The organism is Methylobacterium sp. WL8 (assembly GCF_008040045.1).
Taxonomy (GTDB): domain Bacteria; phylum Pseudomonadota; class Alphaproteobacteria; order Rhizobiales; family Beijerinckiaceae; genus Methylobacterium; species Methylobacterium cerastii.
Map to the genome: position 1 here is coordinate 1 of NZ_VRVF01000023.1, position 55,322 is coordinate 55,322.

The 55,322-nt window shown below is 70.8% G+C and carries 57 protein-coding genes and 3 tRNA genes (1 of these 60 running past the window's edge); 35 read left to right on the plus strand and 25 right to left on the minus strand.

Translation table 11 applies throughout. The features are described 5' to 3' along the window. Positions 1–635, plus strand: a 635-nt coding sequence (locus FV234_RS10615; protein ID WP_281407955.1) for a transketolase C-terminal domain-containing protein, incomplete at its 5' end; no start/stop codon positions are given. A gap of 18 nt (positions 636–653) precedes the next feature. On the opposite strand, the gene FV234_RS10620 is transcribed toward FV234_RS10615, so the two are convergent. Beyond that, on the minus strand, positions 654–2,501 hold the full coding sequence (locus FV234_RS10620; protein ID WP_147829195.1) for a chloride channel protein: 1,848 nt from the start codon (positions 2,499–2,501) through the stop codon (positions 654–656). A gap of 132 nt (positions 2,502–2,633) precedes the next feature. Between FV234_RS10620 and FV234_RS10625 the strand changes: the two genes are divergently transcribed. Further along, positions 2,634–2,710 (plus strand) — tRNA-His (locus tag FV234_RS10625). Positions 2,711–2,971: 261 nt separating this feature from the next. Here FV234_RS10625 and FV234_RS10630 read toward each other — a convergent pair. The 3 genes from FV234_RS10630 to FV234_RS10640 all read right to left on the minus strand — a co-directional run bounded on the left by FV234_RS10630 (position 2,972) and on the right by FV234_RS10640 (position 6,980). Next, positions 2,972–4,018, minus strand: coding sequence for a KpsF/GutQ family sugar-phosphate isomerase (locus tag FV234_RS10630; protein WP_147829197.1), 1,047 nt, complete (start codon positions 4,016–4,018; stop codon positions 2,972–2,974). Positions 4,019–4,171: 153 nt separating this feature from the next. Next, a complete protein-coding gene (locus tag FV234_RS10635) occupies positions 4,172–5,587 on the minus strand; it encodes a cytochrome P450 (protein WP_147829199.1) in 1,416 nt (471 codons plus the stop codon). A 142-nt stretch (positions 5,588–5,729) separates the two neighbouring features. Beyond that, entirely contained in the window at positions 5,730–6,980 is a 1,251-nt protein-coding gene (locus FV234_RS10640; protein ID WP_147829201.1) for a nucleoside transporter C-terminal domain-containing protein, read from the minus strand. Positions 6,981–7,206: 226 nt separating this feature from the next. On the opposite strand from FV234_RS10640, the gene FV234_RS10645 reads away from it, so the two are divergent. From FV234_RS10645 to FV234_RS10655, 3 genes are all read left to right on the plus strand, one after another. Then, entirely contained in the window at positions 7,207–8,130 is a 924-nt protein-coding gene (locus FV234_RS10645) for an alpha/beta hydrolase (RefSeq protein ID WP_147829203.1), read from the plus strand. Positions 8,131–8,206: 76 nt separating this feature from the next. Beyond that, on the plus strand, positions 8,207–8,335 hold the full coding sequence (locus FV234_RS10650) for a TFIIS helical bundle-like domain containing protein (RefSeq protein WP_147726177.1): 129 nt from the start codon (positions 8,207–8,209) through the stop codon (positions 8,333–8,335). Between the two features lie 43 nt (positions 8,336–8,378). Next, on the plus strand, positions 8,379–8,810 hold the full coding sequence (locus FV234_RS10655; protein ID WP_147829205.1) for a CsbD family protein: 432 nt from the start codon (positions 8,379–8,381) through the stop codon (positions 8,808–8,810). Between the two features lie 77 nt (positions 8,811–8,887). Here the strand turns inward: FV234_RS10655 and FV234_RS10660 are convergent, their stop codons facing one another. From FV234_RS10660 to pdxY, 4 genes are all read right to left on the minus strand, one after another. Beyond that, the gene (locus tag FV234_RS10660) at positions 8,888–9,673 is read right to left on the minus strand and encodes a 3-hydroxybutyrate dehydrogenase (RefSeq protein WP_147763226.1); all 786 of its coding nucleotides are present in this window, start codon (positions 9,671–9,673) and stop codon (positions 8,888–8,890) included. 84 nt (positions 9,674–9,757) lie between these two features. Beyond that, a complete protein-coding gene (locus FV234_RS10665) occupies positions 9,758–10,513 on the minus strand; it encodes an NUDIX hydrolase (RefSeq protein ID WP_147829207.1) in 756 nt (251 codons plus the stop codon). Further along, a complete protein-coding gene (locus FV234_RS10670; protein WP_147829209.1) occupies positions 10,506–11,390 on the minus strand; it encodes a PhzF family phenazine biosynthesis protein in 885 nt (294 codons plus the stop codon). Before FV234_RS10670 ends, FV234_RS10665 begins: the two co-directional genes overlap by 8 nt. Before the next feature lie 20 nt (positions 11,391–11,410). Beyond that, positions 11,411–12,259 (minus strand): pyridoxal kinase PdxY, encoded by an 849-nt coding sequence (pdxY, locus tag FV234_RS10675; protein WP_147829211.1) that lies wholly within the window; start codon positions 12,257–12,259, stop codon positions 11,411–11,413. A gap of 105 nt (positions 12,260–12,364) precedes the next feature. Between pdxY and FV234_RS10680 the strand changes: the two genes are divergently transcribed. The 6 genes from FV234_RS10680 (at position 12,365) to FV234_RS10705 (ending at position 16,977) form a co-directional block, all read left to right on the plus strand. Then, positions 12,365–12,886 carry a DedA family protein gene (locus tag FV234_RS10680; RefSeq protein ID WP_147829213.1) on the plus strand — a complete coding sequence of 174 codons (522 nt, stop codon included), beginning with the start codon at positions 12,365–12,367 and terminating at the stop codon, positions 12,884–12,886. Next, positions 12,886–13,662, plus strand: a complete 777-nt coding sequence (locus FV234_RS10685) for a cobalamin-binding protein (RefSeq protein ID WP_147829215.1) — start codon at positions 12,886–12,888, stop codon at positions 13,660–13,662. The genes FV234_RS10680 and FV234_RS10685 overlap by 1 nt, the downstream gene beginning before the upstream one ends. Positions 13,663–13,745: 83 nt before the next feature. Beyond that, positions 13,746–14,258 (plus strand): MmcB family DNA repair protein, encoded by a 513-nt coding sequence (locus tag FV234_RS10690; protein ID WP_147829217.1) that lies wholly within the window; start codon positions 13,746–13,748, stop codon positions 14,256–14,258. 144 nt (positions 14,259–14,402) lie between these two features. After that, positions 14,403–15,509: a branched-chain amino acid ABC transporter substrate-binding protein gene (locus tag FV234_RS10695; RefSeq protein WP_147829219.1), complete on the plus strand. Its 1,107-nt coding sequence runs from the start codon at positions 14,403–14,405 to the stop codon at positions 15,507–15,509. Positions 15,510–15,743: 234 nt separating this feature from the next. Further along, entirely contained in the window at positions 15,744–16,019 is a 276-nt protein-coding gene (gene infA / locus FV234_RS10700; protein WP_147025743.1) for a translation initiation factor IF-1, read from the plus strand. 55 nt (positions 16,020–16,074) lie between these two features. Continuing rightward, positions 16,075–16,977 carry a DMT family transporter gene (locus FV234_RS10705; protein WP_246686166.1) on the plus strand — a complete coding sequence of 301 codons (903 nt, stop codon included), beginning with the start codon at positions 16,075–16,077 and terminating at the stop codon, positions 16,975–16,977. A gap of 40 nt (positions 16,978–17,017) precedes the next feature. On the opposite strand, the gene FV234_RS10710 is transcribed toward FV234_RS10705, so the two are convergent. After that, positions 17,018–17,320 carry a hypothetical protein gene (locus FV234_RS10710; RefSeq protein ID WP_147753009.1) on the minus strand — a complete coding sequence of 101 codons (303 nt, stop codon included), beginning with the start codon at positions 17,318–17,320 and terminating at the stop codon, positions 17,018–17,020. A gap of 176 nt (positions 17,321–17,496) precedes the next feature. Continuing rightward, positions 17,497–18,333: a class I SAM-dependent methyltransferase gene (locus FV234_RS10715; RefSeq protein WP_238272975.1), complete on the minus strand. Its 837-nt coding sequence runs from the start codon at positions 18,331–18,333 to the stop codon at positions 17,497–17,499. A 41-nt stretch (positions 18,334–18,374) separates the two neighbouring features. Here FV234_RS10715 and FV234_RS10720 point away from each other — a divergent pair, with 41 nt between their 5' ends. Further along, a complete protein-coding gene (locus FV234_RS10720) occupies positions 18,375–18,980 on the plus strand; it encodes a sulfite oxidase-like oxidoreductase (protein WP_147753008.1) in 606 nt (201 codons plus the stop codon). Position 18,981: 1 nt separating this feature from the next. Beyond that, positions 18,982–19,689 carry an FAD-binding oxidoreductase gene (locus FV234_RS10725; protein WP_147753007.1) on the plus strand — a complete coding sequence of 236 codons (708 nt, stop codon included), beginning with the start codon at positions 18,982–18,984 and terminating at the stop codon, positions 19,687–19,689. A 39-nt stretch (positions 19,690–19,728) separates the two neighbouring features. Here FV234_RS10725 and FV234_RS10730 read toward each other — a convergent pair whose 3' ends face one another. Together FV234_RS10730 and FV234_RS10735 are read right to left on the minus strand one after the other, a co-directional pair. Next, a complete protein-coding gene (locus FV234_RS10730; protein WP_246686167.1) occupies positions 19,729–20,691 on the minus strand; it encodes a phytanoyl-CoA dioxygenase family protein in 963 nt (320 codons plus the stop codon). 368 nt (positions 20,692–21,059) lie between these two features. Further along, on the minus strand, positions 21,060–22,163 hold the full coding sequence (locus FV234_RS10735) for a calcium:proton antiporter (RefSeq protein WP_147829225.1): 1,104 nt from the start codon (positions 22,161–22,163) through the stop codon (positions 21,060–21,062). A 215-nt stretch (positions 22,164–22,378) separates the two neighbouring features. Here FV234_RS10735 and FV234_RS10740 point away from each other — a divergent pair, with 215 nt between their 5' ends. Further along, positions 22,379–24,115 (plus strand): DEAD/DEAH box helicase, encoded by a 1,737-nt coding sequence (locus FV234_RS10740; RefSeq protein WP_147763239.1) that lies wholly within the window; start codon positions 22,379–22,381, stop codon positions 24,113–24,115. A 56-nt stretch (positions 24,116–24,171) separates the two neighbouring features. Here the strand turns inward: FV234_RS10740 and FV234_RS10745 are convergent, their stop codons facing one another. Together FV234_RS10745 and FV234_RS10750 are read right to left on the minus strand one after the other, a co-directional pair. Continuing rightward, the gene (locus FV234_RS10745) at positions 24,172–25,152 is read right to left on the minus strand and encodes a hypothetical protein (RefSeq protein WP_147829227.1); all 981 of its coding nucleotides are present in this window, start codon (positions 25,150–25,152) and stop codon (positions 24,172–24,174) included. 280 nt (positions 25,153–25,432) lie between these two features. Continuing rightward, on the minus strand, positions 25,433–26,329 hold the full coding sequence (locus FV234_RS10750) for a hypothetical protein (protein WP_246686168.1): 897 nt from the start codon (positions 26,327–26,329) through the stop codon (positions 25,433–25,435). A 174-nt stretch (positions 26,330–26,503) separates the two neighbouring features. Here FV234_RS10750 and FV234_RS10755 point away from each other — a divergent pair, with 174 nt between their 5' ends. The 4 genes from FV234_RS10755 to FV234_RS26925 all read left to right on the plus strand — a co-directional run bounded on the left by FV234_RS10755 (position 26,504) and on the right by FV234_RS26925 (position 29,659). Beyond that, entirely contained in the window at positions 26,504–27,922 is a 1,419-nt protein-coding gene (locus tag FV234_RS10755) for an ATP-binding protein (RefSeq protein ID WP_246686170.1), read from the plus strand. A gap of 64 nt (positions 27,923–27,986) precedes the next feature. After that, complete coding sequence (locus tag FV234_RS10760) at positions 27,987–28,661, plus strand: response regulator transcription factor (protein WP_147829233.1); 675 nt, start codon at positions 27,987–27,989, stop codon at positions 28,659–28,661. A 34-nt stretch (positions 28,662–28,695) separates the two neighbouring features. Beyond that, positions 28,696–29,376, plus strand: a complete 681-nt coding sequence (locus tag FV234_RS10765; protein ID WP_147752174.1) for a TenA family protein — start codon at positions 28,696–28,698, stop codon at positions 29,374–29,376. Between the two features lie 148 nt (positions 29,377–29,524). Next, positions 29,525–29,659 carry a hypothetical protein gene (locus tag FV234_RS26925; protein ID WP_281407956.1) on the plus strand — a complete coding sequence of 45 codons (135 nt, stop codon included), beginning with the start codon at positions 29,525–29,527 and terminating at the stop codon, positions 29,657–29,659. 192 nt (positions 29,660–29,851) lie between these two features. Here FV234_RS26925 and FV234_RS10770 read toward each other — a convergent pair. Then, positions 29,852–29,925: transfer RNA gene (locus FV234_RS10770), tRNA-Gly, on the minus strand. A gap of 272 nt (positions 29,926–30,197) precedes the next feature. On the opposite strand from FV234_RS10770, the gene FV234_RS10775 reads away from it, so the two are divergent. The 3 genes from FV234_RS10775 (at position 30,198) to FV234_RS10785 (ending at position 31,219) form a co-directional block, all read left to right on the plus strand. Beyond that, a complete protein-coding gene (locus FV234_RS10775; RefSeq protein ID WP_147829235.1) occupies positions 30,198–30,851 on the plus strand; it encodes a Maf-like protein in 654 nt (217 codons plus the stop codon). Further along, entirely contained in the window at positions 30,848–31,042 is a 195-nt protein-coding gene (gene yacG / locus FV234_RS10780) for a DNA gyrase inhibitor YacG (RefSeq protein ID WP_147829237.1), read from the plus strand. Before FV234_RS10775 ends, yacG begins: the two co-directional genes overlap by 4 nt. A 101-nt stretch (positions 31,043–31,143) precedes the next feature. Further along, positions 31,144–31,219: transfer RNA gene (locus tag FV234_RS10785), tRNA-Phe, on the plus strand. A gap of 74 nt (positions 31,220–31,293) precedes the next feature. Here the strand turns inward: FV234_RS10785 and mobA are convergent. Next, on the minus strand, positions 31,294–31,920 hold the full coding sequence (mobA, locus tag FV234_RS10790; RefSeq protein WP_281407957.1) for a molybdenum cofactor guanylyltransferase MobA: 627 nt from the start codon (positions 31,918–31,920) through the stop codon (positions 31,294–31,296). Positions 31,921–31,924: 4 nt separating this feature from the next. After that, complete coding sequence (locus FV234_RS10795) at positions 31,925–33,064, minus strand: Mrp/NBP35 family ATP-binding protein (protein WP_147829239.1); 1,140 nt, start codon at positions 33,062–33,064, stop codon at positions 31,925–31,927. Between the two features lie 224 nt (positions 33,065–33,288). Between FV234_RS10795 and FV234_RS10800 the strand changes: the two genes are divergently transcribed. The 8 genes from FV234_RS10800 (at position 33,289) to FV234_RS10835 (ending at position 43,858) form a co-directional block, all read left to right on the plus strand. Beyond that, positions 33,289–33,792, plus strand: coding sequence for a pyridoxamine 5'-phosphate oxidase family protein (locus FV234_RS10800; protein WP_147752179.1), 504 nt, complete (start codon positions 33,289–33,291; stop codon positions 33,790–33,792). Between the two features lie 166 nt (positions 33,793–33,958). Continuing rightward, the gene (locus tag FV234_RS10805; protein WP_147829241.1) at positions 33,959–35,254 is read left to right on the plus strand and encodes a nicotinate phosphoribosyltransferase; all 1,296 of its coding nucleotides are present in this window, start codon (positions 33,959–33,961) and stop codon (positions 35,252–35,254) included. 335 nt (positions 35,255–35,589) lie between these two features. Next, positions 35,590–37,053, plus strand: a complete 1,464-nt coding sequence (locus tag FV234_RS10810) for an MmgE/PrpD family protein (protein WP_147829243.1) — start codon at positions 35,590–35,592, stop codon at positions 37,051–37,053. 125 nt (positions 37,054–37,178) lie between these two features. Beyond that, on the plus strand, positions 37,179–39,158 hold the full coding sequence (locus tag FV234_RS10815) for an AI-2E family transporter (protein WP_147829245.1): 1,980 nt from the start codon (positions 37,179–37,181) through the stop codon (positions 39,156–39,158). A 73-nt stretch (positions 39,159–39,231) separates the two neighbouring features. After that, on the plus strand, positions 39,232–40,020 hold the full coding sequence (gene hisN, locus FV234_RS10820) for a histidinol-phosphatase (protein ID WP_147763575.1): 789 nt from the start codon (positions 39,232–39,234) through the stop codon (positions 40,018–40,020). 102 nt (positions 40,021–40,122) lie between these two features. Beyond that, positions 40,123–41,232, plus strand: a complete 1,110-nt coding sequence (locus FV234_RS10825; protein ID WP_147752184.1) for a hypothetical protein — start codon at positions 40,123–40,125, stop codon at positions 41,230–41,232. 120 nt (positions 41,233–41,352) lie between these two features. Then, entirely contained in the window at positions 41,353–42,798 is a 1,446-nt protein-coding gene (locus tag FV234_RS10830; protein WP_147829247.1) for a YcjX family protein, read from the plus strand. 31 nt (positions 42,799–42,829) lie between these two features. Further along, a complete protein-coding gene (locus FV234_RS10835; RefSeq protein WP_147829249.1) occupies positions 42,830–43,858 on the plus strand; it encodes a TIGR01620 family protein in 1,029 nt (342 codons plus the stop codon). Between the two features lie 9 nt (positions 43,859–43,867). Here FV234_RS10835 and FV234_RS10840 read toward each other — a convergent pair whose 3' ends face one another. The 6 genes from FV234_RS10840 to FV234_RS10865 all read right to left on the minus strand — a co-directional run bounded on the left by FV234_RS10840 (position 43,868) and on the right by FV234_RS10865 (position 47,061). Continuing rightward, entirely contained in the window at positions 43,868–44,110 is a 243-nt protein-coding gene (locus FV234_RS10840) for a hypothetical protein (RefSeq protein WP_147752187.1), read from the minus strand. A 101-nt stretch (positions 44,111–44,211) separates the two neighbouring features. Beyond that, positions 44,212–44,763, minus strand: coding sequence for an alpha/beta hydrolase (locus FV234_RS10845; protein WP_147763579.1), 552 nt, complete (start codon positions 44,761–44,763; stop codon positions 44,212–44,214). Positions 44,764–44,860: 97 nt separating this feature from the next. Then, a complete protein-coding gene (locus tag FV234_RS10850) occupies positions 44,861–45,658 on the minus strand; it encodes a hypothetical protein (RefSeq protein WP_147763580.1) in 798 nt (265 codons plus the stop codon). Between the two features lie 103 nt (positions 45,659–45,761). After that, positions 45,762–46,133, minus strand: coding sequence for a DUF3618 domain-containing protein (locus FV234_RS10855; protein WP_147763596.1), 372 nt, complete (start codon positions 46,131–46,133; stop codon positions 45,762–45,764). 5 nt (positions 46,134–46,138) lie between these two features. Beyond that, the gene (locus FV234_RS10860) at positions 46,139–46,570 is read right to left on the minus strand and encodes a phage holin family protein (protein WP_147829251.1); all 432 of its coding nucleotides are present in this window, start codon (positions 46,568–46,570) and stop codon (positions 46,139–46,141) included. An 11-nt stretch (positions 46,571–46,581) separates the two neighbouring features. Then, complete coding sequence (locus tag FV234_RS10865) at positions 46,582–47,061, minus strand: hypothetical protein (protein WP_147752191.1); 480 nt, start codon at positions 47,059–47,061, stop codon at positions 46,582–46,584. 349 nt (positions 47,062–47,410) lie between these two features. Between FV234_RS10865 and FV234_RS10870 the strand changes: the two genes are divergently transcribed. Next, a complete protein-coding gene (locus FV234_RS10870; RefSeq protein WP_147763582.1) occupies positions 47,411–48,832 on the plus strand; it encodes a trehalose-6-phosphate synthase in 1,422 nt (473 codons plus the stop codon). Positions 48,833–48,965: 133 nt separating this feature from the next. After that, positions 48,966–51,086 carry a glycogen debranching protein GlgX gene (glgX, locus tag FV234_RS10875; RefSeq protein ID WP_147829271.1) on the plus strand — a complete coding sequence of 707 codons (2,121 nt, stop codon included), beginning with the start codon at positions 48,966–48,968 and terminating at the stop codon, positions 51,084–51,086. A 31-nt stretch (positions 51,087–51,117) separates the two neighbouring features. On the opposite strand, the gene FV234_RS10880 is transcribed toward glgX, so the two are convergent. Beyond that, positions 51,118–51,741: an urease accessory protein UreE gene (locus tag FV234_RS10880; protein WP_147829253.1), complete on the minus strand. Its 624-nt coding sequence runs from the start codon at positions 51,739–51,741 to the stop codon at positions 51,118–51,120. Between the two features lie 315 nt (positions 51,742–52,056). On the opposite strand from FV234_RS10880, the gene FV234_RS10885 reads away from it, so the two are divergent. The 4 genes from FV234_RS10885 (at position 52,057) to FV234_RS10900 (ending at position 54,647) form a co-directional block, all read left to right on the plus strand. Further along, a complete protein-coding gene (locus tag FV234_RS10885; RefSeq protein WP_147763584.1) occupies positions 52,057–52,326 on the plus strand; it encodes a hypothetical protein in 270 nt (89 codons plus the stop codon). A 189-nt stretch (positions 52,327–52,515) separates the two neighbouring features. Then, complete coding sequence (locus tag FV234_RS10890; protein ID WP_147754365.1) at positions 52,516–53,259, plus strand: molecular chaperone DjiA; 744 nt, start codon at positions 52,516–52,518, stop codon at positions 53,257–53,259. Then, positions 53,256–54,002, plus strand: a complete 747-nt coding sequence (locus FV234_RS10895) for an N-acetylmuramoyl-L-alanine amidase (protein WP_147829255.1) — start codon at positions 53,256–53,258, stop codon at positions 54,000–54,002. The genes FV234_RS10890 and FV234_RS10895 overlap by 4 nt, the downstream gene beginning before the upstream one ends. Positions 54,003–54,011: 9 nt before the next feature. After that, complete coding sequence (locus FV234_RS10900; RefSeq protein ID WP_147829257.1) at positions 54,012–54,647, plus strand: hypothetical protein; 636 nt, start codon at positions 54,012–54,014, stop codon at positions 54,645–54,647. 123 nt (positions 54,648–54,770) lie between these two features. On the opposite strand, the gene FV234_RS10905 is transcribed toward FV234_RS10900, so the two are convergent. Further along, positions 54,771–55,322, minus strand: the 3' portion of a protein-coding gene (locus tag FV234_RS10905; RefSeq protein ID WP_147829259.1) for a TerC family protein. Its footprint extends 477 nt past the window's final position; only the last 552 of its 1,029 coding nucleotides appear in the window; its start codon lies beyond the right edge, outside the window; it ends in the stop codon at positions 54,771–54,773.

Consider the following 55,322-nt stretch of genomic DNA (forward strand, 5'->3'; position numbering starts at 1 on the left):
CGTATCTGTGCTGCCTGCCGAACATGACGGTGATGGCGGCGGCCGACGAGGCCGAGCTGGTGCACATGGTGGCGACCTGCCACGCGCACGATTCCGGCCCGATCGCGCTGCGCTACCCGCGCGGCGAAGGCGTGGGCGTCGAGATGCCGGAGGTCGGCGTCCCGCTGGCGATCGGGCGCGGCCGGATCGTGACGCGGCCGGAGAACGCGCGGGTGGCGCTGCTCTCGCTCGGCACGCGCCTGGGCGAGGCGCTGAAGGCGGCCGAGACGCTGTCGGCGGCGGGCATCGCGGTGACGGTGGCGGACGCGCGCTTCGCCAAGCCGCTCGACGAAGCGCTGATCCTGGATCTCGCGGCCAGCCACGAGGTGCTGATCACCCTGGAGGAGGGCTCGCGCGGTGGGTTCGGGGCGATGGTGCTGCACCTGCTCACCGAGCGCGGGGTGCTGGACGCGATGCGGCTGCGGGTGCGCACTATGACGCTGCCGGACGCCTACCAGGACCACGACAGCCCCGACAAGATGTACGCCGAAGCAGGCCTCGACGCCGCCAGCATCGTCAAAAAGGTCGAGGAAATCCTGCCCGAGCGGAAGGCGCGGCCGAGCAACGTCGTCAGCGTCGGTCGCCGCCCGCGCTGAGCGCCGGCCGACCGACGCTCAGTCCGCCTCGCCCTGCATCGCCCGGCGCTGGCGGTCGAGCTCATCGCTGTAGCGCTTCAGCGTGTGGCTCTCGGTGAGCATGCCGATCACCCGCCGGTCGTCAAGCGTGTCGACGACCGCCAGGGCCTCGCTCTCGGTGCGATCGAAGGCCGCGGACGCCTCCTTGGCGTTGAGTTCCGGCGTCAGCACGTCGTCCGAGTGATGCAGCACCTCGGCGAGCGTCGCCGGCCTGCCGGCCTCGTCGCGCGCCGCGGCGTGGGCCTCGGGCACCAGGACGATGCCGGCATAGCGCCCGGCTTCATCGACGACGATCACGCGCGAGGGCGAGCCGAGCGGGTGGGCGCGCAGGAAGGTCGCCATCGGCGTGTCGAGGGGGATGGTGCGCACGTCCTTGCGCATCAGCCGGCCCACCGTGAGGCTGCGGATCCATCCGACATCGTGGGCGCTGCGGATGCTCTCGCCGCGTAGGTGGAAGCGCCACGTCGCGAAGGAATAGCCGAAAGTCTTCCGCACGGTGAGCGAGGAGGCGATCACCGCGACCAGGACGAGGCCGGTGATCGGCAGGCTGCCGGTCACCTCCAGCGCCAGGAACGTCATGGTGAGCGGGCCGCCGATGACGGCCACCGCGAGCGCGCTCATGCCGATGACCGCGTAGGCGAGCGGCGTCAACCCGAAGGCGGCGAGCCCCGGGATCACCTCGGGCGCGACCGTCGCGAACAGCTTGCCCGCGAGCGCCCCGAGGAACAGCGAGGCGAAGAACAGGCCGCCGCGGAACCCCGACCCGATCGAGATCGCCGAGGCCGTCGCCTTGCCGACGAACAGCAGCGCGAGCGCCACCGTGCCGTAGCCTTCGGCGCCGTCCGCAAAATGCACGTGCAGGGCGCCGTGGCCGCCGGACAGGACCTGCGGGCCGATCGCGAGGGCGAGCGCCCCGACGCAGAGCCCTCCGAGCGCGGGTCCTGCCGCCCGCGGGATGCGCGTCGCCGCCACCCCCTGCTCCACCAGCGTGACCCCGCGCATGATCAGGATGCCGAGGCCGGCGCAGAGCAGGCCGAGGACCAGGCTCGGCAGGGTGTCGGCGCCCGTCACCGCCGCCGTCGTCACCGCCTGCACGTTATCGAGGGCGACGAGGGGCTGGGCCGCGACCAGGCCGCGCGAGACCAGGCTGCCGCAGAGCGCGGCGACCATCACCGGCGTCAGCGTCGCGATCGAGTAGGTGCCGATGATCAGCTCGAAGGCGTAGAACGCCCCAGTCAGCGGCGCGCCGAAGGCGGCGGCGATGGCGGCGGCCGAGCCGCAGCCGACCAGCGTGCGCAAGTCGTTGCGCCGCATCTCGAAGGCGATGCCGAGGCGCGAGGCCAGCCCGCCGCAGATCTGCGTGTAGCCGGCCTCCAGCCCAACCGAGGCGCCGCTTCCGTTCGAGATCACGTTCTGAACCGCGACGTAGAGGCTGTCGCGCAGCGACATCCGGCCGCCATGCAGGGCGTTGGCCTCGATCGGATCGATCACCGGCCGCCTGCGCCGTCCGCGGACCGCGCTGGCGGCAAGGATCACGAGGCCGAGCAGGATGCCGCCGAGGCAGGGGCCGAGCAGCAGAGCCAGCGGCGTCACGCCGTCGGCCGCGCTCAGGCGGGTGCCGTGCGGCAGGCGGTACAACGTCTCGCGAAGGGCTTGCGTCGCGACGGTCATGCCCGCGACCGCCGCGCCGGCGACGCATCCCGTCACCCCCGCGAGCACCACCAGGCCGACTTCGCTCCGGCGGACGAGGACGCGGAGCCGGCCGGGCGCCTGGACCACGGTGGCGCGCCCCCAACGGCGCCGCGGGGGTTCGGCGGTCTGGCTCATCGTAGGGCGGGCTTGGAACGACGGGTCACCCCCGATCCTTTAGGACGTCGGTCCGCCCGTCGTCCACAGACGGATGCGCGTTCTCCAACCCGCTTGAAATGCCGACGCCGCCACGATACACCCCGCCGCAGTGCCGCCGTAGCTCAGTTGGTTAGAGCGCTAGATTGTGGATCTAGAGGTCCCCCGTTCGAGCCGGGGCGGTGGTACCATCGAATTTTCGGGTGGTCGAAGGGGTTGGCGGATCGCCAGCCCCTTTTTCTTTTCGGGCCCACGGGGCATGACCGGACGCCCTCATGGGACTCGTCCGCCCGTAGGGCTCCCGTTCGACCGGAGAAGGCTTTCGCGTTCTATGGCGGCACCGCGCTCCAGAACTTCGGCGCCGTTAGCATCTGGATGCGGGTGGAGCTCTACGGCGCGTTATAGCGCCGCCTCGGGCTGACCCCGGACATCCGCGAAGGGTCGCGAGCCGATCAGACCACGCCGGCCCGGAGCAGGTCGTGGATGTGGAGGATGCCGGCGGGGCGGCCGTCCTCGACCACGAAGATCGCGGTGATGCGCTTGCGGTTCATCACCTCAAGGGCGGCACTCGCCAGGAGGTCGGCCTCCACCACGACGGGGGCGGCGGTCATCACCTGCTGCACGGTGGTGTCGAGGATCGCGGGTCCCATGTGGCGGCGCAGGTCGCCGTCGGTGACGATGCCTATCAGGCGCGCATCCGCGTCGATTACGCCGACGCAGCCGTAGCGGCGCCGGGTGATCTCGATCAGTACGTCGGACATGACCATGTCGTCGGGCACAAGCGGGACCTCGTCGCCGGTGTGCATGAGCTGGCGCACGGTCTTCAGGCGCGCCGCGAGGGTACCGCCCGGATGCAGGGTCTTGAAGCGCGCCGAAGTGAAGCCGCGGCTCTCGACCAGGGCCACCGCCAGCGCGTCGCCGAGCGCCAGCTGGATCAGGCTCGAGGTGGTGGGGGCGAGGTCGTGCGGGCAGGATTCGCGGACCTTCGGCAGGGCCAGCAGCACGTCCGCCGCGCGGCCGAGGGTGCTGTCGGCGTTGCAGGTGATCGCGATCAACGGAATCGAGAAGCGCCGGGAGAAGCTAACGAGGTCGCCGAGTTCCACCGTCTCACCCGACCAGGACAGGGCGACGATCACGTCGTCGGGGGCGATCATGCCGAGGTCGCCGTGGCTCGCCTCGGTGGGATGGACGAAGAAAGCGTGCGTGCCGGTCGAGGCCAGCGTCGCGGCGAGCTTGCGGCCGACATGGCCGCTCTTGCCGATACCGCAGACGATGACGCGGCCCTTCACCGACACGATGGTCTCAACCGCACGCTCGAAGGCGGCGCCGAGGTCGCCCTCCAGAAGGCCGATCACCTCGTCGAGGGCCGACATGCCGAGGCGGAGGCTGCGCACCGCGATGGCGCGGCTGTCGCCCTCCCCCGCGGCGACCGCGTGCAGGCGGGGCGCAGACGGCTTCGCGGGCTTCTGCGCGATCGGGAACGCGGTCACGTGCGACATGGGGCATCCGCAAAGGATCCCGGCATCGAGAACGCGCGCCGGGCTGGCTGAAACGGCATCTTGCCCGTTTGGCGGGCGTCGCCGAGGCATAGGTTCCGGCCGTGGTTTAAATGTGACGGCGTGATGTCGCAGAGCGCCTGTCGCGAAGCCGGCTCAGCGCGGCACCAGCGTGAAGTCGGGCGCATGCTCGGGCTGGGTCGTCACCACCGCCGCCGGCAGGACAGGCTTGGTGTCGGCGAGGCAGATCCGGAAGCGGCCGACGATGCGGGCGAGCGCGAGCACCGCCTCGGTCAGGGCGAAGTGCGCGCCGATGCAGACCCGAGGGCCGACGCCGAACGGGAGGTAGGCATAGCGCGGGATCGTCGGCGCCCCGGGCAGGAACCGGCCCGGGTCGAAGGCGTGCGGGTCGTCCCAGAGGCGGTTGTGCCGGTGCAGCACCCACGGTGAGATCATCACGATGTCGCCGGCCGCGATCTCCACGCCGGCGACGCTGTCGGCCTGCAGCGCCCGCCGGACGATGACGAAGGCCGGCGGGTAGAGCCGCATCGTCTCGTCGATCACTGCGCGGGTCAGCGGCAGCCGCCCGTCCTGAGCGCAGCCGGCCGGGGCGGTGAGGTCGGCGCCCTGCGCCTCGCGCGCCACCTGCTCCTGCAGGTCGGGCGCGAGAGCGAGGAGGTAGGCCGCCCAGAACAGCAGCACGGCGGTGGTCTCGTGGCCGGCGAGGATCATCGTCGCGACTTGGTCGCGGACCTCGGCATAGGTGAAGGCCGCCCCGCTCTCCGGGCTGCGGGCCGCCATCATCAGGTCGAGCAGGTCGCGGTTCGTGCGCGGCGTCGCGTCGGCAGCCCGCGCTTCGATGATTTGGCTGAGGAAGGGGGTCCAGCGCTTCCGGAATCGCGCCCGCGGGAAGTCGAGGGGCGCGCGCCAGGTCGGCGGCATCACGATGTCGAGGAGGTGGGGCCGGCCGAGCCGCTCGGAATACTCGGCGATGAAGCCGCGAAGCGCGTCGCCGTGCCGGTCCATCGCCACCGAGAACATGCTGCGCCCGGCGATCTCCAGCGCCAGCCTGTGCAGGCTCGAAAACAGCGCGACGGGTCCGCGCGCGGCGGCGACCTCGAGGTCCACGATCGCGTCGCCGATCGCTTGGTCGATCAGCGGCACCAGCCCGTCGATCGCCTTCGGCGTGAACGCCGGCGCGAGCGAGCGCCGCTGGTGGCGCCAGGGGGTGCCTTCGCTGATCAGCAATCCGTCGCCGAGGATGGGACGGAGGATGCGGACGGAGCCGGCGGTGCGGGCGTAGTTCGCCTGGTTGTCGACGAGCACGCGCCGGATCGCATCAGGATCGCTCAAGGTGAAGCTCGACCGCCCGAGCAGGCTGCGGCGGGTGATCGGCTCCTCGTAGGCTTGGCGCGGCCAGCCGACGAGGGCGTTGGTTCGCAGCGCCCCGAGATAGGAGAGGATCGGAGGCTCGCGCTCCGGCGGAACCCGGAACGGCGGCACGATCCGCGGCGTCGCGGGGCGCGAGCCTGCGGAGTCCTTCGTCGCCGTTGGGTCGAGAGCCGCCGTCATGTCCGTCCTCTACCGACCGGGTCGCAGCCTGTCGCGCCGCCCCGTCGCAATCCGCCCCGCGGGGAAAACCGGTGCGAGAGCCCCTGCGATGCGGCGCCCTTCTACACGCTTGCGCGGAACGGCGTGAGGCCGACGATCCGCCTCAGCCGGCGATGAAGAGGCCCGCGATGGCGGCACTCGTGAGGTTCGACAGGGTGCCGGCCAGGATGGCACGCAGGCCGTAGCGGGCGATCTCGGAGCGGCGCTCGGGCACGAGGCTCGAGAAGCTCGCGAGCTGGATCGCGATGGACGACAGGTTGGCGAAGCCGCAGAGCGCGAAGCAGACGATCGCTTGGCTCCGCGGATCGAGGACGCCGCCCTTCAGGGCGGGCGAGATGTTGGCGTAGGCGAAGAACTCGTTGAACGCGAGCTTCTGGCCGATGGCGCCGCCGACCAACGTCGCGTGCTCCCACGGCACGCCGAGCAGCCACGCGAGTGGCGCGAGCGCGGCGCCGAGGATGGATTGGATCGAGGCCGCCGGATATCCGGCGAGCCCGCCGACATAGCCGACGAGGCCGTCGGCCAGAGCGATCAGGCCGACGAAGGCGATCAGCATCGCGCCGACGGCGACCGCGACCGCGAGGCCCTTCTGCGTCCCGTCGGCGGCGGCCTCGATCAGGTTCGCCGCCCGGGTCTCCCCGAAGGTGACGCGGGTCGTCGCGATCCGCGTCGGCTCGGTCGAGGGCATCAGCAGCTTGGCGTAGAGCAGGCCGCCGGGGATCGCCATCAGCGAGGCGGCCAGCAGGTAGGTCATCGGCACGCCGAGCGCCGCGTAGCCGGCCAGGATCGAGCCCGCGGTGGAGGCGGCGCCGCTCGTCATCACCGCGAACAGCTCGGCCCCGGTGAGCAGCGCCAGGAACGGCCGCAACGCCACCGCGATCTCGCTCTGGCCGATGGCGATGGTGATCACCGCCGAGAACGACTCGATCGGGCTGGTGCCGACCACGCGGCGCAAGCCCTCGCCGACGATCCGGGCGGCGGCCTGCATGATCCCGAGGTGATAGAGCACGCCGATGAGTGCCGAGACGTAGAGGATCTGCGGCAGCACCCGCAGAGCGAGGATGAAGCCGCTACCGCCGAACAGCTCGAACATCCGTGGCTCAACGAGGCCACCAAAGAGGAACGCGGTGCCGCGGTCGCCGTAGCCGAGCACGGTCTGGACGAAGCCCGCCGCCGCCGCGAGCCCCGCTTGGCCCGCGGGCACGAACAGCACGAGGGCGCCGAGCCCGGCCTGGAGACCGAGCGCGGCCAGCACCACGCGCGGGCGGATCGCCCGACGGTTCGTGGAGAACAGGACGGCGACGGCGAGCAACAGCACGATGCTGAGGCCGGCATGCAGGAGGCGATCGGACATCGGTCCCTTGAAAGCGCGTTGGCTCGACGAAGATCATGGAAGCTTCGCGCCAAGCGCTCGCCGACGCCACCGCCCAAAAGGCGTTTGACCGCCGGTGATGCGCGAATGCGGCGCTCGGCGACGCCGGAGCCTGTTCATGGCGCCGGGGCGAACCTAACCTGCTCGGCCAAAGGCACGGCCGGCACGCTCGTGCGAACCTCACCGACTACCTGGAGCGGACGACAACATGGCGAGCCTGCGCGCGCATCTCGCGTCCTACATGGTCAGGCGCAACGTCCGGAACCGGCTCGGGGCGATGGACGACGTGGCAAAGATCCGCGCCGTGTTCGGCGGCCGGACGTTCCCCGACCCGGCCGGCGCGACCTACGAGGCCGGCACGGTCGGCGGCATTCCGGGCGAATGGGTCAGGCCGGCCCGTGCGAAGGGGCCGGAGCGGCGGCTGCTCTACCTGCACGGCGGCGGCTTCGTCGCCTGCTCGCCGAAATCCCACCGCCCGGTGACGGGCGCGCTGGCCGAACGCGGCTTCACCATCTTCGCCCCCGACTACCGGCTCGCGCCGGAGCATCCGTTTCCGGCCGCCACCGAGGACGCTTGCGCGGCCTGGAACGCCTTCGCGGCGCACGGGCCGGCTTCGATCGCAGGCGATTCTGCCGGCGGCAACCTCGCTTTGGTGGCGATGCTCTCGGCCCGCGACCGGGGGCTACCGTTGCCGACGGCCGCGGCCCTGTTCTCGCCCGTCACCGACTTCCTCGCCCGCGACGGTTCGCGCGTCAGCAATGCGCAGCGCGACGCGATGTTCGACCCGCGGGCGATGCTCAACCTCGGGCCGCTGTATCTCGGCGGCGCCGACCCGGGCGACCCGCGGATCTCGCCGCTCTTCGCGGACCTCGCCGGCCTGCCACCGCTGCTGTTCCATGTCGGCGAGCGCGAGGTGCTGCGCGACGACTCCGTGCGGATGGCCGAGAAGGCGCGCGCGGTCGGCGTCACCGTCTCGATCACGGTGTTCCCCGTGGTCAGCCACGTCTGGCAGTTCGCCCACAGCATGCTGCCGGAGGCGCGCGCGTCGCTGGACGGTGCGGCGGAGTTTTTGCGCGCCGCCGCTGAGGTCGTTCCGGCCGGCTTCGCTCCGCGGCAACGGGCTCGCGCATGACGGAACGCGGTGCGGCGATCGGCCGTTGAGGAGGCAAGCTGCGCCGTCGGTCGGCGCCAACCTCGCGGAGAGAGCCATGAGCCTGATCGGACGCATCGTCACCAAGCTTCTCGGGAACGAGGACCGCCAGGTGGTCCGAGACGACCGCAACGCGAGCTCGGCCTCGCCGATCGGCCGCCTCGTCACGAAGATTCTGGGCAAGTAGTCGCCCGCACCGAACCAGCACAACGAACGCGTAGGAGGTGACCATGGTGGATACGGATCGCATCGTCGGCGGTGCCAAGGAACTCGGCGGCAAGATCCAGGGGGCGGCCGGCGACTTCGTCGGGTCGAACCGCGACTCCGCCGAGGGGCGCCTGCGCGAGGCGCAAGGGCGCGCGCAGGACGCCTACGGACAGGCGAAGGACACCGTGCGCAACGTGGCCGACGAGGCCGGCGACCGCGCGCAGGACGCCTACGGCCAGGCCAAGGATGCCTACGGCCAGGCTCGCAGCAAGATCCGCGATGTCGCCGACAACGTCACGGACTACGCCGCAGATGCTTACGATCGTCGCGGCGACTACCTGCGCGACGGCCGCGAGGCGGTGTCTTCGCGGGTCGAGGAGAACCCGCTGGTGGCGCTGCTGATCGCAGGCGCCGTCGGCTACGGCCTGGCCCTGCTGCTCCACGGGCGTCGCTGACGTCGAGGCGTCTCGAAAGCGGGGCGCGACCTCGAAACACCCCGGCGGACCTGTCCGGCGGGGTGTTCTCGTTTGGCCTATTGCGCGGTCCAGCCGCCATCCATCGAGATGTTGGTGCCCGTGATCTGGCTCGCCGCGTCCGAGCACAAGAACAGGGCGAGCGCAGCCACCTGATCGACGGTGACGAACTCTTTCGTCGGCTGCGCCTTGAGCAGCACCTCGTCGATCACCTGCTCCTTGCTGAGCCCGCGCGCCTTCATCGTATCGGGGATCTGCGCCTCGACCAGCGGCGTCCAGACGTAGCCGGGCGAGATGCAGTTGACCGTGATCTTGTGCGTCGCGAGTTCTAGCGCCGCGGTCTTCGTCAGGCCGGCGATGCCGTGCTTGGCCGCGACGTAGGCCGACTTGTAGGGCGAGGCGACCAGCGAGTGCGCCGAGGCGGTGTTGACGATCCGTCCCCAGCCGCGCGCCTTCATCCCCGGGATCGCCGCCTGCATCGCGTAGAAGGCCGAGGACAGGTTGATCGCGATGATCTGCTCCCACTTCGCGCCGGGAAACTCCTCGATCGCCGAGACGAACTGGATGCCGGCATTGTTGACGAGCACGTCGACCGAGCCGAACTTTTCCTCCGCCTCGCGCACCATGTCGCCGATCTCGGACGGCTTCGACATGTCGGCGGCCGAATAGTGTGCCCGCACGCCGAACTCGGACTCGATCGCGGCCCGCGCCGCCTCGATCGCGTCGGCCTCCCCGAAGCCGTTCAGCACCACGTTCGCCCCGTCGCGCGCCAACGCGCGGGCGATGCCGAGCCCGATCCCGCTGGTCGAGCCGGTGACGAGCGCGGTTCTGGATATCAGGGTCATGCGGGGCTCCGGGATGGCGGCTGGATGTCGCGAAAGCCTGCCCGATGCACCGCCGGTTGTCGACGCATCCAGGTCACGGACCGGTCAGGGCGTCACATCGGCGGCGCCCGTCTCGGCCTCGAACGCGCTGGCGAGGTAGGCGCGCACGAACCCCGGCATCGCACCGTCGAGGTCGTCGGCGCCGCGAACGGTCACGATGCCGGAGAGTTCCGGCTCGTCCTCGCGCAAGGCGTAGAGTTCCATGCGCTCGACGAGGGCTGCGGCCGGCTCGGTGAAGCGCACGGGGCGCAGGAAGGCGAGCTGCCCCTCGCCGCGCAGGCACACCCATTCCTCGGTCGCGGCGTCCGGCACCCGCAGGCCGGTCTCCTCAAGAAGCTCGCGCGCGGCGCTGCCGGAGAAGTCGACGGACTCTCCGCGCACGTCGTCCAGGTCCGGCGTGCCGCAGGGGAAGTAGATCTGCCCGGCGTTGGCGGTGTGCGGGCCCATCCGCCCGAGCAGCACCGCACCGTCGGCGCTCCATGGCACGATCGCCGCGAAGGCGTTGGCGACGTGCCCGTCCGGCGAGCCGCCGTCGCGATAGGCCAGGAACCGCGAATACGGCGTCTTGAACAGGTCGAGGCGGCAGGTGTCGTCGTCGATCGCGCAGCCGCAGGCGACGAGCACCGGCCCGTCGAAAAGGGCGGGCTGCGCCGCGCGGCGGCGCCTCCAATTGTCGTCGATGCGCGCGGCGTTGTCGCGCGCCCAGGCCCAATCGTAGGTCACCAGCCGCGCTTCGAGCCGCGCGAGGCGGACGACCTCGAAGCCGTAGGGCCGCGGATCCGGCGTCGGGCGGTCAGACATGCAGCAGTCCTTCCGAGACGATCAGCGCCGCACCGCCGATCTCGACCGAACGCAGCGCGCCGGCCTCGATGACGAGCTGCAACGCGATCTCGCTCGGGCGGCCCATCGCGACCCCTTGCGTGATCGCCACGTCGTGGGTGCCGTCGCCAAGGGTCTCGAACTGCATCAGCACGCCGGCGAAGGCCGCCGCCGCGGAACCCGTCGCCGGGTCTTCGGGAACGCCGAGCGCCGGCGCGAACATCCGGGCTTGGAACGCCCGTGCGCCGCCCGCCTCGTCCGGCGCGTAGAGGAAGAAGCCGTCCTGCGAGCCCGCAAGCGTACCCGGCTGTGCTGCGTCGAGGCGGGCGCGCGACGCCACCGGGACGAAGGTGAAGCTCGGGCCCACGCCGTGCCGGCTCGGACGATACCGGCCGAAGCCGACGTCTTGCGCCGTCAGCCCGAATGCCGCGGCGAGTTCGGCGGCCTCCGCGGCGTCGCCGAGGGACTCGGGCAGGATCGGGAGTTTGAAGCGGGCGCGACCCTCACCGTCGCCGACCTCGACGACGCAGGGGATCGTGCCGACCGTCTCCTCTAGGCCGAACGCGACGGCGTCGGCGGTCCCGGCATTCTCCGCGCGCAGGGCCAGCAGCACGGCGGTGCCGATCGTCGGATGCCCGGCGAAGGGTAGCTCGCGGGCCGGCGTGAAGATGCGCAGCCTTGCCAGGTGCCGCGGGTCGTCCGGAGGCATCACGAACACCGTTTCGGACAAGTTGAATTCGCGGGCGATGGCCTGCATCGCCGCCGTGTCGAGCCCGCCGGCGTCGAGCACGACGGCGAGCGGGTTGCCGGCGAGCGCCTGCGTCGTGAACACGTCGAGGGTGACGAAGCGGCGTGGCATCGCAGTTCCTTCCTTCTCGCTCAGACCGTCTCGACCGGGAACGTCTCGGTCGGCGCGACGAACTCGTCCTGCGCCGCCACCGTCAGGATCTCGCGCGAGCCTTCGGCGAGGGTTCGCCGCAGGATCCCGTGGACCGAGGCCGCGGCCATCCCGAGCGCGAGCGCCGCCGAGCGCGTGCGGGCGTAGTGCACGAGGAACAAGGCGGCGATGCAGTCGCCCGCCCCGTTGACCGACAGGTCGAGGCGGGGCGTGCGCACCCGCCAGAACGTGCCGCCTTCGCCGGCCAGCATATCGATGGCGTCGGCCGGCGTGGCATCGGTGGCGAGCGAGGTCACCAGCACCACCCGCGGGCCGCGGGCCTGCAGCGCGGCGACGGCGCGCTTGGCGTCGGCGAGGGTGCTGCTGGTCAGGCCGGTGAGCAGGTCGAGCTCGAACTGGTTCGGCGTCAGGATGTCGGCGGCGGGCACCGCGCGGTCGGCCATGAACTCGGCGATGCCGGAGCGGACGTAGACGCCGCGGCCGGTGTCGCCGATCACTGGGTCGCAGGCGTAGAGCGCGCGCGGGTTCTCCGCCCGCACCGCCGCGACCGCGCCAAGGATCGCGGTCCCGATGTCGGCCGAGCCCATGTAGCCGGAAAGCACGCCGTCGCAGGACCCGAGCACCCCGCGCTCGCGGATGCCGGCCACGAGGTCCTCCACCGCCGGCCCGTCGAACACCCGGCCACGCCAGGCGCCGTATCCGGTGTGGTTGGAGAACTGCACTGTGTGGATCGGCCAGACCTCGACCCCGAGCCGCTGCATCGGAAACACCGCGGAGGCGTTGCCGACATGGCCGTAGGCGACGTGCGACTGGATCGACAGGATGTTCATCGCGATGTCTCCCCGCGGCTCTTCCGCGCGCATCGGTCCCGCGGCGTGTTACCGGCTTTCGGCACCGCGCGCACCCGGCGCGGCTCACCCTGGAAAAGACAGGTCATGGACTTCGAATCGCTGCGTGCCTCCGCCCTCGCCTTCGTCGAGGCGCATCGCGCCTGGACACCGCTGATCGTCGGGGTGCTCGCCTTCTGCGAATCGATCGCCTTCCTGTCGCTGCTGGTGCCGGCCACCGTGATCCTGGTCGGGATCGGGGCGATGGTCGGCGCGGCCGACATCCCGTTCTGGCCGGTGGTGGCCGCCGCGGCTTTGGGTTCGGCGCTCGGCGACTGGCTGTCCTACGAGTTCGGCCGGTACTACGGCGAGGGCGCCAAGCGGCTTTGGCCGATGCGGCGCTACCCGGAGATGGTCGCCAAGGGCGAGGTCTTCCTCAAGCGCTGGGGCGCGGCCGCGGTGGCGGTCGGGCGGTTCTTCGGGCCGGCCCGCGCGGTGGTGCCGCTGATCACCGGGATGTTCGGCGTCGCCCGGCTGCCGTTCCAGCTGGCCAACGTGCTCTCGGCGATCGTCTGGGCCTTCGTGCTCCTGGCGCCGGGCGCCGGCCTGCTCGCGTGGTTTCAGCGCTGATGCGGCGGTTCCCGCCCGAGCGCATCGTCTGTCTCACCGAGGAGACCGTCGAGACGCTGTACCTACTCGGCCAGGACCACCGCATCGTCGGTGTCTCGGGGTACGCGGTGCGCCTGCCGCAGGTCCGGCGGGAGAAGCCGCGGGTGTCGGCCTTCACCAGCGCGGACCTGCCGAAGATCCTGGCGCTCGAGCCCGACCTCGTCCTCGCCTTCTCCGACCTGCAGGCGGCCATCGCCGCCGACCTCGCCCGCGCCGGCGTCGCCGTACACCTGTTCAACCAGCGCGACGTGGCCGGCTGCCTCGCGATGATCCGCACGGTCGGCGCGCTCGTCGGCGTGCCGGACCGTGCGGAGGCCCTGGCGCAGGGCTACGCCGACGACCTCGCGCGGGTGGCCGCCGAGGTCGCCGGTCGGCCGCGGCCGCGGGTCTACTTCGAGGAGTGGGACGCGCCGATGATCTCCGGCATCGGCTGGGTCTCCGAGCTGGTCGGCATCGCCGGCGGCGACGACGTGTTTCCCGAGCACGCCCGGATGGCCGCAGCCAAGGACCGGATCGTCGGGCCGGAAGCGGTGATCGCTGCGGCGCCCGACGTGATCCTCGCCTCTTGGTGCGGCAAGAAGGTCAACGTCGCGCGGATCGCGGAGCGGCCGGGATGGGCGGCGATCCCGGCGGTGCGGGACGGGCGCATCCACGAGATCAAGTCGCCGCTGATCCTGCAGCCCGGGCCGGCGGCGTTCACCGACGGGTTCGCCGCGATCCGCGCCGCGCTCGCGTGATCTCCCGCCGCAGGTGACAAGGCGAGTCAGGCCTTGGCAAGATGCCACGTCCCGATTCGGCACAGGCCGCCACACGAGAGACGATGCCGTCAGCCCTCGCCCACGCTCTCCCGGCCCAAGCCGCGCCCGATCTGGTCCTGCCGCCCGACCGGCGCCAGTCGCCGACGGCGCTGAAGATCCAGCGCGGCGTCCGCCGTCTATTCTCCGAGATGGGGTGCGCCACCCTGCCCGAGTTCTCCCTGGTCAACGGCCGGCGGGCCGACGTGATCGCACTCTGCGGTGCCGGGAGACTGACCATCGTCGAGATCAAGTCGAGCGTCGCCGACTTCCGCGCAGACCGGAAATGGCCCGACTACCGCGACTTCTGCGACCGGTTCTTCTTCGCGATCCCCGATACGGTGCCGGAATCCCTGATCCCCGAGGAATGCGGCCTGATCGTCGCCGACGCCTTCGGCGGGCTGGTGGTCCGCGAGGCGCCCGAGCACCCGCTCTCCGGCCCGCGCCGCAAGGCGGTGACGCTGCGCTTCGCCCACAGCGCCGCCCGCGTGCTGCACGGCCTCGCCGACCCGGGCGCGATCCGCGACGGGGCGCTTTGACGGCTGGGCCGACGGGGACCGGAGGCCGTCGAACGAATTGTCGATCGATCAGGCTGCTCGGTGCTACGCTTTCGCAGCGTGACGGGGGCGACTAAGCTCGCGGGCGGGATCGCGGTCCCCGACCGTCACCGGGAAATGGTTTCGATGCGCGCCTTGATCGGGATCGTCACAGCACTCCTCCTCGCGGGGCCGGCCGCGGCGCAGACCGTCGTCCGGATCGGTCTTTCGGCGCCGCTCACCGGGCCGGATGCGGCCTTCGGCCAGGGCATGCGGCTCGCGGCCGAACAGGCGATCGCCGACCTGAATCGCGCCACCGGCACGTCCGGCCGCAAGCTGGCGCTGGTCGTGGCCGACGATGCCGGCGAGGCCAAGCAGGGCGCCGTGGTCGCCCGGCGGTTCGCGGCGGACGGCATCCGCCTCGTGGTCGGCGCTCTCGAATCCTCGGTCGCGGCCGCGGTGGCGCCGCTCTACGAGGATGCGGGTGTCGTCCTGGTGACGCCGGGCGCGTCCTGGGCTGCGCTGACGCAGCGTGGCTATGGGAACATCTTCCGTGTCGCCCCTGGCGACGCGCAGCAGGGCGCGGCGGCCGGCCGTTATCTCCTCGTGCACGAGCCCGGGCGGCGGATCGGCGTCGTTCACGACCGCACCACCTTCGGACGCGATCTCGCAGACGCGGTTTCGCGCACGCTGAAGGCGGGTGGCGACCCGGAGGTGGCGTTCGAGAGCCTGCCGCGCGGCAGCCGCGATGCCACGGAACTGGTAACGACCCTGAAGGCGGCCCGCGTCGAGGCGGTGTATTTCGGCGGCCTAGCTCCGGAAGCGGCGACCCTGCTGCGCGCGATGCGGGATGCCGGCCTCGGCGCCCGCATGGTGGCGAGCGACGGCATCCTCGACCGCGATTTCGCGAGCCTCGCGGCGACCGCTGGCGAGGGCACGGTGATGACCGTTCCCGTCGAACCGGTTCGCTTGCCCGAGGCGAAAGGTCGGCCGCCGCGCACCGCGGAGGCCGATGCGGTCGCCGGCCCGACCTATGCGGCGGTGGAGGTGCTGGCGCAGGCGCTCGACCGCGCGAAATCGCAGGACTCGCGCAGGGTCGCTGCGGCCTTGCGAGGCGCGCCCTTCCGCACGATCCAGGGCGAGGTCGCCTTCGATGCGCAGGGCGACCTGCGCGAGGGGGCCGTGTCGCTGCGGGCGTGGAAGCGCACGCCGGACGGGCGGCTCGACTATGCCGGCAACGAGGTGGCGCCGTAGAATCGGTCGTTCCGCGGAGAAATCGTGCAGGAACGATGCTTTTTATGTCGACGCCGTCGCGACGACGTTGCGGCAAAGCTTGCCTGCATGGCGGCGGCCCCCTACATCGTGCCGACGCTCGACGGCGTGGCGCCTCCGGATACGGACCCGCCGCCGCGGCGGACATCGAATTGCCGTGACGAACGATCGTGCGCCGGAACGCCTGCTTCCAGACGGTCCGACTGGAGAGGGTGAATGGCGAAAGAAGAATTGATGCAGTTCGACGGTCTCGTTCTCGAGATCTTGCCGGATGCGCGCTACCGGGTACAGCTGGACCAGGGCCACGAGATCGTCGCCTACACCGCCGGCAAGATGAAGAAGAACCGCATCAAGACGCTGGCCGGCGACCGCGTCACCGTCGAGATGTCGCCTTATGACCTGGAGAAGGGCCGCCTCGTGTTCCGGCACAAGGACGAGCGCTCCGCCGGCCCCCGTCCGCCGGTGCGCGGCGGTCAGTTCCGCCGCCGCTGAGCGGCCGCCGATTCCCGCGCCCGTCCGGACCGCTGCTGCCTACCCGCTCCTGACGTTGACTGCCCTGCTCTGGGCGGGCAACGCCGTCGCGGGCCGGTGGGCGCCGGGCCATGTCTCGCCCCAGGCGATCACCTCGCTGCGCTGGGGCGTGGTCTGCGTCGTTCTGGGGCTGCTCGCCCGCAGGCGCATCGCCGCCGACTGGTCGGGCATCCGCGGTCACTGGCGGCTCGTGTTGCTGATGGGCGGCCTCGGCTACACCGCGTTCAACAGCCTGTTCTACGCTGCCGGGACCTACACCAGCGCGATCAATCTCGCCCTGTTCCAGGGCTCGATCCCCGTGCTGGTGATCCTGCTGAACTACGCCCTGTATCGCACCGCGGTCACGCCCGGCCAGGTGGTCGGCGTGCTCGTCACCCTCGTCGGCGCGACGGTGGCGGCGACGCACGGCGACTGGCACGTGCTCGCGACCCTCGACTTCAACCGCGGCGACGTGCTCGTCTTCATCGCCTGCCTGCTCTACGCCGGCTACACCCTCGCCCTGCCGCATCGCCCGGCGATTTCCGGGCTGACGTTCTTCGCGGCGATGGCGCTGATGGCCTTCCTTACCTCCCTGCCGCTCCTGGCGGTCGAGGCGGCGGCCGGTCGGCTGATCTGGCCGGGGGCGCAGGGCTGGGCGATCGTGGTGTTCGTCGCGCTCGGGCCGTCGCTCGCCGCGCAACTGTTCTTCATGCGCGGCGTCGAGCTGATCGGGCCGAACAGGGCCGGCCTCTTCGTCAACCTCGTGCCGATCTTCGGCGCAGGCCTCGCCGTGCTGGTTGTCGGCGAGCCGTTCGGGATCAACGAGGCCCTGGCGCTCGCCCTGGTGCTCGGAGGCATCTTCTGCGCGGAACGCCTCGGGCGCGGCGCGCCGCCGGCCATCGCCGAGCCGGCGGCGCCGCGAGACCGTCGCACGCCCTGATCGCGGCCGGCGGGATCGCCGGCCACGGGGATCAGTCGGCTTATTCGCAGACCCGGACGCGGCGGACGAACACGTCGCCATAGGCGTCGACCGAGCGGCGGCGCTCGAAATGGCAGACGGGGCCGTAATCTTCCTCGACATAGACCGGGCGCGGCGCGCGGTAGACCGGCTGGCCGGGGTAGTAGCCGTTCTGCGAGGACGCGATGGCGCCGCCGACGGCGAGGCCGCCGAGCACGCCCAGCGCGGCCGCACCGCCGGCGCCGATGCCGTCGCGGGCTTGCGCCCCCGGCGCGACTGCCACGAGGCTCCCTGCGACGAGAGCAACGGAAAGATATCGGATCATGGTTCGTCCCCTCTGGGTCTGTCGTGGCCGCAATGTCCGGCCAGGTCGTAAACGAAATGCGAATGCCCCGGGCTTCGCCGCCTGCCACGAAGATCACATTCGTGTTGGGCCTCGGATCGTTCGATAGAACAAACTTGCTTTGAGGCAAATCTTCGGCGCGCGCCCTCGGCCACCACTCACACCCGCGCGAGGCGCAGCGACAGCGGCCAGCGCACGGTGCGAAGCTGGCCGCCCGGCCCCCATGATGCCGCGAGCGCTTCATGGAAAGCGTCGACGGCCCCGCGACCGATCGCCTTCTCCAGCCCACGCAGGGCCGACCACGTCTCGACGTAACCGATCAGGTCGGCAAGAGACCACGCCACCGTGATCGCGAGGTCCGGTGCGGCGATTTCCGCGAACGGGAAGGGCAGCGATTGGTAGCCGTCCTCGACGTGTCGGCGCTCGGGCGGCCAGTACGGCCCGACCACGTCGTCGTAGAAGTGTCGGACCGCTCCATCTGGTTCGCCCTCGACGTGCAGGATGCCGTAGCTGACCAGCGCCAGCACCGCGCCCGGCCGGGCGATGCGGCGGACCTCGTCGTAGAACGCGGCAAGGTCGAGCCAGTGGGCCGCCTGCGCTACGGTGATCAGGTCGGCGCTCGATGTCGCCAACTCGCTCCGCTCGGCCGGCGCGGTGCGGTACGTGACACGGGGATGCGGCGTCGCGTTCGCGATCTGCGCGGCGCTGGCATCGGTGGCGACGACGTCGCCGAAATGCGCGGCGAGCTGCGTCGAGAGCTGCCCGGTGCCGCAGGCGGCGTCGAACGCCAGCCCACGTCCGGGCGCGGCCTCGGCGAGGAACGCCGCGAGGCCCGCCGGATAGGTCGGCCGGTGGGCCGCGTAGGCGGCCGCCTGCGACGAGAAGTGGTCCTTGAACGCCGGGTCCATCGTCGCCGCCTCGTCGTCGCCTGTCGCCGGATCAGGGTAGCCCTGCCAGCGGTTTCGAAGAAGCCGCCGCTTGACGGCGCCGGTCATTCCGGCTGCAACCGGGCCGAACCGCAACGGAAGGGACCGAGATGGCGACACGAGGCTTCGTCGGCCGGCGCAGTCCGGAGGAGACGCAGAAGCGGCTTCCGCCGGGACAGCACCGCGTCGAGGATTTCCCGATCCTCCAGATCGGGCCGAACCCGACGATCGACCTTGCGACGTGGCGCTTCACCCTTCGCGAGGGCGCCAAGCCGCTGAAGTCCTGGAGCTGGGACGAATTCCAGGCGCTTCCGCGCACCGCCTGGCAGGGCGACATCCACTGCGTCACCAAATGGTCGAAGTTCGACACCGGTTGGGAGGGCGTGAGCTTCGACGACCTGCTTGCCGACGCCCGCATCGCGGCGCCGACGGATTTCCTGCTCGCCGAGGGCTACGACGACTATTCCACCAACGTCCCCGTCGCCGACCTCGCCGGCGGGCGCGCGATGATCGCGACGCATTACGAGGGGGCGCCGATCGAGCCGGACCACGGCGGTCCGGCCCGCTTGTTCGTGCCGCACCTCTACCTGTGGAAGAGCGCGAAATGGCTGAAGGGCCTGCGCTTTACCAAGAAGGACGAGGCCGGCTTCTGGGAGATGCGCGGCTACCACATGTACGGCGACCCTTGGCGCGAGCAGCGCTACACCAGTGATTGAGGTGCCCGACTTCCGCTGGCGACAGGCCTTGATCACGGCGATCGCGCCGGTCACCGCGCGGGTGAAGAGCTTTCGCCTGCGCACCGAGATCGCCGACGCCTACAGGCCGGGCCAGCATGTCGACGTGCGCCTCACCGCCGAGGACGGCTACCGTGCGCAGCGCAGCTACTCGATCGCCTCGGCGCCGGACGGCTCGGGAACGATCGAGCTGATGATCGAGGGATTGGAGGGCGGCGAGGTGTCGGGCTTCTTCCACGAGATCGCCGAGGTCGGCGACGCGATCGAGCTGCGCGGGCCGATCGGCGGCGCGTTCTCGTGGGGGCCGGCCGACGGCGGGCCGCTGCTGCTCGTCGGCGGTGGCTCCGGCGTGGTGCCGCTCCTAGCCATGCTGCGCCACCGGGGGGCGGTGGCACCGGAGATCCCGGCTCTTCTGCTCTACTCGGCGCGGACCCGCGGCGATGCGATCGCGCTCGACGAGATCGAGGCGCGCGCCGGCACCGAGCCGGGCCTGTCGCTGATCTTCACCGCGACCCGCTCGGGCGGACGGCGGATCGATGCGGCGACGGTGGCGGAAGCGCTCACGACGCTCGGCCACCCGACCCGCGTCTTCATCTGCGGCGCCACGCCGTTCGTGGGCACGGCCGCGACGCTGCTGGTCGAGGCCGGCGTCGCCCCGGGGCTGATCCGCACCGAGCGGTTCGGCGGTTAGCAGTTCGCTCTACAGATTCTCTCGACGCGACGCCGGGCGTCAGGACCGCCTGATCTGCTTGCGCCGCTTGATGTCGGGGCTCGAGGCGCCGCAGGTCGGCAGGCTCTCCACCGACCCGTGGACCGCGGACGTGGTCGCCGAGAGGTCGTGGTAGCAGACGCAGCCTTCGGCGAAATAGTGGTGCACGAGCGCCTTGCGCGACCGGGTGACGTCGTTGCGCGGCGAGCCCCCGTGCAGGAGGTTCGCGTGCCAGAACAGCACGTCGCCCTTGCGCGCGATGAAGCGCCGGGGCGCGATGCCATGCTCGGCGATCGTGTGCTTGATCGCCGGCTCGTAGCGCTCTGCGTAGGCCGCGTAGCCCCTGTCGCGGAAGTCGTCGGTCGAGATGCCGACGTCGTGGCTGAACACGTAAGGCAGGCGATGGCTGCCGGGATAGTAGACCAGCGGCCCCGAATCGTCGTGGATGTCCTCCATCGCGACCCAGCAGGCGGCGAGGTAGCCGAGCGGGTAGGTCGTCATGTGGATCGAATCCGAATGTTCGGATTGCTGGCTCCCCTTGTGGGAGGCGATGGTCTGGAACGGGATCGCCCGGCGCCCCAGCACCATGCTGCTGAAGTTGAACAGCACCGGGTGCTCGAGCAGCGTATCGAGCTCCTCGACCTTGAGGTGCGGGTTGAGGTAGCGGCCGGGATGGGGGTCGTCGTCGGCAGCCTTCTCCGGCGCGAGCGTGATCTCGCCCTGCGCGATGGCGGCTTCGTAGGCGGCCCAGGCGACGTCGATCGTGTCCGGATCGACCGCGCCGCGGGCGACGTAATACCCGTTCTCGGCCCAGAACCGGCACATCTCGGCCTGCTTCGGTGTCAGCTCGCCCCGATCGAGGCGCCGCGCGATCGTCTCGGTGGCGTCCGGCCGGTCGAGCCAGGGCGAAGGCCCGGATTCGGGAAAGTTCTCCGAGCGGAACACCTTGATGCAGCCGATGTCGACAGGGACGTCGGCGTCCACGACGTTGGGCGCTCCGGGCCGCGAGACGGGAAGGTGCGCCGGCGGCTCGCTTCCGAGCGTGTCGCTCCGTCCACCGGCTAAGCCTCGGGCCGCGTTCGCCCAGGTCCGAACCTTGCCCGCTACGCTCGCACGCGTCATCGATCCGCTCCGCCCACCGCGCCGATATCAGAGGCTATCGATTTCGACATTGGATTTGGGTGATACTGAGGCCGTCGACCCAAGGCCGTTTGCAATGTCCGCGCCTGCGCGGGTCGGCTTGGACCGGTACGGCCGAAGCCGACCCTTGCCGTGATGTCTTCGATAGTCTCAAGGCCTGGCCCCGTGAAATCCAAGGGATTTCGGCGTTAGGCTGCAGCAGACGGCAAGGCTCACGGGCTGAAGATCAGCACCAGGTAGACGAAGAACACGATCAGGTGCACCGCCCCCTCCAGCACCGTGGTCCGCAGGCCCGAGAAGGTCAGCGTGCTGAGGATCAGGGTCACCGCGAGCAGCGTCATCTCGGTCGGCTTGAGGCCGAGCACCACCGTCTGGCCGGTGATCAGGCCGACCGCGAGCACCGCCGGCACGGTCAGGCCGATGGTCGAAGTCGCCGCACCGAGACACAGGTTGATCGCGCGTTGCAGCTCGTTGCGGGCGACGGCCTTCAGCGCCGAAATCGCCTCGGGCGTGAACACGATCGCCGCGATCAGCACGCCCGACAGCGCGGACGGCGCGCCCAGCGCCGCGATGCCGTGGTCGAGGATCGTCGCGAGGCTCTTGGAGAGCAAGACGATCGGCAGGATGTTGGCGACGAGCAGCACCGTGTGCCGGACGATGCTGCCGGCCGGCGCCTTGGTGCGTCGCTCCGGCTCCGCGACGGACCGGCTGCCTTCCGCGCCGGAACCATCTTGGAAGAAGTCGCTGTGCCGCCCGGTCTGGATCAGGAGGAACACCGCGTAGAGCGCCAGGGTGAAGCCCGAGAACGTCACCGCCTGCAGCGTGGTCAAGGTGCCGTCGCGGGTCGAGGTGGTGAAGTTCGGGATGATCAGCGCCAGGGTCGAGAGCGGGATGATCACCGACAGGAAGGCCGACGCCCCTTGCAGGTTGTAGCTCTGCTGGTGGTGCCGCAGGCCGCCGACCAGGAGCCCGAGGCCGACGACCCCGTTGAGGACGATCATCAGCACCGCGAACATCGTGTCGCGACCGAGGGTCGGCGCGTCCTTCGCGCCGAGCATCACCGCTGAGACGAGCGCCACCTCGATCACGACGATGGAGAGCGTCAGCACCAGGGTGCCCAGCGGCTCGCCCAGGATGTCGGCCAGCTCCTCCGCCTCATGCACCACACCGAAGGCACACCAGAAGATCGCGACGAGCAGCCACGCGAACAGGGCGAGGGCGAAGATCGGCGACGCCAGATCGCCGAGCCACGCCTTACCGAACCACGCGAAGGCGCCAACCGTCGTCCACGCCACCGCCAACCGCGCCGTTCCCATCGATCGTCCGATCCATCCACCCCTGCGACGATGCTTAGGCGATCGGGATGGATTGCGCACACGCAACCGCCCCATGCGGGCCGGGACGTGGCGGAAACGCCGGGAAGCCGCTAGAGGGTATGGCTTCGCAACCCGAGTCGAGACCGGTGAGCCTGACAGAGAGCCGCGCCCAGCGTCGGTTCTGACGGGACGGACGGTCGTGAAAGCCCCGTACCGTGCCGTTTCCCACCCTTCCCGCCCCGTTCGCGCGGGCGCTCGCCGACCATGACTACGCCGAACCGACGCCGGTGCAGAGCGCCGTGCTCGAAGCGGCCGCCGACGGCCGCGACCTCCTCGTCTCCGCCCAGACCGGCTCCGGCAAGACCGTCGCCTACGGGCTGGCCATGGCCGGCCTGCTCCTCGACGGCGCGGAGACGCTGGCGCCCCCCGGCGCCCCGCTGGCGCTGGTGATCGCACCCACGCGCGAGCTCGCCCTGCAGGTCCAGCGCGAGCTGATGTGGCTCTACGGCCCCGCCGGCGGCCGCGTCACGGCCTGCGTCGGCGGCATGGACCCGCGCCGCGAGGCCCGCGCGCTGAACGAGGGCACGCACATCGTCGTCGGCACGCCCGGGCGTCTGCGCGACCACCTCGAACGCCGGACCCTCGTCACCGACCAGATGCGGGCGGTCGTCCTCGACGAGGCCGACGAGATGCTGGACCTCGGCTTCCGCGAGGACATCGAGTTCATCCTCTCGGCGACGCCGAACCAGCGCAGCACCTTCCTGTTCTCGGCGACTCTGCCGAAGGCGATCGACAGCCTCGCCGCCCGCTACCAGCGCGACGCGCTGCGGCTCGCGGTGAAGAGCGAGACCCGCGGGCACGCCGACATCGCCTACCGGGCGATCCGCGTCGTGCCGCGCGAGATCGAGCACGTGGTGCTCAACCTGCTCCGCGCGGCGGACGCGCCGACGGCGATCGTGTTCTGCAACACCCGCAACGCTGTGCGCCACCTCCAGGCGAGCCTGACCGAGCGCGGCTTCTCCACCGTGGCGCTGTCGGGCGAGCTCGGTCAGGGCGAGCGGAACGCCGCGCTCCAGGCGTTGCGCGACGGCCGTGCCAAGGTCTGCGTCGCCACCGACGTCGCCGCCCGCGGCATCGACCTGCCGGGCCTGTCGCTCGTCATCCATGCCGACCTGCCGCACGACGCCGAGGTGCTGCAGCACCGCAGCGGCCGCACGGGCCGCGCCGGCAAGAAGGGCACCAGCATCCTGCTGATCCCGAACGCCCGCCGCCGCCGGGCCGAGCAGATGTTCCAGCTCGCCAAGATCAGCCCCGAATGGGGCGGCCCGCCCTCGGCCGACGAGATCCGCCGCCTCGACGGCGAGCGCATGCTGGAAGACCCGCTCTTCACCGAGGCGCCCGGCGAGGAGGACCTCGCGCTCGCCGAGACCCTGGTCACCGGCCGTACGCCGCTCGAGCTCGCTGCCGCGCTGGCCCGGGTCTACCGCACCCGCCTGCCGGCGCCGGAGGAGGTGACCGACCCCGGCGAGCAGTCCGGCCGCGGCGCGTCGAGCCGTCCGCCCTACGACCCGATGGACCCCGAGCGCATCGCCGCGATGGGCCCGGCGGTGTGGTTCCGGCTCAATCTCGGCCGGCGCGACAACGCCGACCCGCGTCGCCTGCTGCCGATGCTGACGCGCCGCGGCGGCATCGACCGCCAGGAGATCGGCGCGATCCGCATCTTCGACCGGGAGACCAAGTTCGAAGTCCGCGGCAACGCCGCCTCGCGCTTCGCGCAGGCGTTCGCCCGCAACGGCTCACCGGAGATCCAGGTGGAAGCGCTGGAGGGCGATGCGCCCGCCGCCGAGCGCAAGGGGCCAGCCGGCTTCAAGAGCCCGCGCGCGGCCAAGCACGAGCGCCACGTCGGAAAGCCCGAAGGGGCCAAGACCTACGCCCGGAAGCCGCGGGCCTGAGCCGCGACCGGGCGCCGCCTTAAGGCGACGCCCGTCACCAACACGTCCGGGTCCGGTCAGAACCGGTCGGGAATGCCCTTCACGGCGTCGCCGAGGGCCTCGACGCTCTCGCGGATCTTGCGGCCGGCGGGTGCGAGCGACGGGACCTTGATCCCGAACACCTCTGTGTCCTCGTCCTGCGCCTGGGCGGGCGCCAGCTTGGTCTCCGCCGCCTTGGCCTCGACCGCCACCGGCTTCAGGGCTGCAGGCTTCCCCGCCACCGCCTTGCTCGCCGGCACCGAAGTGGGCTTGGCGTGCGCCTCGATCCGCGGCTTCGCCTTGACCGCTTCCGGCTTGCTGATCTCGAGCTTCGTGACCTCAGGCTTGGCGCCCTCCTGCCGGATCGCCTCGTCCTTCGTCGCCGCCGCCTTGGCAACGATCGCCTTCGGCGGTTCGGGCGGCAGGGCCGCGTAGGTGGTGGTTTCCGTCTTGGCCCGAACCGTCTCGGCCGCGAGCGGCGCAATTCCGGGGACAGCGCGGGCCGGCGCGACCAGCGTCGCCTGGCGGGCGGGGCCGATCACCGGCACCTCGACGATGGCCGGAAGCGGCTGTTGCGCCGGGACGTCGGGCTTGCCCGCGGGGGCGACGGGGTTCGGGGCGACGGGGAGCGCGACCGGCAGTGTGACGGTGTCCGCGGCCGTGTTTCCGGCGCGCAGAATCGGGTCGACCCGCGCCTCGACGACCGGCGCAGTCGCCGGCTCGGGCGGCAGGATCTCGCGGATCTTCGGGACCGCGGGACCGTTTCCGGCCAGCGCCGGCATGCCGTCCTTGAGGTCGGGCCAGTCGGCGGCCTTCTGGCTCATCGCGATCGGTTTCGCCCGCTGCGGGCCGGCAAGGCTCGAGAGGTACGTGCTGGCGACGCCGGCGAAGGCCCCGGTGGCGCCGAGGCCCAGCGCACCGAACAGGGCGATCCGCGCCCATGGACGGCGAACGCCTGAGCGCGGGGTCGCGGCGGCGGCGGATCGGGTCTCGGAAGGGTCGAGGGCGAGATCAATCATCGGGCGGGGTCGATCTTGGCACGAGGTTGCGTCGGAAAAGCGAGACGAATGCGACCGATCCCCCCATCACGGTCGCGCCCGCCCCCGAAGACCTTCCGAACGCGAGATTTGGCGTTCCAATGAGGACCGGCAATACGGCGCAACGATGTCGTAGCGCATTCGCCGCGCTGATCCGCGGCTTCAGCACCCGGCGTCTTCTGTGGAGAAGTCGTTCCGGCGACGAGGTCTTGCGTAGACGCAGGCTGCTTAAGAACTCGTATCGCCTGCTCTCCGGCACGCCTCAACGCGAGTGTGCCAAGTAGCCGGCCTGCGCGCCGGCCACCCGCTCGATCGCGCGGACCCACCGATCCGCTGCTTGGGCGGGGCGCGGCCCGCCGGACAGGATGGCGGCCTTGAGCGCGAAGCCGTCCCGGTCGCCCCAGCGCGCGAGCAGGGCCTGGAACGCGTCGTGCCGCGCACGCTCGAACGGCATCGCGCGGCCCGCCGCGTCGCGGCAGGGATGCGGTGGATAGAGGTGGCCCACCGGCACGAGGCCCACCGGGATCGGCGCCGTCGCCAGGTGCGTCAGCCTGCGCAGTAAGATCTTCGGCACGACGAACGCCCGCGGACCGGAGGCGTCGCCGGCCCCGCCCAGCATTTCGATGCGCCCGAGCGGACCCGCGACGACGAGGTCGGCACCGCCCGCCACCAGCTCGGGCCGGATGACGGCGTCGAAGTCGATCGACGCCGAGCCGCGATGCGCGCGCAGCCTGTCCAACGCCGCCGGCCGGTCGGTCCTGATGCGGACCGACGCTGGGCTCAGCCCGAGCCCGAGATCGAAGCTCACCGCTTCGCGCCGCGTCGGATCGAGGGCCTCGGCGTCGGGGCCGAACTCGGTGAACCCCATGCGGGCTGGCGGCACGAGACTTGTCGCCGGCAGGCAAAGGGCGACTGCATGGCTCCAGCCGTCGCCCACCGGCATTTCGTAGGCGACCGGTCGCAGTGTCTCGATAAGCGTCAACACGACGCCGCCGCGGGCGGTCCGCAGACCTACCCTGCCCGCTTCGAGCGTCGCGAACGGCTCATCCTGCCCCCGGCGAAATTCGGCTGCGGCCCCGAACGCGCCGAGGCTCCACGCGCTCGCGGGGTCGGCGAGCGCGTCCAGCAGGATCTCGCGATCGTTCGCATCGAGAGGCATGGCGGCGACGGCTACGCCGGTCGTCGCGGCGGCTCAAGCCGGGTCGGTCGCCGAGGGCCGGAATGTGGATGGCCCGTCGGGCACCGATCCGCGCCATGGACTTCGCCGCGCCGCGCCGCCACCCTGCGTCGCGTGAGTGCCCAGCCGATCCCCTTCGCGACGCAGCCGGACGACGTGCCCGCCAGCGAGCCGACGCCGCCCCAGACGGTTCCGGCCGTCAGGTTCTGGAGCGGCTGGTCGACGCGTGCACGGCTGATCGCGGTGGTCCTGGCCATCGACGTGATTGCCGCCCTGGTGTCCTGCGGCGTCATCGTCATCAACGCGCGCAACGCGGTGAAGGTCGAGACGCGGGCGTCCCTGTCCACGGTGGAATCGCTGGTCGCCGACACGATCCGCCTCCTCGAGGCGGCGCCGGCCGAGCGCCTGCTTCAGACCCTCGACCTGCGCTTCCAGGTGCTGCGCCACGTCCGCGTGACCGTCCGCGACGCCGAAGGCGCGACGGTGGGCGCGCCGATCGGTCAGCCGCGCCCGGAGCGGGCGGCGCCCGTTTGGTTCGCCGACCTGATCATGCCGAAGATCGAGCAGCACGAATTGCCGATCGTCACCGCCGGCCGCACGATCGGCACCGCGCGGATCACCACCCAACCGATGGACGAGATCGACGAGATCTGGGTTTACGCCCGTGCGCTGTCGCTCACGACGTTCTGCATCAACGCGGCGATGCTGGCCGCCCTGTACCTCGCGCTCGGGCGGGTGCTGGCGCCGCTCGCGCGCCTCGCCGACGGCCTGACCCAGCTCGAGCGGCACGACTACACGGCACGCCTTCCGAGCCCGTCGAGCCACGAGTTTGCGGTGATCGCGACCCGGTTCAACCAGGTGGCGGAAGCCTTGAGCGCGGTCCGCGCCGCCAACGGGCGGCTGAAGCGGCAACTGCTGACCGCGCAGGACGACGAGCGCCGCAGCACCGCCCTGGAACTCCACGACGAGTTCGGCCCGTGCCTGTTCGCGCTGGAAGCCAACGCCGCCTCGATCGGGCGGTTGGCCACCGGAGCCGCCGAACCCGACCGCAACAAGCTCTCGGCGCGAGCGTCCGAAATCGCCGGGATCGTGTCGCAGGTGCAGAGCCGCAACCGCGACCTGCTCAATCGGCTGCGCCCGCACGCCCTCGGGCAGGTGCCGCTCGCCGATTGCCTGGACTTGCTGCTGCGCGACTTCGCCCGCCGCCATCCCGAGACGCGCTTCTCCGGGCACTTCGCCGGTCTCGCCCGCGGCTATGGCGACCTCGCCGACCTGACGGTGTTCCGCTGCATCCAAGAGAGCACGACCAACGCCGTGCGGCACGGCCGCGCCGCGTCGGTCACCGCCAAGGCGCGCGAGGCGGACGGCGCGCTGATGGTGTCGATCGCCGACGACGGCGCCGGGTTCGATCCCGACCACGGCACCGGGCTCGGGCTCTCGGGGATGCGCGAGCGCGTCGAGGCCCTCGACGGCACGTTTGTTCTTGACAAGCACCCGCCCGGCGCCGTTGTCCGCATTATCATTCCCGTGGATTCGCACCGGGGCGACGATCCCGGGTCGGAGCGATCCGCGTGAGCGGCCCTCCCATCCCGTGTCGTCTTCGCACCCCGAGTGGCCTCACCATGAAGTCCGTGGCTCGATGAACGCCTTTGCCATGAAGCCCGTCGCCGTCGAGACCCGGATGCCGGTGCTCGTGATCGACGACCACCCGATCGTGCTGCAGGGCTGCCGCCGGGTGCTGGAGGATGCCGGCATCGAGACGGTGGCGGAGGCGACGACGGTGGTCGACGGCTACCGCGCGTTCCACCGCCTGCGCCCGCCGATCGTGATCTGCGACCTGACCTTTCAGGGCAGCGGCCTGGCCGGCCTCGGCTTGATCCGCCGCATGTGCGCCGTCGAGCCCAAGACCCGCATCCTGGTCTTCAGCATGCACAACGATCCGGTGATCGTGGCGCGCGCGCTCGAGGCGGGGGCGCTCGGCTACGTCCTCAAGGACCATGCCTCTGCCGAGCTGTTCGAGGCTTTCGAGAAGGTCCGCGCGGGCCAAGTCTACCTCGACCGGCGGCTGGCCACCGAGGTCGCGATGCTGCGGACCGACGCCCGCCGCACCCCGGAATCCCAGCTGACGCCGCGCGAGCAGCAGATTCTCGTACGTCTCGCCCAGGGCAAGTCCTACGGCGTGATCGCGACCGACCTGTCGGTGAGCTACAAGACCGTCACCAACGCCTGCTCGCAGATGCGCCAGAAGCTCGGCGTGCGCACGCTGGCCGAGCTGATCCACGTCGCCGTCACAGAGGCCCAGCGCCAGGGCTGACCGGCACAGGCGCGACACGACGGAGGAGCGAACCATGGGCGCGACCGAGACAGGCCCCTTTTCGCAGGCGGCGTGGGCGCGCAACGCCGCGCTCTACGAGACCATCCGCACGATGCCGTTCAACGCCGAGCTCGCCGCCGGCACGCTCGGGCAGTCGCGCTTCCGGCACTACATCGTGCAGGACGCGCACTACCTGATCGGCTTCGGCCGTGCCTTGAGCCTCGCCGCCGCCAAGGCGCCCGAGCCCGACGGCATCGTCCTGTTCGCGAAGGCCGCCGAGGAGGCGATCGTGGTCGAGCGCGCGTTGCACGGCGGCTTCTTCCGCGACTTCGGCATCGGTCCGGACGCCTTCGCCGCGACGCCGCTGACGCCGGCCTGCGACCACTACGTCGCCTACCTGCTCTCGACCGCCTATGCCGAACCGTTCGAGGTGCTCCTCGGGGCGCTGCTGCCGTGCTTCTGGATCTACGCCGAGGTCGGCCGAGACATCCTGGCGCGCGAGAGCGCCGGCAACCCCTACCACGCCTGGATCGACACCTATTCCGGGACGGACTTCCAGGAGGCCGTCGCCCGGATGATCGCGGCGACCAATGCCGCCGCGATCCACGCGTCGCCCACGTTGCGCGAACGCATGCACCGGGCCTTCACGCACGCCACCCGGCTCGAATGGATGTTCTGGGACAGCGCCTACCGCGACGCCGCCTGGCCGGTCTGACGCGCATTTTCGCGATGGCCGCCGGTTGCCACCGTGCTTCGTCCGTTTCAGCAAAGCGTCGGAGGCCGCGCCGGAAACGGTTTTCCGCCGAGAACGCGGGCAACGCTTCGGAATGCGCCGCGTTGTCGCGTTAACCAAGGAGGTTAACGTGCAACAGAGCTGGATGACCCTTCCCGAGATCGCGCTGCACCATCACATCTCGATCGCGGATGCACAGACGCTCGTCGATGCCGCGAACTGCCCGAAGGTGTTCAAGACGGACGCGACCTTCTACCTGATTTAACGAACTGTCCGTCGCCGATCGAGGCCAACGATCGGCGAAACTGCTTCGGGCTCCCCGGTCTCTTGCATGAGCTTGCCGGGCGAGCCTTACGCAGACATTCAAAGGAGTGTGGATTTGATCCGATCAAGCGCGACAATGCGCCCATAGGAGTCCGCTTACCTTGGAACTCATGCACGTTCGGGAAGCGCCGATTGGAGCGGGCGACGGGAATCGAACCCGTATATTCAGCTTGGGAAGCTGACGTTCTACCACTGAACTACGCCCGCGCCGGACCGCGTTTCGGCAGCGCGGCTGGACCATAGCAGAGCCGCCGGCGTTGTCCACGGGTTCGACGTTGCGACGAGGCTGGATCCGGCGGCGTTGCCCAGAGCCGTCGGCGCAGTCTTGCGCTGTGCCTTTGCCCTCCGCAAACGGTCTCCCTCCGTCCCCTCCGTTCCCATGGCGTCGGCGTTCCACTATCACCCCTCGGACACGTACCCGCGATGCCTGCGGCGTCCGCCCGCCTGGGTGGCGCCGGCCGAGGATTGATCTGAGATCCATGGACGCCCCTTCCCCTCAGGCCGCGCCCGCGGACAACCCCGCGCGGCTGATCCTCGCCTCCGCCTCGCCGCGCCGGCTCGCCCTATTGCAGCAGATCGGCATCGAGCCTGACGCGCTGCTCCCCGCCGACGTGGACGAGACCCCGCTGAAATCCGAATCGCCGCGCGAGCTCGCCCGACGCCTCGCGCGGGCGAAGCTCGCCGCCGCGCAGGGCGCTTTGCACCTGCACGCGCACGGCGCCAGGAGCTGGGTCCTCTCGGCCGACACGGTGGTGGCGGTGGGCCGGCGCGTGCTGCCGAAGGCCGAGGTGCCCGACGAGGCCGCCGACTGCCTGCGCCTGCTCTCCGGCCGGCAGCACCGGGTGTTCACGGCCGTGTGCCTGCTCTCGCCGAAGGGGACGCGACGCGAGCGGATCGTCGAGAGCCGGGTGCGGTTCAAGCGGCTGTCGCAGCGCGAGATGAGCGGCTATCTCGCCTCCGGCGAATGGCGCGGTAAGGCCGGCGGCTACGCAATCCAGGGCTTGGCCGGCGCCTTCGTGGTCAAGCTCGTCGGCTCGCATTCAGCCGTCGTCGGCCTGCCGCTCTACGAGACGATGGCGCTCCTGGATGGCGAGGGCTTCCCGGTGCGCGCCGGCTGGAGCGCGATGGCATGAGTGCGCCCGTGAAGCTTCCCGCCTGCCCGATCTGCGGAAAGCCCGCCGACCCGAAGCTGAAGCCGTTCTGCTCGGAGCGCTGCTCGGACATCGACCTCGGGCGCTGGCTGAGCGACCGCTACGTCATCCCGGCCTCGGAGGACGAGGACGACGGCGACCTGCCGCCCGCCCGGAAACCCGAATCCGAATAGCCAAAAAATCATCGGTCTAGCTTGCGGGATCAGGCTGGACAGGTCGGGGGGCACTGACTATACCCCCGCTCCAGTCGAGGCCGCCAAGCGGTCCGGCGAAGGCCCAGGTAGCTCAGTTGGTAGAGCATGCGACTGAAAATCGCAGTGTCGGCGGTTCGACTCCGTCCCTGGGCACCATCTCTTCCCATCCGCTGAAACGAGTCTTCCGCCCTTGACCTTCTATGGGCGGCTCTGCGCGTTTCGCCGCCGCCTCAGCCGGCTGCCTCCTCAATCTCTTCGCACAGTGACGCCGCCGCGCTCAGGTCGTCCGGTGTGTTGACGTTGTGGAACGGGTCGAACCGCGAGACCGGCCATCGCACCACCGTCGCACCGTGGCGCTCGATGAAGCCGCCGACGCGGCGCTCTCCGCGTTCGACGTGGGCGGCGCGGAGGTCTTCCCGCAGACGCAAGGGCCAAAGGGCGACGGTGTAGTGTTGCCGCTCGCCAGAGGCGGCGAGCACGATCGCGGCCTTGTCCCGGGCGGCTGCGAGGCGGGCGATCAGGTCGTGCGGCAAGAACGGCGCGTCGCCCGAGACGCTGGCGACGTATTCGACGGTGGGATGGAACGCGGCGGCGTGGTCGAGCCCGGCCAGGATGCCGGCGAGCGGCCCGGGATGGCCGGGGACGCCGTCCGGCAGGATTGGTCCCGGAAAGCCCGTGAACCGCGTCGGATCGCCGTTGGCACTGAGGGCCACTCCAGACGCGCATTGCGGCGCTAGCCGTTCGGTCACGCGTTCCAGCAGGGTCCGCCCGGCGAGCGGGAGCAAAACCTTGTCGCCGCCGCCCATGCGCCGGGCGAGGCCGCCGGCCAGGATCAGGCCCAGGACCGGCGGCGTCACGGGGCTACTCGAACACGATCTTCGGCGCAGCCCGGCCGGCCGGCGCGGCGTTGAGGTTGTCCCAGAGCTTGGCGGCGATCTCGCGGTAGACCCTGGCCTGCGGCCCGTCGGGCGCGACCGCGACGACCGGCTGGCCGGCATCCGACGATTCGCGGATCGTCATGTTCAGCGGCACCTCGCCGAGGAACGGCACGCCGAGGCGCTGCGCCTCGATCCGCGCGCCGCCATGTCCGAAGATGTGCGATTCGTGGTTGCAGTTCGGGCACACGAAGGTCGCCATGTTCTCGATAACGCCGAGGATCGGCACCGCGACCTTCTTGAACATGGTCACGCCGCGGCGCGCATCGATCAGCGCGAGGTCCTGCGGCGTCGAGACGATGACGGCGCCCGACAGCGGCGTCGCCTGCGCCATGGTGAGCTGCGCGTCGCCGGTGCCCGGCGGCATGTCGACGATCAGCACGTCGAGCTCGCCCCAGAGCACGTCGCGCAGCATCTGCGTCAGCGCCGACTGCACCATCGGGCCGCGCCAGATCATCGCCGTCTCCGGCTCGATCAGGAAGCCGATCGACATCACCTTGAGGCCGTAACCTTCCATCGGCTCCATGCTGCGGTTGTCGACCACCTTCGGCTTGCCGGAAAGGCCGAACAGCTTCGGCACCGAAGGCCCGTAGATGTCGGCGTCGAGCAGGCCGACCTTCAGGCCCTGCGCCTTCAGGGCAAGCGCGATGTTGCAGGCGGTGGTGGACTTGCCGACGCCGCCCTTGCCCGAGGCCACGGCCACGATGTGGCGAACCCCCGGCAGGGCTGGACCTTGGCCGGGAGGCGCGCCTGGCCGCGGCGGAGCGGCGGTGACCGGGACCGGCGCCGCCTTGCTCTGCTCCGGCATGCCGGGCGCGCGTTCTGAGGTCAGGCTGGCGAACACGCCGGACACGCCGGGCATCGACAGGACCTTGCCCTCGGCCGATCGGCGGATCGGCTCGAAGCGGGCGGCCTCGCTCGCGTCGATGAGGATCGAGAACATCACGCGGTTGGTCGGGTCGACCACCACCTGCGAGAGCCGGCCGGAAGCCGGCAGCGTGGTTCCGGCGGCATCGATGGTCACGGCCTGCAGGGCAAGCAGTACGTCGTCTCGGGTGATCGCCACGGTCTGGCTCCTTCGCCGGGTCCGGCGGCTCGAGATCTCGAAAGGGATGGTTCCGGCCCATGTAAACAGCCGTGCCGGAAACGCCAGCCGCCGCAGGCACGACGCCGTGCGGCCCCTGTGCGCAGGCGATCGAACCAACCGATGCGTCATCCGTTGTGACACGACCGCCGGCGCGGGCGGCAGGGAGAGCCGACGCGCCGTCACCATCTGGAGAGACGACTGCGATGCATCAGGGCAACCACCGCGACCACGAGGGCGCGAAGAAGCTGTTCGAGCTGGTGAAGGACGTGAAGGTGGCGATGATGACCACCGCCGACTCCGACGGCACGCTCAACAGCCGTCCGATGTGGAACAACGACATCGACGAGAACGGCGACCTGTGGTTCTTCACCAAGCTGCACTCGCCCAAGACCGCCGAGATCAGCCGGGACAACCAGATCAACCTGTCGTACTCCGACCCGTCGAGCCAGACCTACGTCTCGATCGCCGGGAAGGCCGAGATCGTCAGCGACCAGGCGATCGTCGACGCCAAGTGGACCGAGAGCCTGAAGACCTGGTTCCCGAACGGCAAGGACGACCCCGAGGTCGCGCTGCTCCGCATCCACCCCGAGCAGGGCGAGTACTGGGACAGCCCCAACAGCAAGATGCTGCACCTGTTCGGCTACGTGAAGGCCACGCTCACCGGCGAGAGCCCGAAGACCGAGACCAAGAAGGTCGACCTGGCCTGAGCGATCCGACTTGATCTCCTCGGATCGCATCCGAGCCATCGGAGGCGGCGTGCCCCATCGGGCGCGCCGCCTTTTCGTTGCGCGGCGCGCCCGCATCCGTTGACACCGGTGCGTCGGTCGTGCGCCCTCCAGGCTTCGTGTCGTCCGACCCCGAGGCTTCCCCCAAATGCTCGATCTCGCGCGGCGGGTGCACAACCACAATTTCGGTATCGACCCGATCGTGCGGTCGCTGCTCGACACCGATTTCTACAAGCTGCTGATGGCGCAGACGATCCTGCGGCGGCACCGCGACGTGGCGGTGACCTTCGGCATCAACAACCGCACCACCCGCATCCGTATCGCCGACGAGGTCGATGCCGGCGCGCTCCGCGAGCAGCTCGACCACGCCCGGTCCCTGCGTCTCTCCCGCGGCGAGGCGACCTGGCTGCGCGGGAACGCCTTCTACGGACGCCGCCGCATCCTGTCGGCCGACTTCATCGCGTGGTTCGAGGGCTTCCAACTGCCCGAATACCAGCTCGAGGCGCGCGACGGGCAGTACGAGCTGACCTTCCACGGTCCCTGGGTCGAGACCACGATGTGGGAGGTTCCGGCGCTCGCCATCCTCAATGAGCTGCGCTCGCGCGCGGTGCTGCGCAACCTCGGCAAGCTCGACTTGCAGGTGCTGTATGCGCGGGCGATGACGCGGGTCTGGGAGAAGATCGAGCGTTTGCGCAAGCTTCCGGACCTGTCGATCGCCGATTTCGGCACCCGCCGCCGGCACGGCTTCCTGTGGCAGGATTGGTGCGTGCAGGCGATGGACGAGGGCCTGGGATCGAAGCGTTTCCTCGGCACCTCGAACTGCCTGATCGCGCTACGCCGCGAGGTCGAGGCCGTGGGCACCAACGCGCACGAGCTGCCGATGGTCTACGCGGCCCTCGCCGAGGACGACGCGGCGCTGGCGCGGGCACCCTACGACGTGCTGCGCGACTGGCAGGAGGATTACGAAGGCAACCTCCTCGTCGTGCTGCCCGACACCTACGGCACCACCGGCTTCCTCGCCGGCGCGCCCGACTGGCTGACCGACTGGACCGGCATCCGCATCGACTCGAAGGACCCGATCGCGGGCGGCGAGGAGGCGATCGCGTTCTGGCGCTCGCGCGGCGCCGACCCGCGCGAAAAGCTCGCGATCTTCTCAGACGGGCTCGACATCGACACGATCGAGCGGATCCATGCCCATTTCCACGGGCGGCTGCGGATCGGTTACGGCTGGGGCACCCTGCTCACCAACGACTTTCGCGGACTGGTGCCGGATGGCCGGCTCGACCCGGTCTCGATCGTCTGCAAGGTCACGCATGCGGACGGGCGCCCGACGGTGAAGATCTCCGACAACCCGACCAAGGCACAGGGGCCGGCCGACGCCATCGCCCGCTACAAGCGGGTCTTCGGCGTCGGCGAGCAGGACGCGATGGCGGTCGTGGTCTGACCGGAAAGCGACGCCGCCAGACCTCCCCCCAACACACCTCATTTTAAGGTGCGGCCGTGAAGCGGGCGCCTCGAAGGATACCTCCAGGATCCGCATGAACCCTGGAAGGCTCCTTCAAGGCCCGCTGACGCGGGCAATTCAGGATGAGGCGGCGGGTCGGATGCCGTGATCAGGGATCGGACGCATCGTCCCCCCGGCGTCTGTCAGCAACGAGCGGTTGAAACCTTTTTGCCCTCGGCTCGATCCGCGCCTGCGCTAGCTGATCGCCCACAGCCCGGTCGCCGCGTCCGAACAAACGCAACCGATGTGGCCGGCTCAGCAGGGACGGAGGCACCATGTCGAAGATCGATCGACGCGCGCTGATCGCCGCCGCGGGCCTCGCGCTCGCCGCGCCGGAATTGGGTCACGCGCAGGAGTCGGGCAAGCCGCAGGATGCGGCAGCGCCCAAGCCGGAGGCGAAAGGCGTGACCCATACCCTGGCGCGCTACGTCGTGAACGCCCGGTTCGAGGATCTGCCCGAGACCGTTCGCCGCGAGGCGACGCGGACCTTCCTCAACTGGGTCGGCGTCGCCATCGGCGGCTCGCACCACGAGACGCTGGACGTCGCGGTGTCGGCGCTGGCGCCGTTCTCCGGGCCGCCGCAGGCCGGCCTGTTCGGCCGCACCGAGCGCTTCGACATCATGAACGCCGCGTTCCTGAACGGCGTGTCGAGCCACATCTTCGACTACGACGACACGCACCTGAAGACCGTGATCCACCCGGCCGGCCCGGTCGCCTCGGCGATCCTCGCCTATGCCGAGATGCATCCGGTTTCGGGGCGGGACTTCCTCAATGCGCTGGTGCTCGGGATCGAGACCGAGTGCCGGATCGGCAACGCGGTCTATCCGAACCACTATGACGTCGGCTGGCACATCACCGGCACCGCCGGCGTCTTCGGGGCGGCGGCCGCCGCCGGCAAGCTGATGGGGCTCACCGAGCAGCAGATGGTGTTCGCCCTGGGGCTGGCCGCTTCGCAGCCGGTAGGCCTGCGCGAATCGTTCGGCTCGATGAACAAGAGCTTCAATCCCGGCCGCGCCGCCGCCAACGGCCTGTTCGCGGCGATTCTGGCGGCGAAGGGCTTTACGTCGTCGGACGGGATGATCGAGGCCAAGCGCGGCTGGGCCAACACCGTCTCGACCAAGCAGGATTATCGCGAGATCACGGAGGGGCTCGGCACCCGCTACGAGAGCCTGCTCAACACCTATAAGCCGTTCGCCTGCGGCATCGTCATGCACCCGGCGATCGACGCCGCGATCCAACTGCGCGACGAGCAGCACCTGAAGCCCGATCAGATCGCCCGCGTCGACCTCAAGGTGCATCCGCTGGTGCTCGAGCTCACCGGCAAGACGGCACCGCAATCCGGGTTGGAGGGCAAGTTCAGCATCTTCCACGCCGTCGCCGTGGCCCTGGTCGAGGGGGCAGCCGGCGAGAAGCAGTTCAGCGACCGTGCGGTGCGCGACCCCGTGGTCGTCGCGCTCCGCGAGAAGGTCGTGCCGGTGGTGACGCCTGGAATCGCGGCGGCGCAGGTCGACATGACCGTGACGCTGAAGGACGGCCGCACCCTGCACCGCCGCATCGAGCACGCGATCGGCAGCGTCGAGCGGCCGATGACCGACGCGGCGCTGGAGCGCAAGTTCACCGACCTCGCAGACGGCGTGCTGCCCGAGGCGCAGGCCCGGCGGGTGATGGCCCTGTGCTGGTCGCTCGAAACGCTCGGCGACGCGGCCGACGTCATCCGCGCCGGCGTCGCGCAGGCCTGACCGATCACGGTTCCGTGAAAACGGCACGGCCCGCGAGGGATCGTTTCGCTGGTCCGTGTCGTTCCTCGTTCGCATCGGCGACAGCACAACCGGTGCGAGCGTAAGCGTACGGTTCCGGTGGCGGCATGGCGACGAAGACTGAAGACCCTCACCTCGAAGCGCCGTCCCCGACCCGGATCGCCGCGGCCGAGACCCCGAAGACGGCCCTGGTCTCGCCGGTCCTCGTCAGTGCGACCATCATCGCCGGCCTGTATTTCGGGCGCGAGATCTTCATCCCGATCGCCATCGCCGTGCTGCTCTCGTTCGTGCTCGGCCCGCTGGTGGCGCTGCTTCGGCGCTGGCACCTGCCACGGGTCGTCGCGGTGGGCGCCGCGGTGGTGTTCACCCTCGGCGTCGTCGCCGCCCTGGCCACCCTGATCGGCGTGCAGGTGGCGGGCCTCGCCGGCGACGTACCGCGCTACCGCTCGACCATCGAACGCAAGGTCGAGGGCCTGCGCGACAGCCCGGCTGCGCATCTCGCCGCCTACGTCGCCAACATCGGCCGCGCGCTGCACGACGCCGGCAACGGCGACAAGGCGCAGAAGCCGGACGCCGAGGCCAAGCCCGAAAAAAAGCCGGAGGCTAAGCCCGAGCCGAACCCGGAGGCGAAGCCCGCGCGGCCGCAGGCGGATCCGGTCCTGGTCGAGATGCGGCAGGCGCAGCCGGGTCCGCTCGAGACCGCGAGCACCCTGCTCTCCCCGGTGATGCAGCCCCTGGCCACCACCGGCATCGTGTTCGTCGTGCTGCTGTTCGTCCTGATGCAGCGCGAGGATCTACGCGACCGGATGATCCGGCTCGCCGGTTCCAGCGACCTGCACCGCACCACCGTCGCGATGGATGACGCCGCGCGGCGCCTCAGCCGCTACTTCGTAGTGCAACTGGCCCTCAACACCGCCTTCGGGCTCGTCGTCGGCATCGGGCTCTACCTCATCGGCGTGCCGAACCCCGTGCTCTGGGGCATCGTCTCGGCGGTCATGCGGTTCGTGCCGTATATCGGCGCCTTCCTGTCCGCCCTACTCCCGCTGGCGCTCGCCGCCGCGGTCGACCCCGGCTGGAACATGGTGATCGCCACCGCGATCCTGTTCATCGTGCTGGAGCCGCTCACCGGCCAGATCGTCGAGCCGATGCTCTACGGCCATTCCACCGGGCTCTCGCCCTTCGCGGTGCTGATCTCGGCCCTGTTCTGGACTTGGCTGTGGGGACCGGTTGGGCTTCTGCTCTCGACGCCGTTGACCGTCTGCCTCGTCGTGCTCGGCCGGCACATCGACAAGCTCGAGTTCCTCGACGTGTTGTTCGGCAACCGGGCAGCGCTGACGCCGGTGGAGAACTTCTACCAGCGCATCCTCGCCGACGATCCGGAGGAGGCGCAGGAGCACGCCGAACTGATCCTGCAGACCTGCTCGCTGTCGGCCTACTACGACGACGTGGTGCTGAAGGGCCTCGAACTCGCCGCCCGCGACGCCGCCCGCGGCGTGCTCACCCTCGACCAGAAGTCCGACATCCGCGCCTCCGTCAGCGAGCTCGTCGACGCGCTCGCCGAGCGGGACGACCAAGTGCCGACGCCCGCCGCTTCCGAGTTCAAGCCGACGGGCGATGCCCCGGCGGCGGCGACGCCGGACCCCGACGCGATCCCGCCGGCCTGGTCGCAGGACGGGGCGGTGCTCTGCGTCGCCGGGCGCGGCTTCATCGACACGCCGGCGGCCACGATCCTGGCGCAGCTGTTGGCCAAGCGCGGGCTCGGGACGCGCATCGTTTCGTTCGGCGAGGTGTCGCGCGCGAAGATCGCGGACTTCGATCCCGGTGCGGCGCGGATCGTCTGCATCGTCTCGTTGGCGATCAGTGGCGAGCCGGCGCATCTGCGGCGCCTCGTCGACCGCCTCCAGCGTCGAATGCCGGACGTTCCGGTCGTCGTCGGGTTATGGCAGGCGGACGACGACTCCGCCGGTCGCGGCAGCATCCCGGCGGCCGAACACGTTTCCTCCCTGGGGAGCGCGGTCGACACGGTGCTCGCGCATGTCGGCACCAAGCCGGAGCGGCCGATCCTGCGCGTCGCGGCCGAGGCCTGACGGCGCAGGCTTGACGGCGCCTGGCGAAACCCGCCTTCCTGCCGCGATTGCGGGACCGTGCGGGGAAAAGCCGATGAGCGTCGTCGAACTCGGCCGGTTCATGGACGACCTGGCCGAAGCCTCGGGCCAAGCGATCGTGCCATTCTTCCGGGCGCAGGTCGCCTTGACGGACAAGGCCGCCGGGACGGCGCCGTTCGACCCGGTGACCGAAGCGGACCGCGCGGCCGAGCTCGTCCTGCGCAACATGATCCGCGCCCGCTTTCCCGCGCACGGCATCCTAGGAGAAGAATTCGGCTCGGAGCGTCTCGACGCGGAATACGTCTGGGTGCTCGATCCCATCGACGGGACGCGCGCCTTCATCACCGGCATCCCGACCTGGGGCACGCTGATCGGTTTGACCCGGAACGGCGGCGCCGTGCGCGGGCTCATGCACCAGCCCTATCTCGGCGAGCGGTTCACCGGCGACGGGCGCAGCGCGCGCCTGCGCGGGCCGCGCGGCGAACGGACGCTCCACACTCGCCGCTGCGCCGAGCTGTCGGCGGCGATGCTCGCCACCACCGACCCACGCCTGTTCACCGAGGGCGACGAGGCCGAGCGGTTCCGCGCCATCGAGGGCCGCGTGCGCATGTCGCGCTACGGCACCGATTGCTACGCCTACTGCATGTTGGCCTCGGGCCAGGTCGACCTCGTCGTCGAGGCCGGGCTGAAGCCTTACGACATCGTGGCGCTGATCCCGATCGTCGAGGGCGCCGGCGGCATCATCACCGCTTGGGACGGCGGCCCGGCGACCGCGGGCGGCCGCATCGTCGCGGCCGGCGACCCGCGCCTGCACGCGGCGGCGTTGAAGCACCTGAATCCGTAAGTCTCGCGCGCCTCCGGGCGATCGTCGGCACGTGCGCGCGAACTGAACCGATCGTGCGGCCGCGCCGTTCCTCGTGGTTCGCAACCCTCACCACGGACGCCCGTGCTCCTCGCCGCGATACTCCTCCTGACGACCCTGCCACCCCTGGCTGAGGATTCAGCCGTTGCACTTCGCGCGCAGGTCGTCACGCTGCGCGCATCTGGGGCCGAAGGCGCACCGTACTATCAGCACGTGGCGCGAGCGGTCTCGAACTGGCGGGCGCAGGCCGGGGCGGAGCTTCGGCCGGTCTCGCTCGCCCTGGTCGCGCGGGTCGCGCCGACCGAGCCGGCCTTCGTCGCGCGCTGCGCAAAGCTCAACAATTACTGGTGCATCAAAAGTGCGCGCTGGACGGGCGAAGTCGGCGCCGACGCCGAGGGGCATACCGGCTTCGCCACCGCGGCAGACGGAGCCGACGCCGCGGCCGGCCTGCTTCGGCGCTACTACCGCGACTACGGGCGCCGCACCGCGCTGGCGATCGTGCGCCGCTGGGCGCCCGCGAGTTGCGGCCTTCCAATGCCCGGGCCGATCGCGAAGAACACGAAGCCGTCGCCCCTCGCACCCCGCGGGATCGGCGGCACGCTTCGCGCCCGCTACCTCGCCCGCCACCTTCCCGGAGGTGCCCGCCGCGGCGGGCGGACGGCCCTGCGGGTGCAGCCCTGGTCGCCCCTGGCACGAATGAGCGGCCATCCCGCCCGGCGCCCTGCCATCGCGACCCGCGTCGCATCGCGGCCGGTCGCAGACATCGCCGCCGGGCTTTCGGACAAGCCGGCGGCCGCATCCGCTCGCGTCGTGCGCGGTGCGGACGGCCCGGCCGCGCTCCTCGACCGGAAGGTGCCGTCCCCGGATCGGCTGGTGGCCGAATCCGCGCTGCTGCCGATGATCGTCTCCGGCCTGTCCCTGGGCGATCTGCGCGCGCCGGCGCCGCTCTGCGGCGGCGACGAAGTCCGCATCGGCAACTACGCCGCCGCCATCGCCAAGAGCGTCGGCCTACGCTCCACGGACGACCTTGCGCTGTTCTCGCCCGATGGGAGCCCGCTGCCGAACCTCGCGGCGGTGATGCGTGCGATGTCGGCGGTGGAGCTCGGCGCCCTGCATGCCGGGCCGCCCCTCATCGAGGCCGCCATCGCCCGGCTCGGGCCGGTCACGGCGGCGACGGCCGACGCGGCGAAGTAGCGTTTGCCGAACGGAGTCTCGCCGCGCCGAAACCTTGCGGCGCTCCCCTCCCCGCGCCACCTGAACGGCGACGGCCGACCGGCTGGCCCTTCCGCGTCTCCCAACCACCTGAGTCCGCCCTTGCCCATCCAGAGTTTCGCCGCGCGCGCCGGCTCCGCGGTCAAGGCCTTCGCCGAGGCGTCGAGCGACTTCCTGATCCAGCCGACCCTGCGGCTCGGCGTCACCGGGCTCGCCCGCTCGGGCAAGACCGTGTTCACCACCGCGCTGATCCACCATCTCGTCGAGAGCCACGCGCTCCCCGCCTTCGCCCCGGCGCAGGAGGGCCGGTTGCGCCGCGCCCGCCTCGTGCCGCAGCCCGACGACGACGTGCCGCGCTTCCCCTTCGAGGAGCACTATTCCGCCCTCACCGAAGCCCGCCTGTGGCCGCGCTCCACCGACCGGATCAGCCAGTTCCGCCTTGCGATTGAGTACGAGCGCGTCGGCAGCTGGCGCTCCGGCCCGGGCACGCTGATGCTCGATGTGGTCGACTATCCCGGCGAATGGCTGCTCGACCTCGCGCTGCTGGAGCAGAGCTACACCGCCTGGTCGCGGGCGACGATCGCCGGAACCCGGCGCGCCGGCCGCGGGGAGATGGCGGCGCCCTGGCTCACGATGCTCAAGGGCCTCGACCCGGTGGGCCCCCTCGACGAGGTCGTGGCCGAGCGGGCGAGCGCCGCCTTCACCGTCTACCTCGCGGCGTTGCGCGCCGGGCCGGAGATGGTGGCGACGACGCCCCCCGGTCGCTTCCTGATGCCGGGCGACCTCGCCGGCTCGCCGGCCCTGACCTTCGCGCCGCTCGATAGTCTGCCCGAGACGATCGAACCTAGGACGCTGGCCGGGCTGATGGAACGGCGCTTCGAGGCCTACAAGGCCAAGGTCGTCGTGCCGTTCTTCCGCGACCACTTCCAGCGCGTCGATCGCCAGATCGTGCTGGTCGACGTGCTCGCGGCCGTCGATGCCGGGCCGGCGGCGCTCGCCGAGTTGGAGGAGGCGCTGGATTCGGTCCTGCTCAGCCTGAACATCGGCCGCAACACGCTGCTCTCGCGGCTGTTCGCGCCGCGTGCCGACCGGATCATGTTCGCGGCGACCAAGGCGGACCACCTGCACCAGACCAGCCACGACCGGCTGGAGGCGCTGCTGCGCCTGCTCGTCTCGCGCGCCATGCGCCGGACCGAGGCCGCCGGCGCCCGCGTCGGCACCGTGGCGTTGGCTTCGGTCCGCGCCACCCGCGAGACCACGATCCACGACGGCGACGCGGTGCTGCGCGCCGTCGCCGGCACGCCCGAGGCCGGCGAGACCGTCGGCGACGAGCTGTTCGACGGTACGGCCGAGGCCGCGGTGTTTCCCGGCCATCTCCCCGTCCGGCCCGAGGCCGTGCTCGAAGGCGCGGTCGAGCCGGGCTCGCTGCGGTTTCCCCGGTTCCGCCCTCCGGTGATCAAGCCCGACGCGCTGGAGCGGCCCGGTCACCTGCCGCAGATCCGACTCGACCGGGCGATGCAGTTCCTGATCGGCGACAAGCTGACGTGATGGCCGGGGCGACAACCTTGAGGATGATGCCGTGAGTTCGACCCAGCGCCCGCGCGCCTTCCGCATCCCCGCCGCCGACGCGCCGGCCTCGAGCGAGGCCCTCGCGCCGATGCCGGCGGCGCCGGGCGGCGTCCGCATCGTCGAGGACCCGGTCGAGATCGTGGACGCGGCCGACGCCGTGCCGGTGCCGATGGCGAAATCCCGCGGCGTCCCGTGGGGCGGACTCCTGCTTTCGGCCGCGGGCGGGCTCGTGTCGCTCGGCGTCGGACTCTCGGTCGAGCGGCTGATCGCCGACCTGTTCCAGGCCGCGCCCTGGCTCGGCGGCGTCGCCCTGGCGCTCCTGGCGCTGGCCGGGCTCGCGCTCCTGGCGATCGTGGTGCGTGAGCTGCGCGGGCTCTGGCGCGAGCGCAAGATCGAGCACCTGCGCCAGGCCGCGGTCACGGCGATCGCCACGCGCGACCACAGCGCGGCCCAAGGCGTGGTCCGCGACCTCTCGGCGTTCTATGCGGAACGCGTGGGGCTCGCGGCAGGCCGCCAGCGGCTGGAAGCCTCGGCGGACGCGATCCTCGACGTGGACGACCGCATCGGCCTCGCCGAGCACGAGTTGTTGAGCCCCCTCGACCGGCAGGCGCGCAACGCCATCGCCACCGCCGCCAAGCAGGTCTCGGGCGTCACCGCGCTGAGCCCGCGGGCGATCGTGGACGTTGCGTTCGTGGTCTTCTCCGCCGTGCGGCTTCTGCGCCGGATCGCGGCGATATACGGCGGGCGCCCGGGCTTCCTCGGGTTCTTGCGTCTAGCACGCGCGGCCCTCACGCACCTGACCGTCACCGGCGGGATGGCGGTCGGCGAGAGCATGATCCAGCAGGTGCTCGGCTTGGGGATCGCGGCGCGGGTGTCGGCGAAGCTCGGCGAGGGCGTGCTGAACGGCCTGATGACCGCCCGCTTCGGCCTCGCGGCACTTGCGGTCTGCCGGCCCCTGCCGTTCGTGCGCGAGGCGCCGCCCCGGCTCTCGGACGTCGCCGGCGAACTTCTCCGCCCGGCCGACCCGGAGCCAAAGTAGCGGGAGACGTTAGGACTGCGCCCGCTTCTGCACCGCTTCGGCGTTGCGGCGGTTGGCGATGCGGGTGAACATGTTGCCTGTGTAGTCGGCGACCTTCGGCTTCTCGACGGCCACGAGTTGGGCCTCGAACGCCTCGATGCGCTTGAGCAGCGCGGCGTCGCCGAAGATCGAGCTGTTGAAGGAGGTGTGGGCGCGCTCGCCCAGCGCCGTCTGCACGGCCTCCAGTCGCGTCAGAAGCTCTTTTCGCGTCACGTCGATCTCCCGCGGGCCGGATCGCTCGTGATCCGAGGTCCATCAGCGCGGGCTTCGGTAAACGGGAGGTTAACCGGGCGCCTGCGGCCTGAGCGATGCGCTCACAGGTCCTTCATGAAGCCGGCGAGGCGCATCAGGCCCTCCGGCCACGGCCCGTGGCCGCTGGCGACGTTGACGTGGCCGGATTCGCCGGCATCCACCAAGGCCGAGCCCCAGGCGTAGGAGAAGTCCTCGGCACGCTCGTATCGGCAATAGGGATCGGTGCGGCTTGCCACCAGCAGGGAGGGGAACGGCAGCGGGTCGCGCGGCAGCGGTGCGAAGGCGCGCACGCTATCGGGCAGGTTCGGCGTCTCCTCGACGTCCGGCAGCGCCACGAACAGCGCCCCGACGACGCGGCCCTGGGGCAGCTTCGGAACCGCCTCGACGCAGGCGACGACGCCGAGGCTGTGCGCGATCAGGATGACGGGGCGCGTCGCCGCCGCGACCGCCTCGACGACGCGGCCGCACCACGCGTCGGGCTCCGGCGCATGCCAGGAATCCTGCTCGACGACGCGGGCGGTGGACATTCGGCTGGCCCAGCGCGCCTGCCAATGGCCTTCCTCCGAGCCGCCCAGGCCCGGAACGATCAGGATGTCGCAATCGGCGGTCTTCATGGCCGCGTCCCTACCCGCTCTCGGCGAAAGGGTCGAGAACGAAGAAAGGCGGCGCTTGCGGCGCCGCCTCTCCGATCGGTTCCCATATGGGTTTGCTTCAGAGACGGTGGGCCGTCCGGTCGTCGCCGTGGTGCTCGGGCTCGGCCTTGAGGCCGGCCTTCTGGGCCGCCGTCTGGATGTTGTCCGGGTCGAGGGCGGTCTCAACGAACTCCCGGCCGCGGTTGGTGAACTCGCGTGCGTAGCGCAGGCCCTGGTCGCGGACCTCGTCGGCGTAGGGTCCGATGTTGCGGTCTTCCTGGCGGGTCCGAGGCAGCAGCGCGCCGAGCAGCAGGCCAGCGGCGACGCCCACCACGCCAACCAGCAGCGGGTTCTCGGTGACGAACTGCTCCACCGCCGTGCGGCTGCGCTCGAGCTTGTCGCTGCCCCGCACCACCACGTCGTCGATCTTGCGCATGTGGTCGCGGTGGACGCCCGAGACCCAATTGCGGGCCTCGTCCGCAGCACCGCCGAGGCGGTCGCGCACGTCGTCCGCGAGATCCGAAGCGCGATCCCGCGTCCGGTCGGCGAAGTCCGCCGCGCGGTCGGCGGCATCGCTTGCCGCAGCGCGGGCCTTGTCGGCCACGTCGCCGACCTTGCCGGCGACATCCGGGCCAGGGCCGGCTTGGTGATCGTGCGGAGAGGCGTCGTGACGGCCGATCGGGTCGCGCAGCCCCGCGGGGTCGGGCCACAGGGTATGGTCGGCCGCCTTCGCATGCGGATCGAGGTGGACCGGATCCAGGCCGGCGGCATGCAAACCGGCCTCGACTTTCGCGGCGGCGCGCCGCGCGATGTCGTCGGGAAGATGGTTGTCGGTGGCGGCCGACTTGCTCGTGTCGCCCAGGCTCGTGTTGCTCATGGCGTGATCCTTCAGAACTCTTACGCGGCTGGCAAAACCCGCTAGGGGCCAATCCGAGGGGTCGGTCGGGGCGTCGGCCCGCGCTGTGCGAAGCGGCGTCCCGTCAGGCGCGGGTCTCGTCCAACAGCGGCGGCTTCGGCTGGCGGGTGGGCAGGTCGGGATCGTAGGCGCGGGCGGCGCCGTCGTTCAGGACCGGCACGCGCTCGGCGGAGGCGTGCGTCCGTCGGCGGTTGGCGTCCTGGGACATCCGATGCATCAACCAGCCGACGCCGGCCGCGATCAGCAGGACCGGCACGGGGTTCCGGCGGACAGCCTCGAGCGCTCCGTCGTAGGCACCGCTGACGGCGGGGGCGCGGCGGGCGTTGCCGAGCATCTCGTCGACCAGGCTCGAAACCGAGAGGCGGCCCTGAATGCGTTCGATGGTCTCATCGAGGCGCGCGCGGCTCGCCTCGATGTCCCGCTCCATCTCATTCATCGAACTCATCCGGACACTCTCTCGGAAAGGGCGCGAGCGTCCTGGCGGACCTGCCGGCCTGTGCGGGTGGGGGTGAGCGTGGAGAACGACAAGGCGCTGCGTCCCCAGAGCGCCATCCCGATCGCGAGCACCAGGAGGACGCCGCCGACGATCAGGGCCGACAGCCACTCGGAGCCGACGATGGTGGCGAGCCACTTCACGAAGGCGCCGATCAGCACCAGCAGGGCGACGACGGAGAACACCGCAGAGGCCATGAGGCAGACGATGCCGACGATGAGCGAGCGGACGTTCTTCGCCATCTCGGCGCGGAACAGGGCGATTTCCTTGCGGGCGAGATCGTTGGTCTCGCGCAGGGCATCGCCGATGAGGCTCTGGATGCTGCCGGCGGATGAGCCGGAGGAGGAGCCCGGAGGGGGGGTGTGCGATCCGTTCGACATGGCCGTGCCGATCAAGCGCGGAAGCTGTCGCGCGCGTCGCCTTCCGGCGGCAGGCTCGACGACTTGATGAAGCGGGCGGCGATGAAGCCGGCCACGAAGGTCCCGACCGCAACCGCCACCGGCGCGCGGCGGGCGAAGGCTTCGGCCTCTCCGTAGAAGTCGGCGAAGCTGCGCGACTCGATCGAGCCGCCGAGCTGGCTCAAGCCGTCGGCCGCGCTGTCGAAGAACGCCTTGATGTTCGGGCGATCCTCGAAGTCCTTGCTCGAATCTCGAAGGGTCTTGGCGAGGTCGTGGACCGATTGGGCCGCGTCGTTCTTGCGACCCTCGACGAAGGTCTGGGCTTGGAGCCGGGCGGCATCCATCAGTCCGCGGCCGCGTTCGGCCGCGACATCGGCGATCCCCTCGACATCGCCCTTCAGGCCGCGCCATTCAGCCTGCTCGCTCGCGGCGGCGTGGGCCGGATCGGGGTGGGGGATCTCGGACGCAGCCATGAGCGGGACTCCTTCGTACACGGGTCTTGGAGGGCGATGTTCGCCTGAGTAACATCGCCCGCGTCCGCGGGTTCCGGGGACGGCCGCGCGAACGACGGGTCAGGCGCCGTTCAGGCGTGTTCGGCCAAGGTTCGCGACTGTTGCCGACGCCCCGCGCGGCGGGGACGGGCGCCGGGACAGGCCTCGGATTTCGTCTTGAGGGCTGCAAACGATCGCTTGACCCGCAGCGGTCATTCGCGCTTGGCTAACCCTACGGATCGCCGGGAACTCTCGCGCGTTCACGGATGGCAAGAAACGTTGACGTTGCGCGTTCCACGCCGGCGCGCTTGAGGATCCGGAGCCCACCTGAGTGGCACGCCTTGTGATCGTATCGAACCGCGTTGCGGTTCCGGAAGAAGGCGGCAAGGCGGTCGCCGCCGGCGGCCTCGCCGTCGCCGTGAAGGAGGCCTTCACCGCCTACGAGGGATTGTGGTTCGGGTGGAGCGGCAACATCAGCGAGGAGCCCTCAGAGGAGCCGACGCTGATCGACCGCGACCGCGTCCAGTACGCGGTGGTCGACCTCTCGCCGCAGGACCACGAAGAATACTACGCCGGCTTCGCCAACCGGGCCTTGTGGCCGATCATGCACTACCGGCTCGGGCTCGGTATCTTCTCGCGCTCGGATTATGCCGGGTATTGCCGCGTCAACCGCATCTTCGCGCGGGCGCTGGCCAAGCTCGTCCAGCCCGACGACATCATCTGGGTGCACGACTACCACCTGCTGCCGATGGCGGCCGAGTTGCGCGGCCTCGGGCTCTCGAACCCGATCGGCTACTTCCACCACATCCCGTGGCCGGCCGCCGACGTGTTCAACACGCTGCCGGCCAGCAACGACCTGCTCCGCGCCATCGCCGACTACGACCTGATCGGCCTGCAGACCGACCCGGACGTGCAGAACCTGTCGCGCAACCTGATCGACACGCTCCGCGCGATCCCCCTCGGCGGCGGCTCGCTGATGGTCGACGGCCGGCGCACCCGGATCCGCAGCTTCCCGATCGGTATCGACGTCGCCGGCTTCAAGGACGCGGCGGAGAAGGCCGGCTCGAACAAGGTGGTCCGCGAGACGATGGCCGGCCTGCGCACGCGCAAGCTGCTGATCGGCGTCGACCGGCTCGACTATTCCAAGGGCGTGCCCGAGCGGATGGAGGCGGTGGAGCGCTTCTTCGCCTCCAACCCCGACCAGCGCGGCAACGTCACCTACATCCAGATCACGCCGAAATCGCGCAGCGAGGTGCCCGAGTACGAGCAGCTCTCGCGCACCGTCAACGAGACGGTCGGCGAGATCAACGGCGCGCTCGGAGACCCGGCCTGGACGCCGATCCAGTACGTGACCAAGGCCTATCCTCGGCCGGTGCTCGCGGGCCTCTACCGCGCCGCCCGCGTCGGCCTCGTCACGCCGATGCGCGACGGCATGAACCTCGTCGCCAAGGAATATGTCGTCGCCCAAAGCGAGGACGATCCGGGCGTGCTGGTCCTGTCCAAGTTCGCCGGCGCGGCGCGACAATTACCCGAGGCGCTGATGGTGAACCCCTACGACCGCTTCGAGGTCGCCGAAGCGATCCGGACGGCTCTCTACATGCCGCGTAGCGAGCGGCTGGAGCGCTGGAAGCCGATGGTCGAGCGCATGACCCGCGAGGACGTCGACTGGTGGGCGCGAAACTTCCTCTCGGAACTCGAGAACTTCCGCACCGTCGAGCGCGAGCCGCCGACGACGGCCGCGGCGGCGGAGTAGGCTTGAGGCGAGTAGCTTTGGGTCACGATCGGGCGCGCCGCACAGCCCATTCGCCCCGGCGACTTGATCCGGGAACACGGATGCGTCCACACCGGCTCCGGGCCGGGGGGACCATCGCATGTCGGATTTTCGTATGATCGCCGTCGACGACGGCGTGCCGACGCCGTTGGGCGCCCACTTCGACGGACGCGGCGTCAACTTCGCCCTGTTCTCCGAGCACGCGACCGCGGTCGACCTCTGCCTGTTCGAGCCGGGCGAGCGCCACGAGAGCCGGACGATCCGGCTTCCCTGCCGCAGCGACGACGTCTGGCATGGCTATCTGCGCGGCGTCCTGCCGGGGCAGCTCTACGGCTATCGCGTTCATGGGCCGTGGGAGCCCGCGCGCGGGCACCGCTTCAACCCGTCGAAGCTTGTCCTCGACCCCTATGCCCGCGAGATCCGCGGGCGCATCCGCTGGCACGATGCCCTCTACGGCCACCGCCGCGGCTTGCAGCGCGAGGACCAGATCGACCGGCGCGACAGCGCGGTCTACATGCCGAAATCGGTCGTCACCGCGCCCGAGGTTCCGAACCTCGCGCTGCAGCCGATCCGCAGGCCGCTGTCCGAGACGGTGATCTACGAGGCGCACGTCAAGGCGCTGACGATGACCCATCCGGCGGTGCCGGAAGCCGAGCGCGGCACCTACGCGGCGCTGGCGCATCCGGCCATCGTCGAGCACCTGTGGAAGCTCGGCGTCACCGCCCTCGAGCTGCTGCCGATCCAGGCCTTCGCCGACGACCGCTTCCTCGTCGAGAAGGGGCTGGTGAACTTCTGGGGCTACTCGCCGCTCGGCTACTTCGCGCCCGATCCGCGCTACCTCGGCGACGGCGGGCTCGGCGGCCTCAAGGCGGCGATCCGCGAGCTGAACGCCGCCGGCATCGAGACGATCCTCGACGTGGTCTACAACCACACCGCGGAGGCCGGCCATACCGGCCCGACCCTGTCGTTCCGCGGCATCGACAACGCGAGCTACTACAAGCTCGATCTGGCGAACCCCCGCCGCGACGTCGACTGCACCGGTTGTGGCAACACCCTCGACGTCGCCCACCCGCGGGTGATGCAGATGGTGCTGGATTCGCTCCGGCACTGGGCGACGGCCTACGGCATCGCCGGCTTCCGCTTCGACCTCGCCACCAGCCTCGGCCGCTCGCCCTCCGCGTTCTCGGCGCAGGCCGCGTTCTTCCAGGCGGTGGCGCAGGACCCGGTGCTCGCCCAGGTCAAGATGATCGCCGAGCCTTGGGACCTCGGCGAGGACGGCTACCGGCTCGGCGGCTATCCGCGCGGCTGGAGCGAGTGGAACGACCAGTTCCGCGACGCCGCCCGCGGCTTCTGGCGGGGCGACGCCGGCCAGCTCGCCAAGTTGACGCAGGGGCTGACCGGATCGCGCGAGGTGTTCGCGCCCTCTCGTCGCTCGCCGCTCGCCAGCATCAACTTCGCTGCCACCCATGACGGCTACACGCTGGCCGACGTGGTCGCCTACGAGGAGAAGCACAACGCGGCGAACGGCGAGGACAACCGTGACGGGCACGGCCACAACGTCAGCCGCAACTACGGCGTCGAAGGGCCGACCGACGATCCCGCGATCCGTGCCGTCCGCGCCCGGCAGGTGCGCAACCTGCTCGCCACCGTGATGCTGGCCCAGGGCGTGCCAATGCTGCTGATGGGCGACGAGCGCTCGCGGACGCAAGCCGGCAACAACAACGCCTACTGCCAGGACAACGCGACCAGCTGGATGGACTGGTCGACCGATCCCGACCCGGACCTCGGCACGTTCGTTTCCAACCTGACGCGCCTACGCAGGGAGCGGCCGGCCCTGCGCCGACGCGCGTTCTTCGACGGCGCGCCGGTCGCGCCCGGGGGGAGCCTGCGCGACGTGCACTGGCTGTCGCCCTGCGGTGCGGAGATGGACTCCGAGGCCTGGGCCGACGAGAGCCGGCGCGCCTTCGGGATGCAGATCGGCAACGACCTCGACCGCGGCCGTATCCTGATCCTGATCAACGCCGACCAAGGCCCTTGCGACTTCCGCCTCGCAGCGGTGGTCGGCGGCCCGTGGCACCCGGTCTTCGACAGCACCGCCGCGACAGGCGCCGTCCCGCCGGACGCCCCCGGCTACGCATCAAGCGCCGTCGTCCCGCTCCAAGGCCGCGCGATCCTGGTGCTCGCCGAGGGCGAGGCGGAACCCGCGCAGCCGTCAGGCCGGTTCGTCGCCGCCTGAGGCCGGCCGCCGATTCCGTCTCGCAGCCGCTTCAGTGATCGTGGCCGCAATCCGGGCCGTGCACGTGAGGAGCGTGATCGTGCGCGGCATGATCGTGGGCATGCTGATCGTGGCCGTGGTCGGCATGCCCGTGGTCGTGCCCGTGAGCTGCGGGTCCGTGGTCGTCATGCGCGTGTGCCGCATGATCGTGGTGGTCGTGCGAATGGTCGTGGCCGCAGGTGCTGTGGTCGTGGGCCATGCGCTCGGGGCGGAAGGCGCGATCGACCGGGGTCGCCGTGCAGCCCTGGCCGCGGACGAGCTCCGCCGTGGCGGGCGTCGCAGGGACGTGGAGGATTTCGGCGCCGATCTCGGCCGCGACGTGGTTGCCGCCGAGCTGCCAGGCGAGGCGCATCAGGCGGGCTGGATTCTCGGCGCGAACCTCGAGCAGCGCCTCCGGGGCGGCCTTCACCGCGACGAGGCGACCGTCGTCGAGGCGCAGGGCGTCTCCGTCCTCGAGGGCGGCGGCCTTCGCCAGCGCCAGGTCGATATGCAGGCCGCCGGCGCTGTGTAGGTGCCCGCGCTGCGCTTGACGCCCGGCATGGTCGAGGCTGATCGTGTCGACGACCGCATCGGGGCGGACCGCGGCCCGGCGGACGATCGTGGTGGCTCTCGGCATGGCACCCTCTCTCAGGCGATGGTCGCGACGGACGGGGTCGCCGATTTCGGAAACCCGCTTCCGCAGGCTCTTAACCCGCGCCGCGCGCCGTGCCGAGGGCATTTCGCGGCGTCGACGGCCCGAGCCGGAGCAGATCGGAGCCTTGAACCGGGGCGCCGCACCCTGGAGACAAGCCCGGCTTTTCGGCTGCTTCCCCGCATCCCGGCGGAACCTTGGCCGTATCAGGTGCATTTCATGGTGGATAAGGCTAAGCTCGGACCGCACCATCACCACGGCGAAACGCCGGACCGGATGCACAAGGGAGTCTCGGAACTCATGAAGAAGCTCATCGCCGCCGCCCTCGCCGGCACCCTCGCCCTCTCGGTCGGCGCCTGCAACACGCCGCAGGATCGCGCCCTCGGCGGTGCCGGCCTCGGCGCCCTGGCAGGCGCCGCGATCGGCGGAGCCGCCACCGGGCGCGCCGGCGGTGCGCTGGCCGGTGCCGCGATCGGCGGCGCGGGTGGCGCCATCGTCGGCGCTTCGACGGCGCCGCGCTGCCCCTACGGCACCTACCGCGACGCCTACGGCGACGTTTACTGCCGCTGAGGCTTCGCCGCCCCGGCACGGAAGCAGGATGGAGGAGGGCCGGAGCGAACGCTCCGGCCCTTCCGCGTTTCGGACGGAGCCTGTATCCCCGGCGGCCTGTCGTCGGCGGAACGCTTCGAGGTCGCCGGCATCGTGAAAAGGCCAGCCGGTGACCGTGCCGCATCTCCAAGACAACCCCGCCCGGTCCCGATGAATTCGGGGATCTGGGGCAAGCTCGGCGGCGCCGGGATCGGCCTCGCGATCGGCGGCCCCCTCGGGGCGCTCGCGGGCGGGCTCGCCGGGCACTACCTCGTCGACCGCGAGGGCGCGCTGTTCGGCCCGATGCCGCGGGACGTGGTCTTCACCACCGGCCTCGTGGCGCTCGCCGCTAAGATGGCGAAGTCCGACGGCGTGGTCACGCCCTCCGAGGTCGAGGCCTTCGGCAAGGTGGTGCAGGTCGGCGAGGCGGAGCGCGCCCGCGTCACCCGCCTGTTCGACCTCGCGAAGCGCACGACCAACGGCTACGAGGCCTATGCCCGCCAGCTCGCGAACGCCTTCCACGACGAGCCGTCCCTGCTGGAGGACGTCCTCGACGGCCTGTTCCACATCGCCACCGCCGACGGGGCGATCCATCAGGCCGAGGAAGCCTATCTCCGCGCCGTCGCCGAGATCTTCGGGTTCGACGACATCGCGTTCCGCCGCATTGCCGCCCGGCACGTGCGGCTGGCCGACGACCCCTACCTCGTCCTCGGGCTGGAGCACGGCGCCGACCCGGCCGCGGTGAAGGTCCGCCACCGGCAGCTCGTGGCCGAGAACCATCCCGATCGCGCGATCGCCCGCGGCCTGCCGCCCGAGGCGGTGGTGATCGCCACCAAGCGCCTCGCCGCGATCAACGCCGCCCACGACCGGATCCTCGCAGAAAGCGGCGTCCGTCTGGAAGGCGGTGCGGCATGACGCCGGACAGCCCGCTCGCCACCCGCATCCAGCCCTCGCCGAACCACGGCGAGCGCCTCGGCAAGCGGCCGGACATGCTGATCCTGCACTACACCGGCATGGACGGCGCGGCCGCCGCGCTGCAGCGGCTCGCCGACCCGATCGCCGAGGTCTCGGCCCATTACGTCGTGCTGGAAGACGGCACGATCCTGCAGATGGTGCAGGAGGGCCGCCGCGCCTGGCATGCCGGCCGGGCGTCCTGGCAGGGCGAGCGCGACGTGAACTCGCGCTCGCTCGGCATCGAGATCGTCCATCCCGGTCATGTCGGCGGCCTGCCGCCCTACCCTGAGGCGCAGGTCGCGGCGGTGACCGCGCTCGCCCGCGACATCGTCGTGCGCTGGGCGATCCCGGCGGACCGGGTGCTCGCCCATTCCGACATCGCTCCCGACCGCAAGGAGGATCCGGGCGAGAACTTTCCCTGGCGCCGGCTCGCGGCCGAGGGCGTCGGCCACCACGTGCCGGAGGTGCCTCTGCGCGACGGTCGCTTCTTCGCCGAAGGCGATGCGGGGCAGCCGATCGAGGCGCTGCAGGCGATGCTCGCGCTCTACGGCTATGACCAGCCGGTGACGGGCACGTTCGATCCGCACATGCGGGCGGTCGTCACCGCCTTCCAGCGCCATTTCCGGCAGGCGCGCGTGGACGGCATCGCCGACGCCTCCACCATCACGACGCTCCGGGACCTGATCGCGTCGCGTCCGACCTGAAGGAGGCTCATGCCCCGCCATCACCGCCCAAGCGCCGTGCCGGCCGGCCTCGTGCTGCTGGCCGCCCTCGCCACTCCGGCGTTCGCCCAGGATGCCCGGACGGGTGCGGCCAAGCCCAGCGCGATCTGCCCGGACCTGCCCGATCTCGGCGGGACGCTGCGGCGGGCACGGGTCGTGGCGGAGGGGCGCGTCGCGTTCGTCCGGTCGGCCGACGCGGACCCGGCTTGCCCGAGCCTCGCGCCCGCCTGTCGCGAGAAAGCCTTCCTCGTCGCCGGCAACGGCGTGATCCGCGGCGCGTCGAGCGGCGCCTTCGCGTGCGCGAACTATGTCGGCGCGACGGGCCAGATCCGATCCGGCTGGTTGCCGGAGCGGGTGCTGGCCGACGACGCGCCTGCGACGGTCGGCCTCGACGACTGGATCGGCACGTGGATGAGCGGGCCGGAGCAGACCGTTACGATTCGGCGCAAGGGCGAACGCCTCGTGCTATCGGGGACGGCATCCTACGGGACCCAGGACCCGGAACGGGTGAAGCGCGGGGCGATCAACATGGGCTCGTTCGAGGCCGAACTCGCTCCCGACAGCCAGGACACGCTTGGACCGACGGCGACAAGGCCGTGGTGCCTGGCTTCCGCCCGGACGAGGTGAGCCGTTGCAGCGTCCGGATGCGGCTGATGCCGCCGGACCTCGTCGCCGAGAGCAACGGGGCCTGCGGCGGCATGAACGTCACCCTCAGCGGCGTCTACCGCCGGGGCGGCTGATCGGCGGGGCTCAAGCCCGGCCGTGCAGCTCCGCCTCGCGCCCGTCCGTGGCCGTGTCGGCATGCGCCTCTCCGCGGGTGCGCCACAGGCTGTAGAGGATGCCGACAGTGAGCAGCACCACCGTGACCGCGAGCGACACCCACGGCGGCACGTGGACGAGGCCGAAGGTGTCGGCGACCACGATCTTCGTGCCGATGAAGATCAGGATGAAGGCGAGCGCGGTCTTGAGGTAGGCGAAGCGATCGACCATCGCGGCGAGCGCGAAGTAGAGCGCCCGCAGGCCCAGGATCGCGAAGATGTTGGACGTGTAGACCACGAAGGTGTCCGTGGTGATCGCGAAGATCGCCGGCACGCTGTCGACCGCGAAGATCACGTCGGCGCCGTTGACCAGAACCAGGGCGAGCGCCAGCGGGGTGAGCCAAAGCGCGGTCTTGCCTGTCCGCGGATCGGCCTTGCGAACCATGAAGTGCTGGCCGTGAAGCTCGGGCGTAATGCGCAGCTTCGCCCGCAGCCAGCGCACGGCGGCATGATCCTGGAAGTCGCCGGCATCCTCCTCCTTGGA

Excerpts from the sequence above, each read along its gene's own strand:
- FV234_RS10620 (WP_147829195.1), bottom strand. The coding sequence starts at position 2,501 with ATGAGCCAGACCGCCGAACCCCCGCGGCGCCGTTGGGGGCGCGCCACC.
- FV234_RS10630 (WP_147829197.1), bottom strand. The coding sequence starts at position 4,018 with ATGTCGCACGTGACCGCGTTCCCGATCGCGCAGAAGCCCGCGAAGCCG.
- FV234_RS10635 (WP_147829199.1), bottom strand. The coding sequence starts at position 5,587 with ATGACGGCGGCTCTCGACCCAACGGCGACGAAGGACTCCGCAGGCTCG.
- FV234_RS10640 (WP_147829201.1), bottom strand. The coding sequence starts at position 6,980 with ATGTCCGATCGCCTCCTGCATGCCGGCCTCAGCATCGTGCTGTTGCTC.
- FV234_RS10645 (WP_147829203.1), top strand. The coding sequence starts at position 7,207 with ATGGCGAGCCTGCGCGCGCATCTCGCGTCCTACATGGTCAGGCGCAAC.
- FV234_RS10650 (WP_147726177.1), top strand. The coding sequence starts at position 8,207 with ATGAGCCTGATCGGACGCATCGTCACCAAGCTTCTCGGGAACGAGGAC.
- FV234_RS10655 (WP_147829205.1), top strand. The coding sequence starts at position 8,379 with ATGGTGGATACGGATCGCATCGTCGGCGGTGCCAAGGAACTCGGCGGC.
- FV234_RS10660 (WP_147763226.1), bottom strand. The coding sequence starts at position 9,673 with ATGACCCTGATATCCAGAACCGCGCTCGTCACCGGCTCGACCAGCGGG.
- FV234_RS10665 (WP_147829207.1), bottom strand. The coding sequence starts at position 10,513 with ATGTCTGACCGCCCGACGCCGGATCCGCGGCCCTACGGCTTCGAGGTC.
- FV234_RS10670 (WP_147829209.1), bottom strand. The coding sequence starts at position 11,390 with ATGCCACGCCGCTTCGTCACCCTCGACGTGTTCACGACGCAGGCGCTC.
- pdxY (WP_147829211.1), bottom strand. The coding sequence starts at position 12,259 with ATGAACATCCTGTCGATCCAGTCGCACGTCGCCTACGGCCATGTCGGC.
- FV234_RS10680 (WP_147829213.1), top strand. The coding sequence starts at position 12,365 with ATGGACTTCGAATCGCTGCGTGCCTCCGCCCTCGCCTTCGTCGAGGCG.
- FV234_RS10685 (WP_147829215.1), top strand. The coding sequence starts at position 12,886 with ATGCGGCGGTTCCCGCCCGAGCGCATCGTCTGTCTCACCGAGGAGACC.
- FV234_RS10690 (WP_147829217.1), top strand. The coding sequence starts at position 13,746 with ATGCCGTCAGCCCTCGCCCACGCTCTCCCGGCCCAAGCCGCGCCCGAT.
- FV234_RS10695 (WP_147829219.1), top strand. The coding sequence starts at position 14,403 with ATGCGCGCCTTGATCGGGATCGTCACAGCACTCCTCCTCGCGGGGCCG.
- infA (WP_147025743.1), top strand. The coding sequence starts at position 15,744 with ATGGCGAAAGAAGAATTGATGCAGTTCGACGGTCTCGTTCTCGAGATC.
- FV234_RS10710 (WP_147753009.1), bottom strand. The coding sequence starts at position 17,320 with ATGATCCGATATCTTTCCGTTGCTCTCGTCGCAGGGAGCCTCGTGGCA.
- FV234_RS10715 (WP_238272975.1), bottom strand. The coding sequence starts at position 18,333 with ATGACCGGCGCCGTCAAGCGGCGGCTTCTTCGAAACCGCTGGCAGGGC.
- FV234_RS10720 (WP_147753008.1), top strand. The coding sequence starts at position 18,375 with ATGGCGACACGAGGCTTCGTCGGCCGGCGCAGTCCGGAGGAGACGCAG.
- FV234_RS10735 (WP_147829225.1), bottom strand. The coding sequence starts at position 22,163 with ATGGGAACGGCGCGGTTGGCGGTGGCGTGGACGACGGTTGGCGCCTTC.
- FV234_RS10745 (WP_147829227.1), bottom strand. The coding sequence starts at position 25,152 with ATGATTGATCTCGCCCTCGACCCTTCCGAGACCCGATCCGCCGCCGCC.
- FV234_RS10750 (WP_246686168.1), bottom strand. The coding sequence starts at position 26,329 with ATGCCTCTCGATGCGAACGATCGCGAGATCCTGCTGGACGCGCTCGCC.
- FV234_RS10760 (WP_147829233.1), top strand. The coding sequence starts at position 27,987 with ATGAACGCCTTTGCCATGAAGCCCGTCGCCGTCGAGACCCGGATGCCG.
- FV234_RS10765 (WP_147752174.1), top strand. The coding sequence starts at position 28,696 with ATGGGCGCGACCGAGACAGGCCCCTTTTCGCAGGCGGCGTGGGCGCGC.
- FV234_RS10775 (WP_147829235.1), top strand. The coding sequence starts at position 30,198 with ATGGACGCCCCTTCCCCTCAGGCCGCGCCCGCGGACAACCCCGCGCGG.
- yacG (WP_147829237.1), top strand. The coding sequence starts at position 30,848 with ATGAGTGCGCCCGTGAAGCTTCCCGCCTGCCCGATCTGCGGAAAGCCC.
- FV234_RS10800 (WP_147752179.1), top strand. The coding sequence starts at position 33,289 with ATGCATCAGGGCAACCACCGCGACCACGAGGGCGCGAAGAAGCTGTTC.
- FV234_RS10805 (WP_147829241.1), top strand. The coding sequence starts at position 33,959 with ATGCTCGATCTCGCGCGGCGGGTGCACAACCACAATTTCGGTATCGAC.
- FV234_RS10810 (WP_147829243.1), top strand. The coding sequence starts at position 35,590 with ATGTCGAAGATCGATCGACGCGCGCTGATCGCCGCCGCGGGCCTCGCG.
- FV234_RS10815 (WP_147829245.1), top strand. The coding sequence starts at position 37,179 with ATGGCGACGAAGACTGAAGACCCTCACCTCGAAGCGCCGTCCCCGACC.
- hisN (WP_147763575.1), top strand. The coding sequence starts at position 39,232 with ATGAGCGTCGTCGAACTCGGCCGGTTCATGGACGACCTGGCCGAAGCC.
- FV234_RS10845 (WP_147763579.1), bottom strand. The coding sequence starts at position 44,763 with ATGAAGACCGCCGATTGCGACATCCTGATCGTTCCGGGCCTGGGCGGC.
- FV234_RS10850 (WP_147763580.1), bottom strand. The coding sequence starts at position 45,658 with ATGAGCAACACGAGCCTGGGCGACACGAGCAAGTCGGCCGCCACCGAC.
- FV234_RS10855 (WP_147763596.1), bottom strand. The coding sequence starts at position 46,133 with ATGAATGAGATGGAGCGGGACATCGAGGCGAGCCGCGCGCGCCTCGAT.
- FV234_RS10860 (WP_147829251.1), bottom strand. The coding sequence starts at position 46,570 with ATGTCGAACGGATCGCACACCCCCCCTCCGGGCTCCTCCTCCGGCTCA.
- FV234_RS10865 (WP_147752191.1), bottom strand. The coding sequence starts at position 47,061 with ATGGCTGCGTCCGAGATCCCCCACCCCGATCCGGCCCACGCCGCCGCG.
- glgX (WP_147829271.1), top strand. The coding sequence starts at position 48,966 with ATGATCGCCGTCGACGACGGCGTGCCGACGCCGTTGGGCGCCCACTTC.
- FV234_RS10880 (WP_147829253.1), bottom strand. The coding sequence starts at position 51,741 with ATGCCGAGAGCCACCACGATCGTCCGCCGGGCCGCGGTCCGCCCCGAT.
- FV234_RS10885 (WP_147763584.1), top strand. The coding sequence starts at position 52,057 with ATGAAGAAGCTCATCGCCGCCGCCCTCGCCGGCACCCTCGCCCTCTCG.
- FV234_RS10890 (WP_147754365.1), top strand. The coding sequence starts at position 52,516 with ATGAATTCGGGGATCTGGGGCAAGCTCGGCGGCGCCGGGATCGGCCTC.
- FV234_RS10895 (WP_147829255.1), top strand. The coding sequence starts at position 53,256 with ATGACGCCGGACAGCCCGCTCGCCACCCGCATCCAGCCCTCGCCGAAC.
- FV234_RS10900 (WP_147829257.1), top strand. The coding sequence starts at position 54,012 with ATGCCCCGCCATCACCGCCCAAGCGCCGTGCCGGCCGGCCTCGTGCTG.